Source organism: Nocardia sp. NPDC051990, assembly GCF_040680755.1.
In the GTDB taxonomy this organism is placed as follows: domain Bacteria; phylum Actinomycetota; class Actinomycetes; order Mycobacteriales; family Mycobacteriaceae; genus Nocardia.
Genome location: NZ_JBFAXH010000022.1, coordinates 1 through 56417, shown reverse-complemented (window position 1 = coordinate 56417; position 56417 = coordinate 1). Strand labels below are relative to the sequence as shown.

Genomic DNA, 56417 nt, shown 5'->3' with positions numbered 1-56417 from the left:
CCGATCCTCGGCCACCCGGTACCGCCACGCGGCACGTCGACACCGATTCCAGTACTGCTGGATCGAATTCGCCCGCTCGTCGAGCACGCCTTCGATGTCTTCGGCGCGGACCGGCTCCTATGGGGCTCCAATTTCCCAGTGGACAAACCGATTACGACCATTGCCGACAGCGCCGAGATCGTCGCCACGGCAATTACCGAGCACGGCGGCGGCCACAAGGAGCTGGAGCAGATCTTCCGAACCAATGCCCAACGAACCTACCGAATCGAATAACACCGGGCTACGCGGCGCGGTAGGCATTTCGATCCGTAGCGATCAGGCTATGAAGGCTTCGGTGATTTGGCGGGTCAGGGTTTCGCGGGCGGTGGCCAGGGATGGGCCGTACCAGGTGAGGCTGCGGCCTTCGATCAAAGCGACCGGCAGGCCCGGGAAGGCATCGGGGCCATCGGATCTGGTGAATTCGTAGGGTTCGTCGGGGAGCAGAACGAGTTCGACATCGCGAGTCAGCTCGTTCTCGGAGACATGCGGATAGCGCTCGGTGCGGTCGGCGTGCACGAGTCGGAGGCCGAGGCGGGCCGCCAGGTCACCGGTGAAGGTGTTGTGGCCGACCACCATCCAGGGGTTGCGCCAGATGGGGATGACGGTATTGCGCGGCGGCTCGGGAGTTGATGCGGCCCAGGATATTTCGGCCTCGACAAGCCAATCCGGCACCGAACCGTTCAGGGCTTCGGTGAAAAGTCGACGCAGCGAAGTGAAGCCTTCGTCCAATGTTTCGATTCTGGTGACCCACACCGGGATTTCCGCATCCCGCAGCCGCTCCACATCGATGCGGCGATTCTCTTCCTGATTGCACAGCACCAGATCCGGTGCGAGCTCGATGATTCGGCGCACATTCGGATTCTTGGTGCCGCGCACCCGCTCGACGTCCAGCTCTGCGGGATGTGTACACCAATCCGTCGCCGCGACAATGACTTCGGGACGACTCACCGCGACGGCCTCGGTCAGCGACGGCACCAGCGACACCACCCGACGCACCGGGCGGTCGAGATACACGGCTGCCCCCAGATCGTCGGTCATCACAGCACCCGACGATCGTGTTTGCCACATTGTGTTTCGCGGCCGTGTTGATAACCGGACAACAACATCAGCGATCCAAGGCTTCGTAGAGTGCGCGGAGATCGCGCAGTCCGGCCGCGGCCATCGGTTCGTCCTCGGCGGTCATGCGCAGTGCGCGGCGTAACAGGGTCGGCTCCAGGTCATCGATGGCGGGGCGGAATTCGACCTTCGGGAGATCGGGCAATGCGGTGCGGTCGCCGTAGGGGTCGTCGGAGACTGTTGGGGCCGCTTCACGTTCGATGCCGATAATGAGGGTGTCCAGGTCGAGGCCGCGCAGGGTGAGGATTTCGCGAGGGCGCTCGTCGAGGCGTTCGGCGAGCAGATAGCAGAGCGCGGCCACATGTTTGCACGGCCAGCCGGAATCCGGGCAGGTGCAGGAGAAGTCGAGATCCGCGGCCGTGGTCGGGAGCAGGTGCTCGCCGAGGCTCGTCGGCAATGCACCAGAGGCGATTTCGGCCAGTACACCCGGCGTGGTCCGGATGGTCTCGATGAGCAGTTCGAGTTCCTCATCGCGCAGTGGCCGAATGGCGAATACCGAGGTGAACGGGCGCGGCTGACTCCCTTGCACTTCCGCGGTGACCGCACCGGGTTCGATCCGATAGCTCACGACCTGTCCGGCCCTGGCATAGGTGCGGCCACGCGCGAGTCGACCAGGTTCGGCCATCTGCTCGACCGCCTCGATCAGGGCCTTACCCCACCAGGTGCGGCCGAATCCGCCACGGCGGCTGCGTGTTTCGACCCCGCCGCGCACCGGGCGACGCTTGCCGTACTTGCTGTAGTCGTCGAAGGGGCTCAATCGCCGACCGCCTCCGCGCCGAGGGCAAAGAGCCGGTGCAATTCGTCCGTGCTCAATTCGGTGATCCAGTTCTCGCCCGCACCGATGGCCAGATCGGCGAGCTGGCGTTTACCGCTGATCATTTCGTCGATCTTCTCCTCGATGGTATCGACGCAGATCAGTTTGCGCACCTGCACATTGCGCTGCTGACCGATCCGGAAGGCGCGGTCGGTGGCCTGGTTCTCGACGGCGGGATTCCACCAACGATCCAGGTGCACAACGTGATTGGCGGCCGTAAGGTTCAAGCCGGTGCCACCGGCCTTGAGCGACAACAACATCAGCGGTGGGCCAACCGGCTCTTGGAAGCGCTCGACCATGGTGTCGCGCCGCTTCTTCGGCACGCCACCGTGCAGGAACGGGATCGCCGTGCCGAAGCGCTCGGTCAGATAGGGTGCGATGAGATCACCGAATTCGCGGAACTGGGTGAACAGCAATGCCTTCTCACCGTCCGCCAGCACCGCATCGAGTACGTCCTCTACCAGGGCGAGCTTGCCGGAGCGGTGACTGCCGCGGTGCAGCACGCCGGAGCCGTCGCCGAGGAAATGCGCGGGATGGTTGCAGACCTGTTTGAGCCGGGTCAGCGCGCCGAGTACGGCGCCCTTGCGTGCCATACCCTTCGCATCCTTCAGTTTGGCCAGCATGTCGTCGACGACCGCCTGATACAGCGCCGCCTGCTCGACGGTCAGGTTGGCGCGCACCGTCATCTCCAGTTTCTCCGGCAGATCACTGATGACGGCGGGATCGGTTTTCACCCGGCGCAGTACGAACGGCTGCGTGACGGTGCGCAAACGGCTGATGGCGTTCTCATCCCGATCGCGTTCGATCGGGACGGCGAACCGGGCACGGAAGGTCTGTGCGCTACCGAGCACTTTCGGCATCGTAAAGTCCAGAATCGAGCGCAACTCTTCGAGACGGTTCTCCACCGGAGTTCCGGTGAGCGCCAACCGATGTCGGGCGGGCAGTGCCCGCGCCGCCTTGGCCTGCCTGGTCGCCGCGTTCTTGATGTGCTGCGCCTCGTCGAGCACCACCCGATCCCACTGCTGCCGCGCCAATTCGGCTGCGTCCCTTGCCAGGAGCGAGTATGTGGTGATCACCAGATCCGCATCCGCAACGGCCTCGCCCAGCTCCGTGCCGGACTTGCGGCCTGCACCGTGGTGCACCAATACCCGCAGATCAGGGGCGAAACGCTCGGCCTCACGCTGCCAGTTGCCGACGACCGACATCGGGGACACCAGCAGCGTGGGTCCGGCGCCGTCGGTCCCCGCGCCCTCGCGCTCGTGCACGAGCAGGGCCAACACCTGCACGGTCTTCCCCAGTCCCATGTCATCGGCCAGGATTCCGCCGACGCCGTAGCGGCTCATGGTGGCGAGCCAGGCCAACCCGCGCTCCTGATACGGCCGCAACTGCGCCTTCAAACCGACCGGCGGAGTCACCGGTACCGGCTCGCGGGTCTGGTCCAACAGGTCTGCGGCCCAGCCGGTTGCGCTGACCTCGGTAATCGGCACCTTCTCGACATGGCCGGTGACGAGTTCGCCGACCAGATCGGCGAAGGTGATTTCGGTGTCGTCGAGATGGGCGGCGACATAGCGGGCGGCGGCGGCCAGCACCTTGTGGTCGGCCTGCACCCACTCCCCGCGCAGCTGCACCAGATCCGATTTCGAACGAATCAGCCGTGCCATTTCGGCCTTGGTCAGCACGGTATCGCCGATGGCGAGTTCCCAACGGTAGGAGACGAGTCCGCGCATACCCACCGTGCTCTCGGCGGCGGGTACGGTGCTCTCCACCCGCAGCCGCATGGTCGGGGCGCTGATATTCCAGGCCCGCGGCAGCAGCAGCCGCACCCCCGCCGCCTGCAGCGCATGCGCGCCGTGTTCGACCAGATCCGCGACCACCTCGGTCGGTAACAGCAGGTCCATCGACTGCGGATCGTTCGGCAGGTCGCGCAGGCGCGGATAGGCCCGCGTGGCCTCGCCCAATTTCTCGATCGCGGTGCGGACCAGCACCGGATCACCCAGTAGCGGAACCGGATTCGGTGCTTCACCATCGGCACGCAGACAAACCTGCAGTCGCCACAGCGCCACATCGGCATCGGCCTCGCCGAGCGCGATATCGCCCTCGGGCTCCAGCAGCCGCAGCACCAACTCCGGCTCGTCTCCGGTCAGACTCGCCCGCCAGCGCTCCAACACCTCGGCCAGCTGATGGCTGCCGTCATCCAAGGCGACGTCATCGATGAGTGCGGCCACCAGCGGATGTGCCGACGGCGGTGGATCCATCAGCTCCCGGACGATCGGATCGGCGAGTTCGGTGACCATATCCTCGAGCAGAGTCCCGGGCTTCCCCGCGACGCGCAGTGCGGGCGGCATCGCCACCGCCAATTCCGCCAGCCAAGCACGCTGCCGCTCGCCACCGACCAACCGCCAGCGCACCCACCACTGCCCGTCGTCCCGGCGCAGCTCCGGCACCACCCGCCCGGCCCGCACCCACCGCTCGACCCCCTGCGCCACATGCGCGAGAAACCGCAGATCCCCCGACACCGCGTCGACCGGCAGCCGCTGGCGCAGCACGACCGCGGCCGCGGCGGGCACAATCGCATGCGCCCTGATCTGCTCGGTCGCCTGCTGCGACCCGCTGACCAGCACCTTCGCCCTGTGCCGGAACTTCGACGCCGCCAGCACCCCACCCAATGGTTCGGGTAGCGCGACGACCGGCGCCTGCTGCCAGAGCAGCAAGCCCGATCCCGGCGACCACAGACCGTGCAGCATCACCCCATCCAATCAGGCGGGTCCGACAGCCGCGATGGCCAGCCGCGTCCCGTCGGGCCTGGAACGCTCAGTCGAGTTCGTAATCGAACCAGATGCGGTGCACACCATCGGCGTCGACGGAGAGACCGCCGGTTCCGGTGATACCGACCAGCGCACCGGTGCCGCTGGTCGGCACGATGGTGAAGAATTCGGCGGTGCGGTCGGTGCCGTTGGTGGTCGCCGAATGGGCGAAGTTGAAGCTACCCGCGCGATCGTGCAGTGCGCCGTCGAAGGACTCCATGGCGACATAGGTCCCCACCCCCGTCGCCTGGTCGAAGGCGGCGGTGAACAGGGTCGCGGACCGCCCGGTGATCTCGCCCGCGAACTCCTTCTCGATCTGCGCGATGCCGACCGGCAGCGCGGTGCTGATGGCCGGATCCGGCACGACATCGGTTGGGGTGAAGGAGGCGACAGAGAACGTGCCGATGGCTTTCATGCGGCGCAGCGTAACGACGGGTACCGACAACTACGGTCGGCGGGCGAGGACCTTGCGCACGACAAGACCCACGACCAGGGCCCAGAAGGCCGCACCGATGCCGAGGAACCCGACACCGGACGCGGCGATCAGGAACGTGACAATGCTCGCCTCGCGGTGCTGTTCGGATTTCAGGGCACCGGCGAGGGCGGCCGCGAGAGTGGCCAGCAGGGCGAGGCCCGCAACGGTTTCCAGCGTGCCCTTGGGCGCGGTGGCGATCAGGGTGACCAGCGCCGCCGAGCCGAGGGCGAGCACCACATAGGAGGCACCGGTGGTGAAGGCCGCGATCCAGCGGCGCTTCGGATCCGGATGCGCGGCCGGGGCGGCCGAGAGCGCGGCACTGATCGCGGCCAGATTGATGGCGTGCCCGCCCGCCGGTGCGCCCAGAACGGTGCCGATTCCGGTGACGGACATCGAAGCGCGCCAAGGAACGCGGTAGTCGAAGGACTTCATCACGGCGGTGCCCGGAATGTTCTGGGAGGCCATCGTGACGATGTAGAGCGGGATGGCGATGCCGATCGCCGCCTGCCAACTCCAGTGCGGCACTGTCAATTCGAGCGATGGCCGCATCGCCGCGAGATCGAGATGCTTGTGCTGCACCGCAATACTGATGCCCGCCCCGATCGCCGCAGCGGTGAAGGCCGCGATCACCGCCCAACGCTTGGCGAACCGTTGCAGCACCAGCCAGACCACGACCACCGGCACCACCACCGCCGGACTGGCGTGCACGGCCTTCACCGGTGCGAGACACAGCGGCAGCAGCACACCGGCGAGCATCGCCTGCGCGATCTCCACCGGAATCGCGGCCACCAGATTGCCGAGCCGCTGCCACAGTCCGGTAATCACGATCAGCACACCGGTGATCGCGAACGCCCCGACCGCCGCGGCCCAGCCACCGACGACCGCACCGGTGCTGGCGAGCAGTGCCGCACCCGGCGTCGACCAGGCCAATGTGATCGGCAATCGATACCGATAACTCAGCAGCATCATCCCGATGGCCTGGGTGAGGCAGAGCGCGAGCAGTCCCGAAGCCGCCTGTGCCGAGGTGGCCCCGACCGCCGTCAACCCGTTCAGTACCACCGCGAACGAGCTGGTGAATCCGACCAGCGCAGTGACCACACCGGCCCCGACCGGCTGCGCGAGCCGCGCGTCACGGTGGGCCGGGGTAGGAGTGTCGGCGAGCGCCGGGGAAAGCCTGGACATTTCTGGAATCCTCCCCGGTCATCAGTCCAGTTGTCACAGCCAGTCGCGGGAAACTGGACTGAATTCCACAACACGCAGCCAGGGTGATGCGGCATCCAGCCAGGGTGCATCGCCTGATCCACATCCAACTCGAACGCGAACATACCGTCTGATCTGGCGAGTACATGGGTAACTCGTCGGGTATGCCCAAAATTGATGTGGCACATGACGCAGGACCTGCACCTGGGCTTAGTGGCCCTAACTAGTATGGCCTGAATATTCGCAGAGGCGGAACAGAGAGGCGGAACGGAGCGTTGTTGAGCGCGGTACTGATCTCGGCGGATGAACTTCGGGAAGTATTGGCGGATAAACGGGTTCGTCTACTCGATGTGCGTTGGGCGCTCGGCGATCCGGACGGCCCGCAGCATTATCTGGATGGCCATATTCCGGGCGCGGTCTTCGTCGATTTGGAGACCGAACTGGCCGCACCGCCATCTCCGGCGCGCGGGCGGCATCCGCTGCCGGATCCCACGCAGCTCGAAAAATGCGCACGCAGCTGGGGCCTGCGGACCGGCGATCCGGTGGTCGTCTATGACGCGACCGGCGGCATGGCGGCGGCGCGAGCCTGGTGGCTGCTGCGCTGGGCCGGAATCGTGGATGTGCGGATTCTCGACGGCGGTCTGCCCGCGTGGACCGGTTCGGGCGGTGCGATCGCCACCGGCGAGGAAGCCGATCCCGAACTCGGTGATATCGAGGTGAAACCGGGTCAGCTGCCGGTCATCGATGCCGATGCGGTCGCCAAATGGTCCGGCATCCTGCTCGACGCGCGAGCGAGCGAGCGCTACCGCGGCGAGGTGGAGCCGGTCGATCCGCAAGCCGGCCACATTCCAGGCGCGATCAGCGCACCGACCACGGAGAACCTCGACCCCGACGGCCGATTCCGCAGCGTGGACGCTTTGCGAGATCGCTTCGCCGCATTCGGGTCCGGGCCGGTCGCGGTCTACTGCGGGTCCGGTGTGACCGCGGCCCATCAGGTCGCCGCACTCGCCGCCGCGGGCATCGAAGCGGCCCTGTATCCGGGCTCGTGGTCGCAATGGTCGAACGATCCGAAACGTCCGGTCGCCACCGGCGTATAGGTCGCTACGGGCACGAGCTGGCAATGCCGCTCAGCACGGCATGGTCGGCGGCGGTCACCGGTAGGTCGTACCGGACCGCCACCCGCAGGTACTTGCCCGCATAGAAACAATGGTTCGTGCGGACGGGCGGCAGCCATTCGGACGCTGTGCTGTCACCCTTGGCCTGGTTGGCATACGCCGCGGTGGCCAGCAGATTCACATCGACATCGTTGGCGAAACGCACCCGCCGCTCGAGCGGCCAGTGCACCGCGCCCAAATCCCAGGCCGCGGCCAGCGGATAGACATGGTCGATCTGGATATCGCGCGCATCGGCCTTGCTGAAGGTGATCCGTTCGCCGGTGTACGGATCGTCGAGCGTGCCCGCGGTGACCACACAGTCGTGAGTACCGGGTCGGAAGCTCACCCCGGTCAGCTGCGCACTCAGCACGTTGTTGCGGGTATCGCAACCGTCATGTCCGCCCGGACCGTCGTAGTCATCGGTCCACGACGGTCCGAATACGCACCGCTGCCCTTCCCGACAACCGCGCTCATAACCGCCGGGATGTGCCCGCGCCGCTGCGACCCGCACCGAAGCGAGCAATTTTTCGAGCTGAACCCGGGTGGGAATGCTGAGTTCACCCATCCCGCCGGCTCCGCCAGCTGCCATCCCCGAGGGTGCGGGCGCGACCGGCTCGGTGCATCCGGGCAGCGCGAAACACACCGCCGCGAGCAGGGCAGGCAACCATCGTCGGGTCTCGGCAAGCACGGTGCCAGATGTACCCGCACGGACCGACATTCATCAGAACCCAGCTGGCGCCGAATCGGAGCCGGTCAAGACTCACAGCCAGGCGCGAGCCAGCAGTTCGTCATCGGCGACTTCACTCGTCCGCGGCGGGAATCTGGTGGCCGAGATGGACTCCGGATGCGCGCCATCGTGCCCGATCAGCCACGACCCACCGCGCTCCTCGCACTCGGCGATCTTCGCGAAGGTGTTGATCAGGAACGTGACTGCTTCACGTGGGTCCAGGGTGCGGGCCAGACGCTGTGATTCACCGGGGCGGGACAGGTCCAGCCAGACGCCGGACTGTCCGTCCAGTCGCATGCCGACGACCTTGTCGGCATTGACAAAGGTGAATTTGCGCCGTTCCCATGGCGTGGTCGGCGTGAAGCTCTGCTCGAGTACCTGGAGCAGAATCGTCATGCTTTTGCCCTCCGCTTTCCGTTGACGCCCAACTACGGTTCTCATGCGATGACCAGCGGATATACCAGTATGTTCCGAAAGTGGTGCCAAGGGGTAGTAACGAGCCCATCTCGGCGAGTTCCGGGACTTTTTCCGGCGACCGATCAGTTTGTCGACCGGGCGGAGTCTCTATCTGCAAACGCAACATGATCAGGGAGGAACACAATGAATACCCTGCCGCCCATCGTCGATGCCGACACCTGGCAGCACCAACTCGACGCGCTGCGTATCCGGGAAAAGGCAGCGACTCGAGAACTTGATGCGATCGCCGCCCAGCGGCGCCGCCTGCCGATGGTCGAAATGCCCGAGTACACCCTCGAGGGCGCGGACGGGCCGGTCCTGCTGGCGGAGATCTTCGACGGTAAGTCACAGCTCATCGTCTACAACCACATGTGGTTCCCGGGCGAGAAGTGGCAGTGCGGTGGTTGTACCTGGTTCACCTCACAGTTCACCCGGTTGGGATTCCTGGACAACTACGATGCCCGGTTCGTCATCGTCACCCAGGGACCGATCGACGAGGCGATCGCCTACCAGCGGCGGGTCGGAAACACAATGGCCTGGTATTCCACGGCGAACAGTACATTCGGCACCGACGTCGGCGCGCCGCCCGGCGGGGAATTCGCGGTCAACGTATTCCTGCGCGACGGCGACAAGGTCTATCGCACCTGGCACACCAACGGCCGCGGCGTCGAGCAACTCAGTTACAGCTTCGCGCTGATCGACTTGTTGCCGTACGGGCGGCAGGAGCAATGGCAGGACTCGCCGGAGGGTTGGCCACAGTCGCCCACCTACAGCCGCTGGAGCGGCTCCCAGGACATCGCCGCACACTACGGCGACCCGGAGGCGTGACTACATCCGGCTCGAGAGCGTGAGCGGATCCTCGATCTCGGTGGACGCAGCCGTGCGGCTTCGACCAGCTGATCTGGCTAGGACGTCAAGCTCGGGCCAGGATGGCCGAGAGCGCACGTCGCAAGGCGGAGGCGGGGTCTGCGGGCATCTCATCTGCTCGCCATCCGACGAAATCGTCCGGCCGGATCAACAGGGCCCCGGACGAGGCCAGCCCGGTGGCTGCCGCCCACGCGCCGGCGGTGTCGACGACATCGCCGGCGGAGCCGATGCAATGCACAGCGATGGGGACCCCCAGGTCGGACGACGTCGAAGCTGCGGCGACGGACCACCTCGCCCCGTCGTCCGCGGCGAACAAGGTGAACCCGGGACCCAGCAGGTCGAGCGTCGAGGCGCGCTCCCCGTTTCGCCGCAACCAGACATGCGGCACCCGGGTGCCGGGTTGTGCTCGCAACTCCTCCACCAATGACACCGCGTCGGGGTCGTCCGGCGCGGGCTCGCCGGTCACCACCGCTGCCGACCAGTATCGGTAACCCGCGAGCATGGAGAACAGGGGTCGCTCCTCGCCTGCTGGGAGCTGCGGTCTGTCATCGTCCAACCGTAGGAACGCCAGAGCCGGCCCGGTCAGCGACTGGCGTGCGCAAAAACGCCCCACCGGGTACCGCTCGGCGTGGTAGGTGGTCAGCAAGCCCGGTCCGGCCGTGCCGTCGAGGACTGCGGCCAGTTTCCAGGCCAGATTGTGTGCACTCTGGATGGCAACGTTGGCGCCCCCGGCCTTGAACGGTGGCATGGTGTGCGCCGTGTCGCCGACCAGCAGGACCCGGCCGCGCTGGAACTGCGCGGCCACCTGCTCGTAGGGCTGCCACGGCACGATATCGACGATCCGCACCTCCATCGGCTCACCGATGGCCGCAAGGAGTATGTCGTGACAACGCTGCGGGGTGAACTGCTCGGCGGTCTCTCCCTTGCGGGGGAGGTACGTGATGATGAACACGCCGAGATCCCCCTGGGCCACCAAGAATATGCCTTCCACCTCGGCGTTCTTGACCTGAACGCCGTCTCCATCCCCCAGCTCGGGAAGCAATTGCCGCCAGGGCGCGCGGAAGTAGACGGAGACGACGAAGATCGGTATCGGACCGTACCCGGAGGTGGGTACCCCCAGCGTGTCGCGAGTATGGCTGTGCACACCTTCGGCGGCGACCAGATAGTCGGCCCGCACGGTATGCGACTTGCCCGAATCCAGTTCGCGCAGTACCGCTGTGACACCGCTGGCGTCCTGCTCGAACGACGACAGCGCCGTCCCGTAGCGCACCTCGCCCGCATGCCCCCGGGTGTAGGCGAGCAGGAGCGGCTCGAGTTTGCTCTGTGGGAAGTACTGCGCGGACGGCTCGGGGCTGAGTTCGTCGAACGGAGCGAAGATGGCGTCGACGTCGAAAGCTAGTTCTTGTTCGGGGCTGTTCAGAGTCGGCTTGACGACCATATTGGAAGCGCCTTCAGCGAGGGCGTGCACCTCGTCAGCCAGCCCGAGGCCACGAAGGATCTCCAGGCTCCGGAAGCTCAAATTGCGGGCCTTGGGGTAGATGAATATCTCGCGTCGCTTTTCGACCAGCAGCGACCGAACCCCGTGCTTGACGAGCAACGCCGACGTTGCCAGTCCGCCTGCCCCGGCGCCGACGATCAATACAGAGACATGCTCGGCATCCATCACCACAACTCCTCGGCCAGCCGACACCAACTCTACTGGCGTGACCCCCGGTCTGGTGGACGCACATCAGGGGCATTCACAGTGCATTGATCCCACCGACTACATACGGCTCAGCAAGGTCAATGGATCCTCGAGCAATCCGGCGACGGTCGCGAGGAAGCGCGACGCCAGTTCACCATCGATCATCCGATGGTCGAAACTGATACCGATGGTGGTGACCCACCGGATGGCTAGTTCGTCACGGAATACCCACGGACGCTTGCGAATCGAGCCGAGGCACAGGATCGCGGCCTGACCCGGATCGACCAGCGGAACACCGGCATCGACACCGAAGACGCCGATATTGGTGATGGTGAAGGTGCCGCCACGCAGGTCGGTCGGGGTGGCGCCGCCCGACCGCGCCGTCTCGGCGAGCCAGCCGATTTCCCGGCATAGGTCGCGCAGGCTCAATGCCTGGGCTTCCTTGAGATTGGGCACCAGCAGACCGCGTTCGGTGGCGACGGCGACACCGAGATTCACATAGTGCTTGGTGACGATCTCCTGATTCGCCTCGTCCCAGCAGGCGTTGATGCCCGGATATTCCGCGAGTGCGGCGAGTACGGATTTGGCGACCAGGGCCAGCGGTGTCAGCGCCAGACCCTCGAAGGACTTGGTGCAACGCAGGTGGTCGAGCAGTTCCATCGATGCGGTGAAGTCGATGGTGACAAAGGTGCTGGCCTGTGGGATGGTGCGCGCGCTCGCCACCATGGCGGCCGCGGTGCGTTTGCGGATACCGCTGATCGGCGTGCGTTCCTCGCGGGATGCGGGGCGCACGATGCCCGCATTCGGATCGGTGACCGAGGGCGTCGGTGGCGTGACCGGGCCGTCGGTGTCGGCCACCGTGGCGCGCGGCTGCGATACCGGAACCGCACCGCGCACATCCTCGACCGTCACCGCACCGTCGGGGCCCGAACCGGCGACGTACCAGAGGTCGATACCGAGTTCTTTGGCGAGTTTGCGCGCCCCCGGGGTCGCCGCCGCCCGGCCCATTCCCGACTCGACCGGCTCGACACCCGAATTCGCCTGCGGCGCAGGCGATTCCCCAGCGGGTCGACGCCGCCGAGACACCGTCTCCCCTTCGGGCCCGTATCCGACCAGCACCGAAGTCCGCCCGTTCGCGGCTTCCTGCTCAGACGCGACCGCCAGATCATTCCGCACCCGGATCAGCGGCGCTCCCACCGCAACCGTCTCGCCGGGCTGAGCGAGCAATTCGACCACCGTGCCCGAAAACGGCGACGGCAGCGACACCACTGCCTTGGCCGTCTCCACGTCGGCGATCGTCTGATTCAACTGCACCGTGTCACCGACACCCACCGACCACGCCACCAACTCCGCATCGGCCAGTCCCTCGCCGAGATCAGGTAGCCGGAATTCCAGGATATTGCTCTGATCTTCCTCGAGGGCACGATCTTCCACTGGGGCACCTCCGGAGTGAGCGATGGTCAGGCGGCAAGTGCGCGATCAACCGCGGCGAGGATGCGGTCCGGATCGGGCAGGTGGTGCTTTTCGAGCTTAGCCGGGGGGTAGGGGATGTCGAAGCCACCGACGCGCAGTACCGGCGCCTCCAGGTAGTAGAAGCAGCGCTCGGTGATCCGCGCGGCGATCTCGGCGCCGAGCCCGCCGAAGACCGGCGCTTCGTGCGTCACGATCAACCTGCCGGTTTTTGCCACCGAAGCCGCGATCGTGTCGAAATCGATCGGCGATAAACTGCGCAGATCGACCACCTCGAGCGAATGCCCTTCCTCGGCGGCGATTTTCGCGGCGGTAATGGCCGGGGCCACGGTGCCGCCGTAAGCGACGAGAGTGGCGTCGGTACCGCTGACGCAAACGCGGGCCCGGTCCAGCGGCATGGCCTCGGCATCGAAATCGACCTCGGCCTTATCCCAGTAGCGCCGCTTGGGTTCGAAGAAGATCACCGGATCATCGAGCGCGATCGCCTGGCGGATCATGAAATACGCGTCGGCGGGATTGCTCGGCGTCACGACGCGCAGTCCGGCGGTATGGGCGAAATACGCCTCCGGCGACTCCGAGTGATGCTCCACCGAACCGATTCCGCCGCCGAACGGAACGCGAATCGTCATGGGCGCGACCACTTTTCCCCGCGTCCGGTAGTGGATCTTGGCGACATGCGAAACTATCTGGTCGAAGGCTGGATAGACGAAGCCGTCGAATTGAATCTCACAAACCGGCCGGTAGCCGCGCAGCGCCATGCCGAAAGCCGTTCCGACAATGCCGGATTCGGCCAGCGGCGTATCGATGACGCGGTGGTTCCCGAAATCCTTTTGTAGCGTATCGGTCACCCGGAAGACCCCGCCGAGACGACCGATATCCTCGCCCATCAATACGACTTTCGGATCGTCGTCCATGGCCCGTCGCAGCCCGGCATTGAGCGCCGTGGCGAAGGTCGTGATCATGTGCGGACTCCTTCCGGTGGCGCGGTCGTCTCACCGGGATCGCCGGCCAGATACGCCGCGTACTCGCTCCGCTCCTGGGTGATCAGCGGATGCGGGGTGGCATAGACGTGATCGAACAGCTGCGATGGTGCCGGATCCGGCATATCGATGGTCGCGGTGCGCAGCTGGTGCGCGACTTCATCGGCGCTCGCATCGACGTGACGTTCGAATGCCGTATCCCACAGCTCCTCTCGTTCCAGCAGTTTGCGCAGCCGCGCGATCGGATCGCGGCGCGCCCACTCCTCGGTCTCGGCCGCGGAGCGGTAGCGGGTCGGGTCGTCGGCGGTGGTGTGCGGACCCATCCGATAGGTGAGCGCCTCGATGAACGACGGTCCGCCACCGGTGCGGGCGCGAGCCGCGGCCTGTCTGGTGACCGCGAGAACGGCGAGCACATCGTTGCCGTCGACCTGGAGGCCGGGAATTCCATAACCGTAGGCGCGCCGCGCGATCGGGGTCGCACTCTGGATCCGGACCGGAGAACTGATCGCCCAATGGTTGTTCTGGCAGAAGAATACGACCGGCGCACCCCAGCTGGCGGCGAAGCCCAATGCCTCGGCGAGATCGCCCTGACTCGAGGCGCCGTCACCGAAGTAGGCGATGGTCGCGATCTCCGCGCCGTCGAGGTGGGCGGCGTAGGCGTAACCGGTCGCGTGCAGGCCCTGCGAGCCGACGATGATATTCGGGTTGGTCATATTGACCGCGTCGGGATCCCAGCAGGAGTGGGCGACCCCGCGCCACATCCGGGTGAGTTCGGTGGGATGGACGCCGCGACAGTAGGCGACCGCGTGTTCACGGTAGCTGCAGAAGACATAATCGTCGGGGCGCAGTGCGTATACCGAGCCGACCTGGGCGGCCTCCTGCCCGAGCATCGGCGCCCACAGTCCGAGCTGGCCCTGGCGTTGCAGCGCGGTTGCCTCGGTGTCGATCCGGCGGGTGACGACCAGGTCTGTGTACATCGCGCGCAGCTGTGCGGGCCCGATATCGATGATCAGGGCGGCGTGTTCTCGGTCGAATACGCGGCGGCCGTCGGGTTGGACCAGCTGAACCGGATAGTCGGTTTTGTTCGTCATTCAGGATCGCCTCCTGACTACAAACGCAGGGCTGATGTGCCCCACATCACATAGCATCCACCAGGAGGCGAAGTGCGCAAGTGATCGATACACGAGTAAGCAGAATGCCCAAATCCGATCGGCCTTCTGCTGTCATACTGCGTTGTATGACCAGTAGAGAACCCGCCGACGTCGCCCTGGACGCCACCGACGCGCGGCTGCTGCTCGAGCTGGTCGCCAACCCACGCGCGACCGGTGTCGAGCTGGCCACCCGGCTCGGGTTGTCCCGCAATACCGTGCAGGCGCGGCTGTCGCGCTGGGAGGCGAGCGGTGTGCTCGCCAGCTTCGAACGCCGAGTGCAACCGCAGGCGCTCGGCTACCCGCTGGCGGCTTTCGTTGCCGTCGTCGTCGATCAACATCGCTTGGATTCGGTAGTCGGCGAACTCGCCCGAGTGCCGGAGGTGACCGAGGTGTGCGGCATGACCGGACTGACCGATCTCACCGTACGAGTCGTGGCGCAGGATGCGGACGACCTGTACCGAATCGCCGGGCAGATATTGAAGATCCCCGGAGTGGAACGCACCAATATGGCGTTGGTAATGCAGCAATTCGTCGGACCGCGCACCGCACCGCTGCTGGACCGGCTCGCCGGATCCAGCGACCGCTCGCTACGAGCCTGATCCGACGAACTCCCTTGATCCCGAGCGCAATCGGAGTCCGCATCGCCGAAGGCAGTGGACTTACCGCAGGTTGAGGAATTCGGTCGCCGGCATTCCGGCGACTGACTCCAAGACCGCAAGGCCGTCCGCACCGGAAGGTCCGACAGCGCCGGGCTCACGCCGCCGTACCGGGAATCTGGAACGAAGTCACCAATGGAGTGGCGGTGAGCTGAGGCTCGAGTGCCTGGTGCACCGCAGCCGTCAATACTCGCTGATCAGCCACGGAAACAGTGTCGCACAACGTCTTCTGCGCCGACATCGCCCAGCACGGGTCAGTCGGTGACGAGACTGGTTGCGGCGGTGCGGATTATTTCGGGGATTTCTACTGATTTGCGGGTTTCGTTGTCTACGTAGACGTGGACGAAGGTGCCGGTGGCGGCGAGCTCCAGGGTGTCGTCGGCTTCGCGGAAGATGGCCAGGTCGTAGGTGATGCTGGAGCGGCCGAGGCGGGAGATGCGCAGGCCGACCTGAAGTTGGTCCGGAAAGCTCAGGGAGCCGTGGTACTGGCAGGAGGTCTGGGCGACCACGCCGAGGGCGGGCAGCTCGCGGATATCCGTGCCGGTGGCGTGCATGAGCCAGGCATTGACCGCGGTGTCGAAGTACGAGTAGTACGTCACGTTGTTCACGTGGCCGTAGTGGTCGTTATCGGCCCAGCGGGTCGGCATCGGCCAGAGGACTGGATACTGCTGCGTCACCCGGCCGACGATAGCTCAGCCGGGGTGCTGCCCTGCCGGTGGTCGCGCGGACTCACGCCGAAATGCCGTTTGAATGCCGTGCTCAATGCGAACGCGCTGCCGTAGCCGACCTGGCGGGCAATGGATTCGATGGTGGCATCGGATTCCTGTAGCAGATCGGCGGCCAGGGCCAGGCGCCATTCGGTGAGGAACGCCATCGGCGGTTCACCGACCAGATCGGTGAACCGGCGGGCCAGCGCCGCCCGCGACACCCCGACCGCCTCTGCCAGGCTGGCGACCGTCCAGCCGTGCGCCGGATTGTGCTGCAGCAGCCGCAGCGCCTTGCCGACCAGCGGATCACTGTAGGCGTGGTACCAGGCGGGCGCGTCATTGCGCGTGAACCAGGCGCGCAGGGCCGCGATCAGCACCATATCGAGCAGCCGGTCCAGCACGACGCCCTGTGCCGGCTCGTCCTTGGTGGCCTCGTCGACCAGGATGTCGAGCAGCCGGGTGTCGAAATCGCCGCGCTGCAAGATGATCACGGGTGGCAGGGCGCGCAGCAGCCGCTGGCTGGCCGCACCCGCAGACTCATAGGTGCCGGTCACCATCAGGGTGGCGCCGTTCGTATCGGTCCCCCACTGACGAACACCGAGACTCAATGTCTCGCAGAGGATTTCACCGTCGCTCGTCTTGGTGATATTGCCTGGATCGATGAAGATCTGCGGTGCGGTGGCCGGATCGTCCGCGACCGTATACGGATCGGGTCCGCGGAAGATCGCGATATCGCCCGCGCTGATCTGCCGCGGCTTACTGCCCGCTGCCTCGGACATGATCCAGGCCGTGCCGCGGATCATCGATACCACCGCCAGCGGCGCCCGGTCCTGGATGCGCAGCGACCACGGCGGATCGAGCAGCGAGCACATGATGAACGCACCTCGGGCGCGTGGACCTTCGAGCAGACTGGCGAGCGCATCCACACCACAGACAGTAGACGCTGACGCATGAGCACGAGTCGCTGAGCTATGTTTCGTCGCGGGCCGCGTCGATGTAATGGAAACATGACAAACAGCAGCTCCCACCAACGTCTTATCCTCGTCACCGGCGGTACCGGCAAGACCGGCAGCCGGGTCGCGACCCGGCTCCGGCAGGCCGGTCATCCGGTCCGGATCGGTTCCCGCGCAGCCGAGATCCCCTTCGACTGGGCCGACCGCACTACCTGGGCTCCGGCGCTGTTCGAAGTGGACGCTGTGTACATCGCCTTCCAGCCGGATCTGGCGGTGCCGGGTGCGCCCGAGACCATCCGGGCGTTCACCAATGCGGCCAAGGCCAATGGTGTGCGCAAGCTCGTACTGCTGTCCGGTCGCGGCGAACCGGAGGCGGTGGAGTGTGAGCAGATCGTGCAGGGCTCGGGTCTCGACTGGACCATCGTGCGCTGCAGCTTCTTCGCACAGAACTTCAGCGAAGGCGCATTCCTCGACTATGTGCTCGCGGGTGCGGTGGCGCTGCCCAATGGCGATGTGCCGGAACCGTTCGTGCACGTCGACGATATCGCCGATGTCGCGGTCGCCGCGTTGACCGCGGACGGGCACAGCGGCGAGCTGTACGAACTGACCGGCCCCAGGTCGTTGACGTTCGCCGAGGCCGTCACCGAGATCGCCGCCGCGACCGGGCGCGAGATCGCCTTCATCCCGATCTCCCGCACGGATTTCGTTGCGGCACTGACCGAGTATCAGGTGCCCTCCGACGTCATCAGCCTGCTCGACTACCTGTTCGGCACGGTACTGGACGGCCGAAACGCCAAGACCGCGGACGGCGTCCAGCGCGCTCTGGGCCGGGAACCGAAAGATTTCCGCGATTACGCCGTCGAGACGGCAGCTGCCGGTGTGTGGAACATCTCGAGCGAGTAGGCGGTTGTAAGAATAAGACCGCCGCGCGGACGCCGATCTCAATGGCGAGATCCGTGGAGCCGGGTTTTCGGACAATGGTGTCCCGGACCGGCTCCCCGTGCGGCCACGAGATCGGCCGCGAGGCGGTACCGTCGAATCGGTGGCGACCACGACGATCGATCCGCAGACCCGGGTAGCGCGCGGCGCGGTATTCGTGGTGTTCGCATTGAACGGCTTCCTGGTGGCCATGTGGGTGGTGCACATCCCGGCCATTACCGACCGGACCGGGATCGCGCATTCCACGCTCGGCATGTTCATTCTCATGCTCGCTGGTGCGGGCGTTGTCGGCATGCGCATCGCGGGCCCGCTCGCCGACCGATTCGGCAGCCGGACCGTGGTCGCGGCCGCCGCGGCGATCACCTCGATATCCGTGCTCGGCCCCGGACTCGCGACCGGGCCGGTAAGTCTGGCGATCGCACTCGCCTGCTTCGGTTTCGGCAATGGCGCGCTCGACGTTTCGATGAATACCCAAGCGGTACATGTCGAGCGGACTTATGACCGACCGATCATGTCGGCGTTCCACGCATTGTTCTCCGGTGGCGGATTCGTCGGCTCACTGCTGGGTGCGGCCGCACAGCGCGCGGGCTGGGATGTGCGTCTGAGCTTGTCGGTCGCGGCGGTGGCCGGGTTGGCGATTACCGTCGCACTCGTACCACGTCTGCTGCCGGACACCGAATCGTCTGCGCGAGAATCGAATTCGGACATATCACCGGAAAGTGGCCGGTACGCCCACATTCCGGACGGCACAAGCCAGGCGCAGAACCAGGGTCGCGAGTCCGAAACGACATCGCATGAGGCCGGAACAACCCGGTCGACGACCACACCGAACCGCTCTCGAAAAGTCCTGGCGCTGGCGGCAATCGCCTTCGCCCTACTTCTCACCGAGGGCGTCGCCGCCGACTGGAGCGCCCTGCAGATCCGCGACAACCTCGATGTCGACGATGCCACCGCCGCACTGGCATTCGGCGCATTCTCCTGCACCATGACCGCGGGCCGATTCATCGCCGACCGTGTCGCAGGCGCCGTCGGCCGTGTCGCCATTGTCCGCTACGGCACCTTGCTCGCCGCATTCGGATTGGTCCTGATCATGGCTTCGGGTTGGGTGCCGTTGACGCTGCTCGGCTGGGCGATATGCGGCCTCGGCCTCTCCGGCGGCATCCCGCAAATCTTCACCGCCGCAGGCAATCTCGGTTCGTCAACGGCGGCTACCGACATGTCGCGGGTATTCAGCCTCGGCTACCTCGGCCTACTCGCCGGACCCTCCATCATCGGCTGGCTGACGGCCCTGGTCCCACTCACCACCGCAATGGTCGTCCCCCTGATCGCCGTCCTGTTCTGCTGTCGCTACGCGGGTGCGGTCGCACCACAACAGAAGTAGCGCGATCAGACGCTTACGCGAATGACGAATCCCGGGCAAGCGCGCCGAGCTCACGCCATTGCGACAGCGGCAGCGCCGCCGGATCCGCGGTCAGCACCTGCAGACAAACATGATCGGCCCCGGCATCCAAATGCTGCCGGACGCGCTCGCCGATCACATCGGTATCCCCGTACGCCACAACCGAATCCACCAGTCGCGAACTCGGGCCACCCGTGATGTCCTCATCTCCGAAACCGAGGCGGCGCACATTGGCCACCTGATGCGGCGCGGATTCGAGATAGCCCCCGATGTGCGCCCTGGCCACCTCCCGGGCGCGCGCTCTATCGGCATCGAGGACGACGGCCTGCTCGACACCCAGAAATGCCTCCGGTCCGATGATCCGCCGCGCCTCGGCGGTGTGCTCGACGGGCGCGTGATAGGGATGCGCACCCCAGGTCCGCTCGCCGGCCAATGCCAACATCTTGGGGCCCAGGGCAGCAAGTACCCGCCGTGGCGCCGGGTCCGGTCGCAGCCCGTGCTGCGGAACGGCATCCATCGCATCCAGATAGCCACGCATCAGCGCCAGCGGCTTACCGCCGGACGGAATCGTGTAACCACCGAACTCTATGGATCGACCGCCGACCCGCTGGCCGCCGAGTCCGAGCAGATATCGCCCTGGGAACGCCTCACCCAGCGCGCGCTCGGCGGTGGCCATGGCCATCGGATCACGCAGTGCCACATTGGCAATGCCCGCGGCGACCACCATCCGTTCGGTCGCCCCGAGCAATAGCCACGCCTGCCCGACCGTATCGCGTCCGAACCCTTCGCCGAACCACAGTGCGCCGTAACCCAATTCCTCGATCTCGGCGGCGGCCTCGCGCACCCACCCAATCGGTTGTCCGTCGAATGCGAAGGTCCAGATGCCGACGCCGCCGAGTTCGTGCTCCACCATCATCGCGCTCCCAACACTAAATCGGAGAAGTTCTCCGCTTCCCTTTCGGTACGATATCGGAGAACTTCTCCGGTTAACAAGGGGTACGCATGCGGGTCGACGCTCAGCGGAACTACGAACGTGTACTCGAAGCCGCGACAGCGGCATTCGCGCAGGAGGGTCCGGGTGCCTCGCTCAACGAGATCGCCCGCTGCGCGGGTGTCGGCCCAGGCACCCTCTACCGGCACTTCCCCAACCGACAAGCACTGCAGGCGGCGGTGCTGAGCGAGCGGATCGAAAAGCTCTGTGGCCAAGCCGAAGAACTGGCGTCGCACGAGCCGACAGCGGCACTCACCGCGTGGCTGCGCGCCCTACTCGTGCACGCCCGGACCGACCACGGTCTGGGCGGCGCAGTCCTGGCCGGACCGGTCGACCTGGGTTTCGACTGCCAGCAGGCCATCCACCGATCGGGTACCGCCCTGCTCACCAGGGCACAGCGCGATGGCGGCATCCGCGCGGATGTCGCCATCGACGATGTGATCCAACTGGTCGCGGGGATTGCCCTGGCAGCACAACACGGCACCGATCCGGAACAACCGGATCGTCTGCTCCGCCTCGTCACGGACGCCCTGCGCAGTCCGCGCGAATAGCATCGGTATCAGTATGTTCGAGAGATGTTCGACAACAACAGACTCGAGGCCCGGATCGATCGCCTCGAACGCAAGCTCGACTTGATCATCAAACATCTCGGTCTCCCGAGCCAAGACCCGACACCCAATGAGGAAATCGACGAACTCATTCGGCAGGGCAAAAAGATCCACGCGATCAAGGTCTATCGCAATCTCACGGGCTGCGGACTGCGGGAGGCCAAGGACGCGGTCGAAGCGCGCGAACGGCACCTGCGATGACGAAAGCCCGCTTCCGCGAACGGAAGCGGGCTTTCGCGCACAGGTACTTACAATGCCTTGAGTTCTTCGGTGACGGCTCCGACGGATTTCTTGGCGTCGCCGAAGAGCATGGAGGTGTGGTCGGCGTAGAAGAGGGGGTTGTCGATGCCGGCGAAACCACTGTTCATGGAACGCTTGAGCACGATCACGCTCTTGGCCTGGTCGACATTGAGGACGGGCATTCCGTAGATCGGGGAGGAGGAGTCCTCGCGGGCGGCGGGGTTGGTGACGTCGTTGGCGCCGATCACCAAAGCCACATCGGTGCGGCCGAATTCGCCGTTGATGTCGTCCATCTCCTTGAGCGCGTCGTAGGAGACCTCGGCCTCGGCGAGCAGGACGTTCATGTGGCCGGGCATACGACCGGCGACGGGATGGATGGCGTATTTGACCTCCACCCCCTTGGCTTCCAGGAGGGCGGCCATTTCCTTGACCGCGTGCTGGGCCTGCGCGACGGCCATACCGTAGCCGGGGACCACGATGACCTGATTGGCATACGCCATCTGGATCGCGGCATCTGCGGCGGAGGTGGCCTTGGCCTGCTTCTGCTCACCACCACCGGCGCCGGGAGCGGTGCCACCACCACCGAAGCCACCCGCGACGATGGCGGGGATGGAACGGTTCATGGCCTTGGCCATCAAATTGGTGAGGATGGTGCCGGACGCGCCGACGATCATGCCCGCCACGATCATGGCGGTGTTGCCCAGCGCCAAACCCGCGGCGGCCGCGGACAAACCGGTCAACGCATTCAGCAGCGAGATGACCACCGGCATATCCGCGCCGCCGATGGGTAGCACGACCATCAAACCGAGCACACCGGCGAGCACGAGTACCGCGATCATCCAGTACTGGGGCACACCATCACCGGTGGCGCCGATACCGATCACCACCGCGGCCGCGATCGCGCCAACCAGCAAAAGTAGGTTCAAGGGTTGCTGGAGTTTGCCGATCCCGATCGGACGTCCGGGCAGGATCTCCTGCAGTTTGCCGAATGCGATCAGCGAACCCCAGAACGACACCGACCCGATGATCGCCGCGAACAGCGAACCGATCACGATGTGCACGGTGGGTTCTTCATCGAAATGCGAAAAACCCTGGGAGTTGATGAATTCCGACCACGCGATCAACGCGACCGTGCCACCACCGACACCGTTGAATGCGGCCACCAGCTGCGGCATCGCGGTCATCTTGGTGTAGCGCGCGGGCGGCACACCAAGCACCACGCCGACCACGAGCCCGGCGACGATCAGAATCCAGTTCGAGGTGTGGCGGATCGAAATCAGGGTCGCCACGACGGCGATCACCATGCCGACCGCGGCGATCAGATTGCCGCGCACCGCGGTCTTCGGGCCGGTCAAGCCCATCAGACCGTAGATGAACAACGCGAACGCGATGATGTAGAGCCCGTTGACCAGATAGGTCACATTGTCGAAGGTATGCATCACGCTGCTCCCTCTGACCGCTCGGCTGTAGCGGCCTGCACTGGTGCGGCCTTCTTGCCCTTGAACATTCCCAGCATCCGGTCGGTCACCACGAAACCGCCGATGACGTTCAGCGTTCCGAACACAACCGCGACGAACAGAATGATCTGGGTCAGGATCGAGGGATCCTGCACATTGCCAAGGGTTACCAACGCACCGAGCACGACGATGCCGTGAATGGCGTTGGTACCCGACATGAGTGGGGTGTGCAGGGTATTGGGGACCTTGGAGATGACGGCGAACCCGACGAACCCGGATAACACCAGGATCGCGATATTGGCTAGCAGTTCGGTGTACATCAGGCATCCACGCTTTCGCTGGTCGGTTCGCTCGGCAAGCCTCGCTCACGAGTGACGCAGGAGTCCGCGAGCACCTGATCGGAGAAGTCGGGCGCGAGTTTCCCGTCGACCAACATCAACTCCAGCAGTGCCGCAATATTCTTCGAGTACAACTCCGAGGCATGCTCGGGCATGGTCGCGGGCAGATTCAACGGCGAGGCGATCGTCACCTGGTGCTTGACCACGGTCTGCCCGGGTTCGGTCAGCTCGCAATTGCCGCCGGTCTCACCGGCCAGGTCCACGATCACACTGCCGGGCTTCATCCCCTCCACCGCCGCGGCGGTCACCAGGCGCGGTGCGGGACGACCCGGCACCAACGCGGTGGTGATCACCACGTCGAAACCCTTGATCGCATCCTCCAATGCCTGCTGTTGCTCGGCCTTCTCGTCATCGGTCAGCTCGCGGGCATAACCACCCTCACCGGCGGCGTCGATACCGAGATCGAGCCACTGCGCACCCACCGAACGCACCTGATCGGCCACCTCGGGGCGCACGTCGTAGCCGGTGGTCCGGCCACCGAGACGTTTCGCCGTCGCCAACGCCTGCAGACCCGCAACACCCACGCCGAGCACCAGCACGGTCGCGGGCTTCACCGTGCCGGCCGCGGTGGTCAGCATCGGGAAGAAACGCGTCGACTCCGATGCCGCCAGCAGCACCGCCTTATAACCGGCGACGTTGGCCTGTGAGGACAGTGCGTCCATCACCTGGGCGCGCGAAATACGCGGAATCGCCTCCACGGCGAAGGCTTGCACTCCGTCCGTTCTCAGCGCGCGAATCTGGTTCTCGGCATTGCGCGGGGCGAGGAAGCCGATCAGGGTCTGTCCGCTGCTCAGCTTCGCCACCTCGGCGTCACTGGGCGGAGCGACCTTCACGACCACATCGGCCGACCACGGATCGCCGATGGTCGCGCCCGCATCTTCGTAGGCTGTGTCCGGAATGAGCGCGCCGATCCCGGCGCCCGCTTCGACCACCACCTCCACACCCTGCTTCAGCAAGCTCGGAATGATTTTGGGCACCAAAGCGACACGCCGCTCGCCCGCGTTTGACTCGCGAACGACTCCGACACGCGCTCCGCGCGGCGACTCGTCGCCTACGCTCTGCGTTGTCTCCACTTGTCAGACTTCCTTCTCTGGCTGAGCTTCAAGCAACCGGTCGACGGCCGAACGATGCTACTTTGGAGTAAGTTCGTCCAAATTCTCGCAACTGTACTCGGCTCGCCGTGAGCCTAGCTGAGATGGCGGTCACACGTTGCGGCCGGATTCCGCCGATATGTCCGATTCGCGACCAACTCCGAGGTTCGAATCCTGGTCGGTGCGGCGCAATACCTGCGCATAGTGACGGGCACCATGCCCGAGTCTGTCGCCCATAAGTCGTACGCCGTATGGTCGGCGGTGTGAACGACTGCGTCTTCTGCCGCATCGCGGCGGGACAGGCCCCGGCGACCAAGGTCTACGAGGACGACACGCTGTGCGCGTTCCTGGACATTCGCCCGATCGCTCGCGGCCACACCCTGGTCATCCCGAAACGGCACGCATCCGAATTGGCGGATCTGGACGCCGACTCAGGTGCGGACATCTTCCGCGCCGGACACCGACTCGCGCTGGCGATCCGGCGCAGCGAGCTGGCCGCGGACGGCGCGAATCTCGTCCTCAATGACGGCACCGCAGCCTTTCAGACGGTCCCCCACGTCCATCTGCACGTGATACCGCGCCGGCACCGCGACAAACTGAGCTTCGCCGCCGGACTGCTGCTGCGGCGCCCGCACGACCCGCAGACCACCGCGGCCGCCATCCGCGCCGGAATATCGGCATTGGCACACGCAGACGAGACCAGTGCCGAGGAAGGATCGCAAGGATGACCGACCTGTCCCAGGAGCGGATCGAGCTGACCGCCCTGCTGTCCGAGCAATGGGAGGCGATCGCGACCCTGGTCGCCGATCTCGACGAAGAGCGTTGGCGCACACCGTCTCCGCTGCCGGGCTGGTCGCTGTTCGATGTGGTCGCACACATCGTCGGCACGGAATCCTGGCTGCTCGGTGAGCGCCCGCCCGCACACGATCCGATCCGGCCCAAAACCGACGTGACCACGCTGTCGCATGTGCGCAACGAGTCCGGCGTACTCAACGAGATCTGGGTCGACCGGCTGCGGCCGCTCTTGGGTAAACGACTACTCGAGCTGTACCGCGAGGTCACCGAGCGCAGGCGCACGGCGCTCGCATCCTTCGATGATGCGCAGTGGCAGGCCGAGACCGTATCCCCGATCGGCAAGGTCAGCTATGGCCGATTCATGCGGGTGCGGCTGTTCGACTGCTGGATGCACGAACTGGATATCGCCGACGGGCTCCGCGTTTCCGTCGACGAGGGCGGCCCGCGCGCCGCGCGGGCCTTCGGCGAACTCACCGCCACCATCGGGCGGGCGGTGGTGAAGGGTGCACGCGCGCCGGAGGGATCGCGCCTCACATTCGAGCTGACCGGCCCGTTACCGCAGACGCTGCACGTCGCGGTGGAGGGCCGTGCCAATATCGTCGAGGAATTGGACGCGCCCGCCACCGTGGTGGTTCGGATGGGCTCCGGCCTCTTCGCTCGGCTGCGCGGCGGACGCACCACCGCCGATGCGCACCAAGGTGAATTCACCATCTCCGGCGACGCGGAACTGGGCAACCGACTGGTGCGCAGCCTGGCCTTCACCATCTGAGCCGCAGTGCGACTTTTCCTGTCCAGCTACCGATTCGGCGCACACTACGACCGGCTCGCGGCGCTCGTCGGCGAACCGGGCCGAGTCGCGGTGATTCCCAACGCATGTGACGCCTGGCCCGCGGCCTGGGCGGGTGCGGTCACCAGTGACGTGACCCCGCTGCGCAAACTCGGCTACGCCCCCGACGTATTGGACTTGCGCGAATTCATCGGGCGCGCAACCGAACTGGAAGCTACCCTCAGCGAATACCCACTGGTGTGGGTGCGCGGCGGCAACACGTTCGTCTTGCGCGCCCAATTCGCCCGCAGCGGAGCCGATTTCGTACTGCCGAAGCTGCTCGCCGCCGACGCGCTGGTGTATGCCGGGTACAGTGCGGGCGCCTGTCTACTGACCCCGGATCTGCGCGGTCTGGAATCCACCGATGACCCAGCCGAGGTCGAACCAGCGTGCGGTATCGAACCGCGGTGGGACGGACTGGGGCTGGTCGACCATCGCATCGTGGCGCATCTGGACTCCGCGACCGACCCGGACGGTGCGTCCGCGTTGCTCGCCGCCCGCTATCGGGCCGAGGGCATTGCGCACTGGGCGCTCACCGACGACGATGTCGTCGTGGTCGACGGCGACGATATCGAGATCCTGCGGTAGGCGAAACGAAAAGTAGGCGGTGTGCGTGGGGGTTCCGCCGGTTGCGCGGATCGAGGACGCTGGCTGCGAACGCCTCGAAGGCAGACCCGACCTTGTGCAGCCACATTTTCGCCACTTGGTACAGCGCCGCGATGAACCGCACCGAACCGGTCCGGATGCCGACCACTGCGGACGATGTTGCTCGCCTCCGCGCGCGGCTGACCTACTCATCGTCGGCCGCCACCGACGCCAGTCGCGCGGACGGGTAGTCGCGATCGACTGCGAGTGATCAGACCGACTGGGACATGACGGCGGTGTCGGGGCCGCGGAAGACCACCCAGCGCATCGCGCTGTATATGTAGACCGCCTCGCACGCCCCCGCCAGCAACCGCGACAGGTGGTATTCCAAACCGAGCGCGGCCAATCCGCTGCCGACGCCGAGGATGAAGGCGAGGTAGTTGATCACGACAACCACCATGTACACCACTGCCTGCCTGCCGACCGGTGCATGCGAGTGGAAGTTGAATGTGCGATTGAGCACGAAGCTGAGTCCGAACGCGCAGATATAGGCCATGGTGACCGACAGCCATACCGGCAGGTGCAACCAGCCGTGCAGCGCGGTGAGCAGCGCCAGATCGATCCCGAAGGTAAAGCTGTTGATCAGCGCGAAGCCGAGAAACGTCGGGGCGACAAGGCGATTCAGCCCCAAAGGCAGCCGCGCGACGATGGCCTCGCACCAGCGGGACAAGCCCGCCACCAGGGATTCGGTGGTCGTCACGCCGCCAGCATGCCAGCGGCAGGTGTCCACCAGGTGATCGTCCAGGAAACAAGATCAGGTGGAACCCGATCTCGATCAGCCGATCTGTGTGAGCGGTGAACGGTCGTCCAGCGCGGACCAGGCGAGGAGGCAGCGGCGGCCGGTAACGTCGTCGACACCGTCGAGGAGAGTGTCGAGCAGCAGGCGAGGGTCGCGCTGCCACTGTTCGGACAGGGTGGCGAGGGCGGTTTTGCCGAACATGCCGCAGCGATCCAGTGCGGTGATCCACTCGGTGACATCACCCGCATGGATACGGCGCAGTGCTTCTGGATCGATGCCCCCGTCGGCGAATTCGTAGGCGAATACGGCGGCGACCAGATCGCGGTAATCCGGCGACTCGACCTGCATGAGACCTCCTTGGTACGCCTGCGCACCTAACGGAATCGGGTAACGCCCGAAACGGGCGCCTTGCCCGGAATTCTTATCGGCTGACGGACCCGGCACCACTGGACCGACCAACATCGCATCGGCCTCGGCGTTGTAGCAAACCTCCAGGGAGAACCGGACGCGCAGCTGTTACAGTCGGGCGCTCACATGCCGTATAGCGTGAGCTGTGTGGACCTGCATGACCTGATCTCCCGTCTGCCCGAGGGTGCCGTGCGCACCGATCCCGATCTGCTGGAGGGCTATCGGCAGGACTGGGCGCGCGATCCGAGCGCGGGCACACCACTGGCCGTGGTGCGTGCGACCGGCACCGATGATGTCGCGGCGACATTGCGCTGGGCGCACGAACACAAGGTCGCGGTGGTGCCGCGCGGGGCCGGATCCGGACTGTCCGGCGGTGCGACGGCCGTCGACGGCGGCATCGTGCTCAGCACCGAACGCATGCGCGCGATCACCGTCGACCCGGTCACCCGCACCGCGGTGGTCCAACCCGGCCTGCTCAATGCCGAGGTCAAACGTGCGGTCGCCGAGCACGGCCTGTGGTACCCACCGGACCCGTCCTCCTTCGAAATCTGTTCGATCGGCGGCAATGCGGCCACCAACGCGGGCGGCCTGTGCTGTGTGAAATACGGCGTAACCACCGATTACGTGCTCGGCATGGAGGTGGTGCTCGCCGACGGTACGGTGCTGCGGCTCGGCGGGCCGCGGCTGAAGGATTCGGCGGGCCTGTCACTGACCAAGATGTTCGTCGGCAGCGAGGGCACGCTCGGAGTCATCACCGAACTCACCCTGCGGCTGCTGCCCGCACAACCGCCGCAGTCCACCGTGGTCGCGACCTTCGCCACGCTGACCGCCGCCACCGGGGCCATCCTCGGCATCACCGGCGCCCTGCGGCCCGCCATGCTCGAGTTCATGGATGCGGTCGCGATCAATGCGGTCGAGGACGAGCTACGAATGGGACTGGATCGCGAGGCCGCCGCGCTGCTGGTCGCCCGCTCCGACGCACCGGGCGAATTCGCCAGGCACGAAGCCGAAATCATGGCCGGCATCTGCGAAAAGGCCGGTGCCACCGAGGTTTTCCACACCGAGGATCCAGAGGAGGGCGAAGCCTTCACCGCCGCACGGCGTTTCGCCATTCCGGCGGTGGAGCGGATCGGAACACTACTGCTCGAGGATGTCGGAGTTCCGCTGCCGCGGCTTGCCGATCTGGTCAACGGTATCGTCGCCATCGGGGCACGCAATGACGTGGTGGTATCGGTGATCGCGCATGCCGGGGACGGCAATGCCCATCCGCTCATCGTGCACGATCCGACCGACGCCGATATGACCGAACGCGCGCACCGCGCCTTCGGCGAGATCATGGATCTGGCCATCGAACTCGGCGGCACCATTACCGGTGAACACGGGGTGGGCCGGTTGAAGAAAGCGTGGCTGCCCGATCAACTCGGGCCCGATGTGATGGCACTTACCCGCCGGATCAAGGATGCGCTCGACCCGCATGGCATCCTCAATCCAGGCGCGATTCTGTAAACGGAACATTTCCGCCCGCTGAGGAGTTCACCCGAACATGACGACCAGGCTCGAGCACAATGTCGCCGATACCCGATTCGAGATCTATATCGACGACACCCTCGCCGGGTACGCCGACTACGCCGAACGCGAAGACGCTGATCTTACCCGCCCCATCGGCTCCGCCGACAACCATCCCCCCAGGGTCCGGGACTTCCACCACACCATGACGTTCCCGGAGTTCCGCGGCCGCGGTGTGGCCGCCCAGGTGGTCGAATACGCGCTGCGGGATTCACGCGCCGCGGGCATCGCGATCATTCCGACCTGCTGGTACGTCGAGAAGTACATCGCCGAGCACCGCGAATACGCCGATCTGGTCGCCTGACAGGCGCACGTCACGCGCCTCGACATCCGTACACAGCCGGGTGTTCACACCGCTTGCGCAGCGGCGTGAACACCCGGTCGGTTTGCGTTATCAGCCCCGCAGCAGCGCGCGTGACATGACGACGCGCTGAATCTGGTTGGTGCCCTCGTAGATCTGGGTGATCTTGGCGTCACGCATCATCCGCTCCACCGGGAAGTCGGTGGTGTAGCCCGCACCGCCGAAGAGTTGCACGGCGTTGGTGGTGACCTCCATGGCCACATCGGAGGCGAAGCACTTGGCGGCGGCGGAGATGAAGCCGAGGTTCTTCTCGCCGCGCTCGGCGCGGGCCGCGGAGGTGTAAACCATGAGGCGGGCGGCCTCGATCTTCATCGCCATATCGGCCAGCATGAACTGGGTGTTCTGGAAGTCGGCGATCGCGGTGCCGAACTGCTTGCGGTCCTTGGTGTATGCGATCGCGGCGTCCAGCGCACCCTGCGCGATGCCGACAGCCTGCGCGCCGATAGTCGGGCGGGTGTGGTCGAGGGTCTGCAACGCGGTCTTGAAGCCGGTGCCCGGCGCGCCGATGATGCGATCACCCGGCACCCGGCAGTTCTCGAAATACAGTTCGGCGGTGGGCGATCCCTTGATGCCGAGCTTGTGCTCGAGCGGGCCGACCACGAAGCCCTCGTCATCGGCGTGCACCAGGAATGCGGAAATGCCATTGGCACCCTTGTCCGCATCGGTCACCGCCATGACGGTGTACCAGGAAGACTTGCCGCCATTGGTGATCCAGCACTTGGAGCCGTTGATGATCCAGTCGTCGCCGTCTTGTTTGGCGCGGGTGCGCATGCTGGCGGCATCGGAGCCAGCCTCCCGCTCGGATAATGCGTAGGACGCCATTTCGCCGTTGACGATATCCGGAAGCACCTTCTGCTTGAGCTCCTCGGAACCGTTGAGAATCAGGCCCATGGTGCCGAGCTTGTTGACCGCCGGAATCAGCGAGGACGAACCGCAGATGCGGGCGACCTCTTCGATCACGATGCAGGTGGCGACCGAGTCCGCGCCCTGGCCGCCGTAGGCCTCGGGTACGTGTACCGCGTTGAAGCCGGCGGCGTTCAGCGCTTTGAGCGCCTCCTCCGGGAAGCGGGCGTCGCCGTCGACGTCCTTGGCGTACGGAGCGATCTCCTTCTCCGCCAGTCCGCGGATGGCCGCACGCAGCTCGTCGTGGAAGTCCTCCAACTGGAAGAGAGTGAAATGCGGATTTCCCGCCATGGGACACGCTCCTGGTTTGTCGGTCGTGATTTTGCTCGATCAGATTCCAGCGATCGGCACTCAGTGCCACACTTTGATCGAGCATACGCCCAAAACTCATGTCAAGTGCGGTTACATAGTGGCACCGAGTGTCAGATACTGCATACTATGACTCCCATCACAGATTATCGAGCTGGCGCGTGACCAGATCGGCGACCTGCCGCGGCGACATATCCCTCGGGAACACCGCGACCACCATCTCCGCGGCCCCCGAACCGCGCCCACGCGGAATCGCCGCCAACTCCTCGCGCAGATCCGCCGCGCCCGCATCCGATTCACCGCGGACCATCCGGCGCAGCAGGTAATTGTGGGTGGCCGTCACCGCCGCCGTGAACTGCACCCGCGCTAGATCAGGCACCTCCGGCAGTCGCTCGCGCAGATAGTCGGTGAACAACCGCTCGTATCGGAACACGGTCACGATCTCGCGCTCGCGCAGTGCGGGCACCTTCCGCACCACCCGATACCGCCGCTCGGCGATCTCGCGCCACTGAGTGAACCGCTCGAATACCTGCACCACCGCGGCACATACCGCATCCCACGGATCCCCCTGCGCCGCGGCCAAGAACTCCGCGGCCCGCGCCAACTGCCACTCGTGATCGGCGAAGATCACGTCCTCCTTCGACCGGAACTGCCGAAAGAACGTCCGCCGCGAAATCCCCGCCGCCTCCGCGATCTCATCCACGGTCGTCGCCTCATACCCCTGCTCGGCGAACAACCGCAGCGCTTGATCCACGACGGTCAGCCGAAACCTGGCCGCATCATCCCCACTACGCCCCCGAAAGAGTTCCTCAGTCGCCACCGCATCACCGTACTGAGCCCCGCCGATGCGGGATCCGCATGGCTGAGACCGGCAAGTCGCCGATTCACATCGGAACCGGCCCGAGACTACCGATGACGTGCTGAATAGCCTCGAGAGCGCGGGTCTGTTCGAATCCGTCGCCGCGCTCCGGACCCAGGACTCAGCTGCGGCCGACCTGCTCTTCCCCGAGCAGATCCTCGAATTCCTCGACGAGCTGGCTGATTTCGTCCGGGAACACCCACCGGCGCATCGCCCAGAAGCGGAACGCCATCTGCAGCAGATTGCCGATGATGAAGGCGCTGATGAAGTCCGCGATGTTCTCGACAGTGAAGCTCACATCGGGCTGGCGTAGGTCGAAGATGTAGCTGGAGATCCACAGCGGGATGAAGCTCAGCACGACGCCGACGCCGCTGACGACGAAGAACAGCAGCGCCTCGTGGTGCTTCTCGCGACCGCCGCGGTTCTTGAACGACCATTCGCGGTTGAGGATGTAGGAGCAGATGACCGCGATCACGCCGGAGATGATCTTCGCGGTGACCGGCTTGGTCTCCAACACGGTCCACTTGAGCACGTAGAAGATGCCCGAGTCGATGATGAAGGTGGTCGCGCCGACGATGGCGAATTTGATCAGTTCGCGGTGGCGATAAGCGATCTCCCGCAGGGGCTTGGGGAGGACGTTGACCACATCGTCGACGAAAGACACAAGGCCACAGTGTACCGGTAGGGATCCCGACGCTCGGACATGACAAGATTGCACGACGTGAGGGAGCGAAGCGAGCGAACCATCAACACAGCCCCTGTGGGGGGTACGCCGGAGCCGAGCGTCAGCGAGGTGCAGGCGTGACCTCCCGCCGTTCCTTCGATCCCGCCGCCATGCCGACCGTCACCATGATCGGTGGTGGCCAGCTCGCGCGGATGACACACCAGGCCGCCATCGCGCTGGGGCAGCGGCTGCGGGTGCTGGCCGAGAATCCGGATGACCCGGCCGCACAGGTGAGCCCCGAGGTCGTACTCGGCAGCCACACCGATCTGACCGCACTGCGCAAGGCCGCCGTCGGCTCGCACGCGCTCACCTTCGATCACGAACATGTGCCGACCGAACATCTGGAGGTGCTGGTCGCCGAGGGCGTAAACGTGCAGCCGCCGCCGCATGCGTTGGTCTTCGCGCAGAACAAGCTGGCCATGCGGACCAAGCTGTCCGAGCTCGGGTTGCCGGTGCCCGCCTTCGTGCCGGTGACCTCGGTGGCCGATGCGGTGCGATTCGGTGACGAGCATGACTGGCCGATCGTGCTGAAGGCGGTGCGCGGCGGTTACGACGGGCGCGGAGTTTGGATGCCGGAGTCGGCGGCCGAAGCCGAGACGATCGTGTCCGATCAGTTGGCGCACGGCGTGCGGTTGCTCGCCGAGGCCAAGGTGGACCTGAAGCGCGAACTGTCGGCGATGGTGGCGCGTTCACCGTTCGGTCAGGCCGCTACCTGGCCGGTGGTGGAGACGGTGCAGCGCAACGGCCAGTGCGCCGTGGTGATCGCGCCCGCGCCGGACTTGAGCGACGAATTGGCCGCACAGGCCGAGACACTCGCGCTGAATCTGGCCGGGGAGCTCGGCGTGGTGGGTGCGATGGCGGTCGAACTCTTCGAAACCAATGACGGCGCCATCCTGATCAACGAATTGGCCATGCGCCCGCACAACTCGGGTCACTGGGGCATGGACGGCGCGTGCACCGGCCAGTTCGAACAGCATCTGCGTGCGGTGCTCGACTATCCGCTCGGCGATACCAGTCCGCTGGCGCCGGTCACGGTGATGGCGAATATTCTCGGCGCGGCCGAGTCGCCGACCATGTCGATGGACGAGCGGCTACACCATCTCTTCGCCAGATTGCCGCAGGCCAAGGTGCACCTGTATGGCAAGGGCGAACGCCCAGATCGCAAGATCGGGCATATCAACGTGCTCGGCGACGATGTCGCCGTAGTGCGCGAGCAGGCCGAGCGCGCGGCGCATTGGATGTCGCACGCGGTGTGGACCGACGGATGGGATCCCCATGGTGAGTAATGCGCAAGTTGGCCTGATCATGGGCAGCGACTCCGACTGGCCGACCATGGAGGCCGCCGCGATCGCCTTGGCGGAGTTCGATATTCGCTTCGAGGTCGGCGTTGTCTCGGCGCACCGCACGCCTCAGCGCATGCTCGATTATGCCCGCGAGGCGGCGGGCCGCGGTCTGAAGGTCATCATCGCGGGCGCGGGTGGCGCCGCCCACCTGCCCGGCATGGTCGCCTCCGCCACCCCGCTCCCGGTCATCGGCGTCCCCGTCCCGCTCAAATATCTCGACGGCATGGACTCCCTGCTGTCCATCGTCCAGATGCCGGCGGGTGTCCCGGTCGCCACCGTCTCCATCGGCGGCGCCCGCAATGCGGGTCTGCTCGCCGCCCGCATTCTCGCCGCCCACGATCCCGCGCTGCGCACCCGCATGGAACAGTTCCAGGCCGGTCTCGAAGCAATGGTCTTGGAGAAGGACGAAGCCCTCCGCAGCAAACTCCTCGGCTGATCAGCGCGGCTCGGGCACCTGAGCACCGTTGGTCGTCCGCTGCGACGCGCTGGATCCGAGGAACATCGCGAACAGCGCGGGGCGGCGGCGCTGCAATTCCAAACGTCCACCATCGGCCTCGATGAGCGCCCTGGCGAGCGCGAGTCCGACACCGGTCGAGCCGCCGGCGGAGAAGCCGCGGTCGAAGATGTGCGGCGCGAGTTCGTCACGGATGCCATCGCCCTCGTCGGCGACCTCGACCACCACCAAGGGCTCCCGATCGCTGACCGTACGCACTGTGCGCACCGAAACCGTGCAGGTGCCGCCTCCGTGCATCAGCGCGTTGTCGACCAGTACGGCGAGCGCTTCGCGCACCCGGGAACCGGTGATCGGCGCGCGCAGCGATTCGTCGCCGATCAGCCGCAAGATCCGGCCGGCCTCGGTGAACGGATGCGACCATTCCTCGACGACGCCGCGCAGTTCATCCATGACCGGCACCGGGTCGCGATCGGCGGCATCCTCGTCGCGGGAGGCCCGCACGAGATCGTCGATCGCGTCGGTCAGCCGGTCGACCTGCGCCATCGCCTCCTCGGCCTCGTGCACCACGGCCGGATCGGCGTGCTCGGACAACTCGTCCAGCCGCAATCGCACCGCGGTCAGGCGGCTGCGCAGCTGATGGGAGACATCCGCGACCAGGGCGTGCTCGCGCTGCAGCCGCCCGGCGATCTCGACGGTCGCCGAATCGAGCACGTCGGAAACCCGGTCCAGTTCGGAAATCCCATGCCGCCGCGGATCCGGCCGGAAATCACCCATGGCCAGTCGGGCAGCGCGGGCCGCCACATCACGCAGCGGATCGGCGACCCGGCGCGCGGTGATCATCGCCACCGAGACCGCCGCGCCCAGTGAGGCGAGCACCGCGAAGGCCACCACCGCCACGGCTTGGATCTGCTGCGTATGCATCGGCCCCGACGGCACCTCGAGGCGCAGCGACCCCTCGGTGCCCATCGCCAGCGATTCCACCACGGGATCGTGGACCTGCTCCGCGCCGATATCGAGCCGGGAGGCATTGTCCTGCGGCGCCGGATAGATGATGGTCAGCTTGCCGTCCTTGGGGATCAGCGGCCGCACCAGGCGGGTGTCGAGTTCGCCGAGCACCATGCCGTCGCCGTGTTCCTGGGCGATGATCTCCGCGGCGATCCGCTCGAGCCGGTTCTCCAGATCGTTGCGGGTGATGTCCTCGACCCAGAGCCACGCGGTGTAGATCAGCGGAACGCCGAGTACCACCGTGGTGATGGTCAGCACGGTAAGCATCGATCGCAGAATTCTGCGTCTCATATCAGTTGTGCCGCACCATCAGTCGATATTCAGCCGGAAGCCGACACCGCGCACGGTGACGATGCGTCGCTCGGCCATCGGGCCCTCGTCGCCGATCTTGCGGCGCAGCCAGGACATGTGCATATCCAAGGTCTTCGAACCGCGCAGCTCGGCGTCGCCCCACACCTCGCGCAGAATCGTCTCACGCGGCACCACCTGACCCGCCCGATCGATCAAAACCTTGAGTAGCTCGTATTCCTTATTGGCCAACCCGACTTCAACGCCGTTCACCAGCACCCGGCGCGCCGCGGGCTCCAGCCGGATACCGCCGACCTCGACCGCCTCGTCACCGATTCCGCTGCGCCGCAACAGCGCTCGCACCCGGGCGAGCAACTCGGCCAACCGGAACGGTTTGCCGACGTAGTCATCGGCCCCCGCGTCCAACCCGACCACGAAGTCCACCTCATCGGTGCGCGCGGTGAGCATCAGCACGGCCAGATCGGCACCGCGGGCGCGCACCTGGCGGCACACCTCGAGCCCGTCCATACCGGGCAGGCCGAGATCGAGAATGAGCAGATCATGATCGCCCTGCAGCGCGCGTTCGAGCACCGCGGGCCCGAAGCGTTCCACGGTGACCGAATAGCCCTCGCGCCCAAGCGCACGCGACAGCGGTGCGGCGATGGCCTCATCGTCCTCGGCCAGCAGTACGGCGGTCATATGCTCAGATTACGGACCTGCGCCGACAGATCATCGGTAACCGCCCCCAGGTGTGCCGCTGCGGCCGCGGTCGTCCCGGCGCCGATCGTCGTCCCTCGACTCCTCGAACACCTGGCGGTACAGCATTGCGTGCACCTGCTGCACCTGCGGGATGTCATCGTATTCGAGCGGTTCCTCCGAGGACGAGCCGATGATCAGGGTGCCGGTGCCGAGCATCCGGTCGAACAGCCCGTGCCGGAACTGCACACTGGAAATCCGGCTCATCGGGATGTCGATGCCGGTGTGGGTGATCACGCCCTGCCGAATGAGCACCCGACGGTCGGTCACGATGAAATGCGTCGATTTCCAGCTGATAATCCTTGCGACACAACGCCATCCGATAACGCCGAGCCAGACGACCAGCACCGTGATCAGCAATACCGAACGGGTCGTGCCCTCGGCTCTGCGCCAGATCAGCCCCCCAGCGAATCCGGCCAGTGCGGTCGCGACAATGAGTGTCACAATCGGCCAGAACAGCATCTTCCAATGCGGATGACGATGGAGTATCAACTGCTCGTCCGGGGCGAGCACTTCCTCCGGATAACCCATGACGAAACCCTACCGCGAGAACATGCCGGTTAGCGTGGACAACGACGCGTGCCGTACTGCGCAATCGTCACCTTGTGCCTTCGCCATCTCGAGTGCCTCTCGACTATCCTCGAGATTGCGCACATGATCGCTTCATAGCCTCGGGGCCGACGGCAACCGCTCGCCCCGGCTCTGTTGTTCGATTGGCTTCGTTCTGTTCTGCTCAACGCTCTGCCTGTGAAAAGACAAGTCCGGCTTGACAAGACGTCGAAACCGAACCGCGGAGGCGTGTGTGAAGAAGGATCTGACCCAGCTGCAAATCCTGACCGAACTCGAACCGGTGGCCGAAGAGAATCTCAACCGCCACCTATCACTGGCCAAGGACTGGCACCCGCACGACTACGTCCCGTGGGACGAGGGTCGCAACTTTGCCGCGATGGGCGGTACGGAATGGGCGCAGGAACAGTCCAAGCTGAACGAGGTCGCCAAGGCCGCCATGATCACCAACCTGCTCACCGAGGACAATCTGCCCTCTTACCATCGGCTGATCGCCGAGAACTTTTCCCAGCACGGCGCATGGGGCACCTGGGTCGGGCGCTGGACGGCCGAGGAGAACCGCCACGGCATCGTCATACGCGACTACCTCGTGGTCACCCGTGGCGTCGATCCGGTCGCGCTCGAACAGGCCCGCATGATCCATATGACCCGCGGCGTCCCCTCGCCCGAGGACTGGGGCGGATTCCTGGTCAATGTCGCGTACGTGACCTTCCAGGAGCTGGCAACCCGGGTCAGCCACCGCAATACCGGCAAGGTCTGCAACGACCCCATCGCCGATCGCATGCTGCAACGCGTCGCCACCGACGAGAACCTGCACATGATCTTCTACCGCAATATGTGCGGCGCGGGCCTGGATCTGGTGCCCGACCAGGCCATGGTGGCGATCACCCAGATCCTCACCAACTTCATCATGCCCGGCTTCGGCATGCCCAACTTCCGCCGCAACGGCGCGCTGATGGCCAAGCACGGCGTCTACGATCTGCGCCAGCACCTCGAAGAGGTGGTGCAGCCGGTGCTGAAGAAGTGGAATGTCTTCGAGCGCACCGACTTCGGGCCGCGCGGTGAACGGGCGCGGCAGGAACTCGGCGAGTTCCTGGAGAAGCTGGAAAAAGACGTCCTCAAGTTCGAGGAACAGCGCGATCGCCTGCTCGCCCGCGAGGCGGCGCGCGGCATTGTGCAACCGGTCTGATCCGCCGATGCCGTTGCCGCACAACAGCACCCCTTGCCGGGATTCGTGGGTCCGCGCAGGGGGTGCGGACTTCGGCCGAGGTCAGTAGCCGGCGCGCAGGTGGGTTACGTCGGCGGCGGAGACGACATGTTCGCCGATGCGCAGACGGCCCGCGGTATCGACATCGTCGGCAATGCCCTCGAGGGTCTGGCCGCCGGGCAGTTCGGCGCGCACGGGTGCGCCCAGGGTGGCGCAGCGATCGCGGTAGACGCCGATCAGGTCGGTGGTGTCCCAACCGGCGTCACGCCACGCGGTGAAGCGGCGGGCGAATTCGGCCAGCAGCGACCGCACGAGCTCGGTGCGGTCGGTCACCTTCGCCCCCGCCAGCGTGAGCGAAGTGGCATGCGGCACCGGCAGTTCCGCCTCGGTGAGACTGACGTTCAGGCCGACCCCGACGACAACGGCGGGTGTCCCACCGCCGGAGGCGACTTCGGCCAGGATGCCCGCGACTTTACGACCATCGATCAGCACATCGTTGGGCCACTTCAGATTCGCGTCCACACCGGCGGTCGCGCGCAGTGCGTCCACAACGGCGACACCGGTGAGCAGCGGCAGCCAGCCGAGCGCGGCCGGCTCGATGCCACGCAGCCGCACCAATAGCGACATCGCTATCTGCGCGCGCGGCGGGCTGATCCAGGTCCGAGCATGCCGGCCCCGGCCCTGCTCTTGAGTTTCGGCGAGCAGTACCGCCTGATCAGCATCGGCCTCCCCGGCCCGAGCGATCAGATCCGCATTGGTGGACCCGGTCGACTCCACCACATCGATGTGCGAGAAGAACGACAGCTCGGGCGACTCGATGAGACTGCGCCGCAGCTGCTCTGCATCCAACGGTGGCCTGTACACCCCGGCAGGTTATCCGACGAGGTCGTACTCGCGATTCGGTACCGCGACGAGCATGCCGTCCGCGGATTCCGCTTCGTCCTCGGCCCACTCCTGCGGATCCACCACGGTCGGCTCGGTTTCCCCGGTCTGCCAACTGGTCCACGAGGTCACCGCGGCGTGCTCGGCGACTCTACTGCTCCATCCCCACATGATCAGCTCCTCAGCCAGGTGTGCGTTGTCCTCCCATGCGCCGCACTGCCCCCTTATCTCGAGCTGAAATGCGTACGTCCTCAGGCTATCCGGGCGCCGCCGCGCCACTCCACTGATTTTCCGGCCGCGAGTGCCGCGTTCGGTTCGATAATCGACCAGGAAGTTTGCGGCCATTCGCTGGTTGGAACATGATCTAGCTGCGGTTTTTTACTGACCGGTAAGCGGCACTCGGTTACCGAGAAGCACTGGCACTGGTTACACTCCGGAGCCATGACGAGTGTCCAGCACCAGCCCGCATCGGAATCGGCGGGCGCCCCCGATATCCACACCACCGCTGGGAAGCTGGCTGATCTGCGGAATCGGCTGGAAGAGGCCAAGCACCCGATGGGTGAGGCCGCGGTCGACAAGGTGCACGCCAAGGGCAAGATGACCGCCCGCGAGCGCATTCTCGCACTGCTGGACGAGGGCTCCTTCGTAGAGCTGGACGCATTGGCCCGCCACCGCAGCGTGAACTTCGGCCTGGAGAACAACCGGCCGCTCGGCGACGGTGTGGTGACCGGCTACGGCACCATCGATGGTCGCGACGTCTGCATCTTCAGCCAGGACGTCACCGTCTTCGGCGGCAGCCTCGGCGAGGTCTACGGCGAGAAGATCGTCAAGGTGATGGATCTGGCGCTCAAGACCGGCCGCCCGCTGATCGGCATCAACGAGGGCGCGGGCGCACGCATCCAGGAGGGTGTCGTCTCGCTGGGCCTCTACGGCGAGATCTTCCACCGCAATATCCAGGCCTCCGGCGTGATCCCGCAGATCTCGCTGATCATGGGCCCGGCCGCCGGTGGGCATGTCTACTCGCCCGCACTGACCGACTTCGTCGTCATGGTCGACGGCACCAGCCAGATGTTCGTCACCGGACCGGATGTCATCAAGACGGTCACCGGTGAGGACGTCACGATGGAGGACCTCGGCGGCGCGCACACACACATGACGAAATCCGGTGTCGCGCACTACGTCGCCTCCGGCGAGCAGGATGCGCTGGACTACGTCAAGGACCTGCTGAGCTACCTGCCGAGCAACAACCGCGCCGAAGCCCCGCGCTTCCCGGCCAGCGACCCGATCACCGGCGCCATCGAGGATTCGCTCACCGACGAGGACCTCGAGCTGGACACGATCATCCCGGATTCGCCGAACCAGCCCTATGACATGCATGAGGTCATCCGTCGCCTGCTCGACGACGACGAATTCCTCGAGGTGCAGGCCGAGCGCGCGATGAACATCATCGTCGGCTTCGGTCGGATCGACGGCCGCAGCGTCGGCATCGTCGCCAACCAGCCGACCCAGTTCGCGGGCTGCCTCGATATCGACGCTTCGGAGAAGGCCGCACGCTTCGTGCGCACCTGTGACGCCTTCAATATCCCGATCATCACTCTGGTCGACGTTCCCGGCTTCCTGCCCGGCACCGACCAGGAATACAACGGCATCATCCGGCGCGGCGCGAAGCTGCTCTACGCCTACGGTGAGGCCACTGTGGGCAAAATCACCATCATCACTCGCAAGGCCTACGGCGGCGCCTACGACGTCATGGGTTCCAAGCACATGGGCGCCGATGTGAACCTCGCCTGGCCGAGCGCGCAGATCGCGGTGATGGGCGCGTCGGGAGCCGTCGGTTTTGTCTACCGCAAACAGCTGCAAGAGGCCGCGAAGAGCGGAAACGATGTCGACGCACTGCGCCTCGAGCTGCAGAACGAGTACGAGGACACCCTCGTGAACCCCTACGTGGCCGCCGAGCGCGGATACGTCGACGCGGTCATCCCGCCCTCGCATACCCGCGGCCAGATCGTCTCGGCTCTGCGTCTGCTCGAGCGCAAGATGGTCACCCTGCCGCCGAAGAAGCACGGCAACATTCCGCTGTGATCAAGCGATAATCTCGATGGGCCGCGCACACTGGGTTACAGAGACGCAATGAGTCGATTCGAGGATGATGATCGCTTGATCCATATGTCTTCGAGTTGGGCATGGGCTCGATCGGAATAGAGAGAGGATCTGGCACTGTGACGACCGTGGCAGATGATGATGTGTTGACCGCCGTCGAACTGGATCTAGCAGTCGACCCGATCGCGGATGCGGTCGAGGTGGCCGCACCGACGGCAGTCCCGGCATCCGCGGTGGCGGAGCAGCCGTTCATCCGAGTCATCAAGGGTGCGCCGTCCGATGAGGAAATCGCGGCGCTGGTATGTGTACTGTCGGCGGCCGCGAACAGCGCAGTTAGTAGCGGACCGGTCGGTCCGGCCGACTCCTGGGGTCGTCCGACCCTGATGCACCGCGGCACCTCGCCGTGCTCTCCGTACGCTTTCCCGCAACTGTCACACCTGCGCGACTGATCGGATGACGAGACTCGTTCTCGCCTCCGCGTCGCCCGCCCGCCGCGCGGTGTTGCGCTCGGCGGGCATCGAACCCGTCGTCCGGATCTCCGATATCGACGAGGACGCCGTTGCCGCGGCACTGCCGCCCGGCACGGCGCCCGAGGTCGTCGTGGTAGAACTCGCGCGGGCCAAGGCACGGTCGGTGGCCGCCACGATTCCGGATTTCGCTACGGATTGCGTTGTGGTCGGCTGTGATTCGATGCTGCTCGTCGACGGCGAGCTACAGGGCAAGCCGCATACGCCCGAGGTGACGCGGGCCCGCTGGTCCGAAATGGCCGGGCGCAGTGCCGATCTCATTACCGGCCATTGCGTCTTGCGCATGCGAGACGGCGAGATTGTCGGCGAATCCGTCGACTGCAGTTCCACCACCGTGCATTTCGCCAAGCCCGAACCCGAAGAACTGGACGCCTATATCGCGACCGGCGAGCCCTTGCAGGTCGCGGGCGCATTCACCCTCGATGGCATGGGCGGTTGGTTCGTCGATCGCATCGATGGCGATCCGTCGAGCGTTATCGGGATCGGACTACCACTGCTGCGCCGACTGCTTGGCGACATTGGGGTCGGCATTGCGCAACTGTGGCGCCACTCGCCCAGCTGACGGCGGCGCGATCCGCGGCTCCGTCGCGGCCTCCGCGCCGATCGGCAGCGGTGTCGCATTGCGCTCCGGCTCCCGCCGCGCCATGAGCTCCAAGCGGATCACGCAGAGCTCCGGCTCGACGAAAGGTTGCAGCCGGACGTTCACCTCGCCACGCACGCCGTTGCGGTCGAGAACCTCTTTGATCAGGCCCAGGTGCACGCCGCACACGACCTCGGAATGGGTGCGTGCGAGTTCACGCAGCGGGCAGGCGGTCAGCCGGATCAGGACCTGCCCATCGGTCTCGGCGGCCGCATCGCGCTCGGGTGCGAAACCGAGTTCGGACATCAGCGTCATGGTGACGTCCTTGGCGTCCTCCAATGACTCGACCGCATGGTCACCCGCGTCGAGTTTGGCACCCCAGGCACGTCCGGCGGCTATGGCCGCCTCGGAGCGACGCCGCGGATCAGGGCCGAGCTGGTCGGCGAGAACCTCGGCCAGTTCCTGATAGCCAATCGATCGCTGGATCGCCCGGTATCCGATGCGCGGGCGCCCACGGCCGCGCGGTGGCTGTTGGAACTGCCGCACCAGCGATTCCCTGGTGAGCACATCCAAATGGAACCGAACAGTAGTGACGTGCTGTCCGGTGATTCTGGCCAGTTCTTGGGCGTCGAGAGGTTCGCTGGCGCCACGTAGGATCGCGAGCAGTCGACGCCTCGGCCAAGAATCGGACATAGCTCACCCCTCCTCCCGGGAGACTTTATCGGATGAGAGTGCGATTTATTCGCCCATTCAGCCGATTTGTGATCTGAAACGAGTTTCACTATCACCTCACACCTAACATCGGCGTGAGACCCAAACCGCTATAACCACCGTCTACCTCGTGTGAAGGACCCATATCGTGCCCGTTGCCCCGAACCCTCATCCTGCTTTCGGTGCGTACGCACATCCTCACCGACTAGTAACCACAGAGTGGCTATCGGCAAACATCGGCACGCCGGGACTCAAGATCATCGAGTCCAACGAGGACATCCTGCTCTATGGCATCGGTCACGTTCCCGGCGCCACCAAGATCGATTGGCGGGGCGACCTCAACGATCCGGTTACGCGTGACTATATCGATGGCGCCCGGTTCACCGAGCTGATGCGCGCCAAGGGAATCGAGCGCGACGATACCGTGGTGATCTACGGTGATCGCGGCAACGCGCAGGCCGCGCACACGTTCTGGGTTTTCACCCTGTTCGGACATCCGGATGTGCGACTACTCGACGGCGGACGGGACGCGTGGATCTCCGAGGTGCGCGATACCACCTTCGACCTCCCGTACCCGCTGCGCAGCGAGTATCCAACGGTCGGACGCGACGACATTTCGGTGCGGGCGTTCCGCGAGGATGTGCTCGCCCATCTCGGCAGGCCACTGATCGACGTGCGCTCCCCCGAGGAGTATTCGGGCGAGCTGATCCAACCGACGGTCAATCCCGAGGACACGGCGCTGCGCGGCGGACATATTCCGACCGCGGTGAACATTCCGTGGACCCAGGCCTGCCACAGCGACGGCCGCTTCCGTTCCCGCGCCGAATTGGACGAAATCTATGGTGCGCTCGAGACCACGGACGATCTGGTCGTCTACAGCCGGATCGGCGAGCGTTCCAGCCACACCTGGTTCGTACTCACCTATCTGCTCGGCTTCGAATCCGTGCGCAATTACGACGGGTCCTGGACCGAATGGGGCAATTCGGTTCGCATGCCGATTGCCAAGGGATATGAACCGGGTGACGTACCGACGGCAGGTACCCGCAAGGAGCAAGCCCAATAGGCCGATCCGGGCACATCACAGCCGACCGCGATATCCGAACTGCGGCGTTCCGGGCGCGACATGGTCACGCAGGCTGCCGCGCCCGGGCCCGATGTAACGCCGCGGGTGTGATCCGTGACCTACTGTGGAGTAGGCCTATCCGAGTGCGGCGGTTGTTGACAGACTGCCTACACTCCCCCGAGACGGAAGTATGTCGACCACGGGGCGACCAAGAAGATTGCTAACAGGAGGCTCAGTGCCCAGCCATGCCAGCGCGCGGATATCGAAGGTACTCGTAGCTAACCGAGGCGAAATCGCAGTTCGCGTGATCCGGGCGGCCAAGGATGCCGGTATCGGCAGTGTCGCGGTATACGCGGAGCCCGATGCGGATGCCCCCTTCGTGAAGCTCGCCGACGAGGCGTTCGCCCTTGGCGGGCAGACCTCGGCCGAGTCGTACCTCGTCTTCGACAAGATTCTCGACGCCGCGGCCAAGTCCGGTGCCGACGCCATCCATCCAGGCTACGGATTCCTCTCGGAGAACGCCGACTTCGCCCAGGCCGTCATCGACGCCGGGCTGATCTGGATCGGCCCCTCCCCGCAGTCGATCCGCGATCTCGGTGACAAGGTCACCGCGCGCCACATCGCCGAGCGCGCGAAGGCGCCGATGGCGGCGGGCACCAAGGATCCGGTCAAGAACGCGGCCGAAGTGGTCGAGTTCGCCAAGCAGTACGGCGTGCCCGTCGCGATCAAGGCCGCCTTCGGTGGTGGCGGTCGCGGCATGAAGGTCGCGCACTCCATCGAGGAGATTCCGGAGCTGTTCGACTCCGCCGTTCGCGAGGCCACCGCGGCCTTCGGTCGCGGTGAATGCTTCGTCGAGCAGTACCTGGACAAGGCCCGCCACGTCGAGGCGCAGGTCATCGCGGACAAGCACGGCAACGTCGTGGTGGCGGGTACCCGTGACTGCTCGCTGCAGCGCCGGTTCCAGAAGCTGGTAGAGGAGGCGCCCGCGCCGTTCCTGACCGATGATCAGCGCGCGCGAATCCATGCTTCGGCCAAGGCGATCTGCCGGGAGGCCGGTTACTACGGCGCGGGCACCGTGGAATACCTGGTGCAGGGCGACACCGTTTCGTTCCTCGAGGTGAACACTCGCCTGCAGGTCGAGCACCCGGTCACCGAGGAGACCGCCGGTATCGACCTGGTGCGTCAGCAGTTCCGCATCGCCGAGGGCCACGCGCTGGCGATCACCGAGGATCCGACGCCGCGCGGGCACGCATTCGAGTTCCGGATCAACGGTGAGGACGCCGGGCGCGGCTTCCTGCCCGCGCCGGGTCCGGTTTCGGTATACCAGGAGCCCAGCGGCCCCGGTGTGCGTGTCGATTCCGGTGTGGTGCAGGGCAGTGTGATCGGCGGTCAGTTCGACTCGATGCTGGCCAAGCTGATCGTCACGGGCGAGAACCGTGAGCAGGCGCTGCAGCGGGCCCGGCGCGCGCTGGCCGAATTCCACGTCGAGGGGCTGGCGACGGTCATCCCGTTCCACCGCGCGATCGTCGACGATCCGGCATTCATCGGTGACGGCGAGAAGTTCGACGTCTACACCAAGTGGATCGAGACCGAGTGGGCCAACAACATCGAGCCCTACACCCCGGCCGATGCCGCCGCTGACGAGGACGCGGAACTGCCGCGACAGAAGGTCGTCGTCGAGGTCGGTGGGCGTCGGGTCGAGGTATCGCTGCCGGGCAACTTCACCGTCGGCGCCGGTGCCGCGGGTGCGGGCAGCAATGGCGCCGGGGTGATCCGCAAGAAGCCCAAGGCACGCAAGCGTGGCGGCGCCGGTGGCGGCGCCGCCTCCGGTGACTCGGTCACCGCGCCGATGCAGGGCACCGTGGTGAAGGTCGCGGTGGAAGAGGGCCAGTCGGTCGAGGCGGGCGATCTGATCGTGGTGCTCGAGGCCATGAAGATGGAGAACCCGGTCAACGCGCACAAGGCCGGTGTGGTCACCGGACTGTCCGTTGAGGCGGGCGCGGCGATCACCCAGGGCACCGTGCTGGCAGAGATCAAGTAAGTAAACAGCTGGCGAAGACCGTCTCGGAGCGGGCGCTGGGCACCGACGTCCGCGCCCGCTCTGTCGTACCGTGGTTTCGGTGAACAGCTCTGCCGTTGTGCCCGCCGTCGCGGAAGTGATCCGCGGCCGACGTGCATCAGCCAGCCGTGCCGACGATTATCGCCTCGCCCTGGTCATCGAGGGTGGTGGCAGCCGTGGCGTCTACTCCAGTGGGATGGTGCAGGCGCTGGAGGAACTCGGGCTCGCCTCGATCTTCGATGCCGTGTACGGCACTTCGGCGGGTGCGATCAACGGCGCGTGGTTCCTGTGTGGGCGGGCGCTGGCGGGCATGCGGTCCTGGACCGATCCGGTGATCATGCGACGTGCGGTCGATCCGGCCCGACTGCTGCGTGGTCGGCCAGCCTTCGATCTGGACTACCTGGTGCACCAGGTCTACGACGGCATCGAACCGATGGATTTTCCGGCAATTCTGGCCAATGCCACCACCTTTCATCCGATCGGCACCGATACCCGCACCGGGCGCGCGGTCGATCTGCGCCGCCACATCGTCGATAAGCCCACCCTGATGACCGCACTGCGGGCTTCGGCGGGACTGCCGATTCTCGCGGGTCCGCCGGTGCCGCTGGGTGATGCCGAATATCTCGACGGTGGGCTGTCGGAAACGGTGCCGATCCGCACTGCGGTACGTGACGGTGCGACGCACGCCGTGGTGCTGCGCACCCGACGCACCGATGAACGACGCCCGCCCGCGCGGCGACTACATCAGATCATCGGCGGTAGCTATTTGCGCGTCCGGGCACCGGGGGCATACCGTTCCTGGCTGCAGCGGCCGTATCAGCAGGACGTCGAGGACCGCTTCCTGGCGGGACTCGGCGATGCGGCGCTGCAGATCCACCCGCCCCTAGGCTCCCCGGATGTGGACAGCGCCGCGCGCGACACCGCGTTGCTCGCCGAGGCATTGACGATCGGGCGGGATGCCGTGCATACGTCCCTGGCCGCGCTAGTTCAACTCGACGGTGGCGCCGTTGGAGAGCAGGAAGTCGTGTAGTTCGAGTCGGCTCGGTGCGGCGTCCTGCGGGACGTCGAAGACCAGTTGGGTGGTGGCCGATTGCCCGGCCTGGAGTTCGAACGAGTAGCCGTAGCGGCGCAGGGTGGTCTGCCACATGGTCGCGATCGCATGGTGGTCGACTTGGCGGCCCTGGGTGTCCACCAGACGTTGACCGACGGGCAAGAACCATTTCGGCTCGTCCGAGATATTGCGAACGGCGACGGTGACGATGGAATAGGAGCCGCTCGCATTCTGCAATCCGATCCGCGGGACACCGGAATCCACCGAGGTGACCACGAATTCGAACTTGCCATCGCGCACTGGAATGTTCAGACCGGCAGATACCGGCGCGGGCGGCTCGGCCGATTGCGCGGTATCGCCGTCGCGCACCGCGACCGACGGATCGGCCGTGCGCGAACCGCCGCCACTGCCGGTATTGCCGAAGGCGATCAGCGCGGCACAGCCGGCCGCCAGCATGAACGGCGTCAGGACCATGACGACGAGTGCGCCGATCAGCTTGGACAGGAAGGGCTTGCGGCGCCGATGCCGCACCTTGCGTAGTGGTGCGATCCATGGGCGACGCTGCGAGACTGTCCAGCGGGGCGCGACAGGTGCGCGCCATGGCACCCGGTTCGGTTGTGCTGCCGCTCGTTTGGCTGGCGAGAGCGGACCGACGACGGGTGTCGGTTGGACCGCAACATGATTCGGTGACCATGGTGAATACGGTCGCGGTGCCGCATGTGCTGCTGGCGGCGGTGCCAGTCGGGTTGCCACGAGTGTCGGCGTTGGGCCGGGCTCGGAGAGGATTTTGGTCGAATCGAGTGGATTCGACGACTTGACCAGTGGCGCTGGCGATTCCGCTGATGGTGTCGGTGCGGATGTTTCCCCCCGCGTCGGCGAGTGCGTCTCCACTCGCGTCGGTGTCGGCTGCTCATCCGCTGGCAACCGGTGCGGGCGCGACGCCTGCGTTCGCGGTGTATGCGGCTGCGGTACATCGGGGCGCTGAGGCTGCGCGGACGGCTCAGCCGGTGGCCGGGCCGGCGCAGGCGGCGGACCAGCTGTCGAACGCTGGGCCAACGGTGTGGCCGGGCCGGGCGGCGATGGTTGCGGTGCGGCGAGTGGGAGACGTGAGAATGCGGCTGCCGCGTATGCGGCGGCGGCGAATTCGCGGGCGGTGGGATAACGCTGGGTCTGGTCCTTGGCCATGCCGCGAGCGATTACCGCGTCCAATTCCGATGGGACCGCGGGGTTTACGGTGGAAACGCGTGGAGGGTCGGTCATCAGGTGGCCGTGCATCTGGCGGGCCGGGTCGATGTCGCCGTAGGGACGGCGGCCGGTCAGGCATTCATAGAGAACGCACGCCAGGGAATAGACGTCGGAGCGGGCGTCGACGGTGCCGTTGAAACGTTCCGGTGCCATATAGGCCCAACTGCCGATGGCCATGCCGGTGGCGGTGACGGCCGTCTGGCCCAGGCTCTGCGCGATGCCGAAATCGATGAGATACGCGTGCCCACCGGTGCCGACCAGGATGTTCGGCGGTTTGACGTCGCGGTGGATCAGCCCGGCCCGATGCGCCGCATCCAAACCCGAGGCCGCCTGCGTCACGAAGTCGATGGCCGCGGTGGGTGTCAAAGTGCCGACCCTGGTCAGCATTTCGGCCAGGTCGATGCCATCGACGTACTCCATATCGATGTACAACCGACCGTCGAGTTCCCCGAACCCGTGAATCGGCACGATATGCGGATGTCGCAGACTCGACCCGAGCCGCGCCTCCCGCTGGAATCGCTTTCGATAGTCCGCATCGGCGGCCACATGTTCCGCCAGCACCTTCAGTGCGACCGTGCGCCCGGTTTCGCTGTCATGCGCCAGCCATACCGCCCCCATACCGCCCCGCCCGAGTAAACGGTCGAGCCGGTACTTCCCGAACTGTTCCCCCATCACTGACCTCCATCGCTGGGACGAGGCCGGTGGCCGCGCCATTGCGGAGTGGGCGGCCACCCGATCGAAACCGCATCGCCCGAAGCTATCCCGACCCTAACGCCGCCACCCACCGACGCACAGTGTGAGCTCCCCTACGTACAGCGTGTCACCCATCCCGGTGCGGGCTGGTGGACACTGTCCTTCTCGTACCCGAAATCCACACCGCCATGACAGAATCCGCGAATCGGATCCGGCGGCAGCGGCGATCATTACGCACCCTGGCCACTCAGCGTCGCGAAACCCGGCGAGCCCGGCGTCGATGCCACAGCACCGGAACGTTCGATGAAAGCGGTTAGCCTTGCTGTTATGAGTGACCTGCCCGAGATTCGCATCGGCACCGCGGAGCGTGAGCAAGCGATGCAACGCCTGTCCGATCATTTCGCCGCCGGGCGGCTCAGCGTGACGGAGTTCGACGACCGCAGTGCCGTGGTTGCAGCCGCACTGACCCGCGGCGACCTGGAAAGAGTCTTCGTCGACCTGCCCGAACCCGCACCCGTCGCCGCGGCACCCGCCAAACGCGACTCCGGTTTCCTCGACGAGTGGCCGGATCGGGTGATGGCGGTGATCCCGATCCTGGCCGTCATCCTGTTCTTCGTCACCGGCAGCTGGCTCTGGTTCCTCGCCATCCCGCTCGCGGGTGCCCTGCTGTTCGGCAATCAGCGCGAGCACCACCGCCGTCGCCCGCGCGACCGTCGCCGCCGCCGGGAACTGGAGGACTGATGGAACCCGTCGAAATCAATGCGGGCACCTGGTACCTGCGTGCCCTGCGCGCCGACGACCGCATCGATGACCGCCCCGCCCTCGCCGACGGCGGCATCACCGATCCGAACTACGTCACCCTCCGCGCCGCGCAGTGGGATGACGAATCCCACTTCTCCTGGGCCGTTTGCGAACCCACCACCGCCGAACTGGTCGCCGAAATCGTCGTGACGCCCGGCGCCGACAACACCGCCGAACTCACCGGCTGGGCCCGCCCCGGTTATGAACTCGCCCTCGAAACCGGCACCACCGCGGTCCACCGCTTCGTAGCGGGCGGCCTCGGTCTCCGGCTCTCCTGAGCCAGGGCCGACTCAGCGCATCACACCGGTATGTCCGGTGGAGTAACGTCCGGGCTGCGGCCAGATGGTGAGTCCATGCGGCCCACGCCCAACGGGTATGCGCGCCAACAGGTTCCAGTTTTCGATATCGATCGCGTACACCTCACCGTGGTATCGACCGGAGACCCAGAAAACGCGTCCGTCCGCGGAGATGTTGCCCATATCCGGGCTGCCGCCGCCCGGGATGAACCACTTGCGCACCAAGGCATTCGCGGCGAAATCCCAGACGGAGATGCTGCCCTCGTGCCGGTTGGTGATGAGCATCTGTTGGGAGTCGCGGGTGACATACAGACCGTGCGCACCTTTGCCAGTCGGCACGAAGCCGGTGTTCTCCCAAGACAATGCGTCGATAGTGTAGACGCCATCCGCGACCATATCGGCGATGAAGAAGGTACGCCCGTCCGGGGACAGCTTGACGTCCTGCGGCATGCCGTCGCGACCGCCCGGCAGGTCGATCATCTTGACCACCTTGCGCTCGGCTACATCGAAAACCAGCATGCGGCCGATGAATTCACAACTGGCCAGGGCGAATCGACCGTCGGCAGTGAAGTCCATATGGTCCACGCCCGCGCAGCCGGGCACCGCGAGGGCGTAGACCTTCTGCCAGGTGTGTGGATCGTAGAAGTCCAGCGACATATCAGCCTCCGCGACAACCAGCGCGTATTGGCCATCCGGCGTGTAGTACATGTTGTAGGGGTCGCGCACCGGGAAGGGCTCGCCGGGTTCGCCGGTGCGCGGATCGATCGGCCGTAGGGTGCCCCCGCCGATCGGCAGATCATTGGTGACATACAGCGTCTGCATGTCATAGGACGGCACCACGTGCTGAGGCTCCGGACCACCGGCCCGGAAGCTGTCGATCACCTGGAAGGTTGCCGGGTCGATCACCGAAACCGAATGCGATTCGCTGTTCGGCACGTAGACCAGGGGCCGATGATCGGCCACCGCCGGACTCAACTCCCGGTTCGCGGCATAGACGTCGGTCGGTGATAACGGCGGCGGCATGCCGGGTAACAGATTGTCCAGATGCGGCGGCGCCGGGCTGGTCGCGGCGGGCGGCGCGATGACCACCCCCGCCGTTCCGGCCTCGCTCGAGGCGCACCCCGCGACCGTCACCAGGACCGTCAGCGAGGCGAGCAGTGGTTGGACGGCGGAGGTTCGGGTTCCGCCGTTCGGTGCGCAGCTTCGGTGAATGCGCTGTCGGTTCACGCGCTGCACCGTGCCAGGAGGTGAAGACGAGATGACATGGGTGCGTAGCCTAGGCGGTCTCGCCCAGATTCCACAGCAATCCCCGACAGGGCGCGGTGGATTGCCCGAATCATCCGGAAATACGTCTTCGGACAGTCAACTTTCGGTTGCTGTCGGATAACTAGTCGACGTCGCCGAGTACCCGATCGAGCGCGTCGACCGCGGCATCCAACTCCGCCTCGGTAACGGTGAGCGCTGGCCGGAACCGGATGCCGCGTTCGCCGGTGCCGAGAATCAGCACGTGCTCGCGTTCCAGCAGCGCGGTCAGTACTTCGTCCCGCAGCTCGGCCGAGGCCAAGGTGATGGCGCACATCAACCCGCGTCCGCGCGGTTCGGTGACCCGCGGATGGTCCACAGCAAGCTGTTCCAGCCGCCGCAGCAGATGCGCGCCGAGCGGCCGGGATCGCTCGATCAGCTCATCGCGCTCGAGCACCTCGAGAATGCGCCGGGTCCGCACCATATCGGTGAGATTGCCGCCCCAGGTGGAATTGAGCCGGGAGCTGACCATGAAGACATTGTCAGGCACCTCGTCCACGCGCCCGCCCGCCATGATGCCGCAGACCTGGGTCTTCTTGCCGAACGCGACGATGTCGGGCTCGAGCGCGAGTTGCTGGTAGGCCCAAGTGGTTCCGGTCATGCCGACACCGGTTTGCACCTCGTCGAGGATGAACAGCGCGTCGTTTTCGTGACAGAGCTGCCGCACGGCGTGCAGGAATTCCGGACGCAGATGCCGGTCGCCGCCCTCGCCCTGGATCGGTTCGGCGATAAAACACGCTATGTCGTGCGGGTTTTCGGCGAAGGCGCGGCGCGCTTGGTCGAGTGCGTGCGCTTCGGCAGCGGCGATGTCGACACCATTGGCCAGGAACGGCGCATCGATGCGCGGCCAATCGAATTGGGGGAAGCGGACGGTCTTCACCGGATCGGTGTTGGTCAGCGACATGGTGTAGCCGGTGCGGCCGTGGAACGCTCCGGTCAGGTGCAGCACCCTGGTGCCGAGTTCCGGTGCGCGCCCGTGGGATTCGTTATGCCTGCTCTTCCAGTCGAACGCGACCTTGAGCGCGTTCTCCACCGCGAGTGCGCCGCCGTCGATGAAGAACAGATGCGGTAGTCGGGGATCGCCGAGTACCCGCACGAAAGTATCGACGAAGCGGGCCATCTCGACGGTGTAGATATCGGAGTTGCTCGGCTTGTTGATTGCCGCGGCGGCCAGTTCGGCGCGGAACTCCTCGTCCTCGGCCAGGGCGGGGTGGTTCATGCCGAGGGCATTCGAGGCGAAGAAGCCGAACATATCGAGGTAGGAGCTGCCGTCTCGTTCATCGACGATCCGGCAGCCACGGGATTTCCGTAGATCCAGCACCAGGTCGAATCCGTCGGCGAGGATGTGCGCCGACAGGATCTCGTGTACCCGGGAGGCGGGGGTGACCGGTGCAGTGCCACTCCCCGCGCGGGTGCGCTCCAGTTCGATGGTCACACCCGTAGGGTACGTAAATCTTTACGAAAATTCTACGGAATAACGAAGTAATTACGGCCAGACGGCTACCTGTCGTAGAATGTCTGCAAGATGATGGTGCTGCGAGTTCTCACGTTGGCGGTCGCCCTGATCTCCTGGAGCAGCTGCTCGAGGTGCCGAGGAGAGGACACCCGCACCAGCAACACGTAACTCTCGTCACCCGCCACCGAGTGGCATGCCTCGATTTCCGGGATATGTTGCAAGACGGCAGGCGCGTCATCGGGTTGTGAGGGGTCGAGAGGAGTGATGGCGACGAATGCCGACAACAGCTGGCCGAGCGCCTCGGGATCGACATGTGCGGTGTAGCCACGAATCACCCCGCGCGCTTCGAGTCTGCGGACCCGCGATTGCACAGCCGAGACCGATAAGCTCGCCTTTTCGGCCAGATTCGACAGGGTGGCGCGACCATCGGCCACCAGTTCACGAATCAGCAGGCGATCGATGTCGTCGAGTACGGGTCTTGCCGGTGTATCCGCCATCAGCGAAGGCTAACCCAGCGGCGGCTACTCGTGCCGAAATCTATTCCTCGTCAGCCCACCGTACCCATCCGATATGTTCGCCGACCCAAAGCTGAAGCGGAGCAACCGATGACAGATACGCTCGCCGACCACCGGACCAAGGACCTGGCCGTCCGCGCCACCGAACTGCTGCGCACACTCGGCGCACAGACACCGGTCTCGGGTGAATTGCGCGCCCGGACGCCGATTACCGGAGGCACGCTCATGACCCTGCCTGCCGATTCCCTCGACGATACGGATGCGGCGATCGGCGCAGCGGCGTCGGCGTTCCGCGGGTGGCGCACCGTGCCTGCGCCGGTGCGGGCCGGGGTGGTGCGGCGCCTGGCCGAACTGCTCAGCGCGCACAAAGCCGAACTCGCCGAACTGGTCACGCTGGAGGCCGGGAAGATCGGCGCCGAGGCCGTCGGCGAGGTGCAGGAGATGATCGACATCTGCGAGTTCGCCATCGGATTGTCGCGCCAGCTCTACGGCAAGACCATGCCCTCGGAGCGGCCCGGACATCGGCTGATGGAGACCTGGCATCCGCTCGGCGTGGTCGGGGTGATCTCGGCATTCAACTTCCCGGTCGCGGTGTGGGCCTGGAATACCGCCGTCGCGCTGGTGTGCGGTGACACGGTGGTGTGGAAACCGTCGGAGACGACACCGCTGACCGCGCTGGCCTGCCATACGCTGTTGCGCCGCGCGGCGGCCGATGTCGGCGCGGATCCCGAAGTGCACCAATTGATTCAAGGTGGTGCCGAGATCGGATCCCGACTGGTCGACGACGAGCGGGTGGCGTTGGTGAGCGCGACCGGTTCGGTGCGGATGGGCCGCACGGTGGCGCCGCGGGTGGCCGCTCGGTTCGGGCGGTGTCTGCTGGAGCTGGGCGGCAATAACGGCGCGATCGTCACGCCCACAGCCGATCTGGAGCTGGCCGCGCGCGGCATCGTCTTCGCGGCGGCGGGTACGGCCGGGCAGCGCTGCACGACCTTGCGTCGGCTGATCGTGCACACCGATGTGGTCGCGCCGCTGCTGGATCGCATGGCGGGGGCGTATCGGCAACTGCGCGTTGGCAATCCGCTCGACGACGGCGTGCTCGTCGGCCCATTGATCAATGGCCGCGCCTATGAAGGGATGCGTGCGGCGATCGATCGGGCGATCGCCGATGGTGGCGAATTGGTCTGCGGCGGTGAGCGAGTCGACGGCTTCGGCAACGACGCCTACTACGTGCGTCCCGCGATCGTGCGCATGCCCAGCCAGACCGCCGTGGTCCGCGAGGAAACCTTCGCACCGATTCTGTACGTACTGACCTACCGCGACTTCGACACCGCCATCGAGCTGCACAACGGTGTGCCGCAGGGCCTTTCCTCCGCCATCTTCACCGCCGACCAGCGCGAGGCCGAACGCTTCCTCGCCGCCGACGGCTCCGACTGCGGAATCGCCAACGTCAATATCGGCACCTCCGGCGCGGAGATCGGTGGCGCGTTCGGCGGCGAGAAGCAGACCGGCGGCGGCCGGGAATCCGGGTCGGACTCGTGGAAGGCATACATGCGCCGGGCAACCAACACCGTCAACTACTCCGATCAGCTGCCACTGGCGCAGGGCATCCAATTCGGTTGAGCCTGTTCGGGTAGCTGGTTTCGGGGAGTACGGCCCGAATAATCGCTCGCGCGGACCTCCTGCGTCGTACGACGCAGGAGGCAGCAGCTAGGCAGCTCGCTGGGCTCATAACCGTCCGATCCGCAACACCGAGCCGTGTCGAATTCCGCCGCTCGCGCTGCCCGAACCGGTAACCTGTTCGGCCGGAACGCAACTCGGCAGGCTTGCGCGGCGCGGACACTTTCGTCGGTGCCGTCCTGCTACTGCTGAAGGCGATCCAACTGGGCCGCGGCTGACCGCGACATCCCTGTAGCGCCGACGACCACCAACGTCACCGTCCACCGCGACCGCCCCGCGCCACGGACAAACGGCGACTGCTGAGACCAACCAGGTCGTGTCCCGCATCGTTCGCCTACCGGTTCGGCCTGGCGCTCATGCTCGGACCGTGCTCGCGAGGAACTCGCGGGCCAGTGCCGTGAACTCGTCCGGACGGTCGTAGGTGACGATATGCCCGGCATTCGCTACGGTTTCGAGGCGGGAGCCCGGTGTCGCACGCTGGGCCGCAGCCAAAGCGTCGCGACCGACGAGTGGATCCTTCTCGCCCCTGACCCAGAGCGTCGGCACTGTGAGTCGATGCAGTTCGGATATGAGATTGTGCCGCATCGAGAAGGGACCGTAGGCGTAGATCATCCAGTCGTCCAGTGCGCGTTCTCGATATTTGTTCTTCGCTCGAGCCTCCTCGGTCACATCACGGATGATTGCTTCGAAGTCGCGGGTGTGTTCGCCATCGGTGAGATTGTCGATCATCGACCGTCGAATAGCGTTGGGGAAGCGGGAGAGGTACCACGATGTCGCACGCATCATGCCCGGTGTCCGCAGCGTGAGCCATGTCGAGAACTGCGCTCGGCGTTTGGCGTCCAGCCCGCCCGGGCCGATGGCGATCAGGGAGCTCACCCGCTCGGGGTGTTCCAGGGCGAAGCCTGTGGAGATCCCGCCGCCGAGCGAGAGCCCGATGAGCGCCACTCGAGGCAGCTCGATGGTGTCGAGGAGCTCGGCGAGGAAACGACGGTAGAACGTGTCGTCGAGCCGCCCGCGCCACGGCCTACTGCCACCGTGCCGCGGCAGATCTACGAGATGCACGCGGTAATCGCGCGCGAGAGCCGGGGCGACTCGCCGCCAAACCCCGCGGGCAGTGTCGAGTATTCCGCCGTGTAGCAACAGAATCGGCGGACCGGCGGTACCCGCGCGATAGAGGCGGACGGGGCCGCCGTGCACGGCAAGATCGGTGTACGTGTCGAACAGGCTGCTCACGACGGTTCCCTAAGTTTGTAGTGTCTGGGGTTGATGCCCTGGATGCCCAGGGCGGTGGGGTGTAGCTGATGACTGTTTGCCTCTGTTGTGGCTCG

The 56417-nt window shown here is 65.7% G+C and carries 57 protein-coding genes and 1 pseudogene (1 of these 58 running past the window's edge); 25 read left to right on the top strand and 33 right to left on the bottom strand.

What is annotated here, in order from left to right:
* Positions 1-273 carry the final stretch of an amidohydrolase family protein gene (locus tag AB0L63_RS28750; protein ID WP_364506960.1) on the top strand. Its footprint begins 798 nt before the window's first position, so 273 of the gene's 1071 nt are visible here — the last part of the coding sequence; its start codon lies off the left edge, out of view; its stop codon occupies positions 271-273.
* 42 nt (positions 274-315) lie between these two features.
* Here the strand turns inward: AB0L63_RS28750 and AB0L63_RS28745 are convergent, their stop codons facing one another.
* The 5 genes from AB0L63_RS28745 to AB0L63_RS28725 all read right to left on the bottom strand — a co-directional run bounded on the left by AB0L63_RS28745 (position 316) and on the right by AB0L63_RS28725 (position 6430).
* Positions 316-1077, bottom strand: coding sequence for a helical backbone metal receptor (locus tag AB0L63_RS28745; RefSeq protein WP_364506957.1), 762 nt, complete (start codon positions 1075-1077; stop codon positions 316-318).
* Between the two features lie 67 nt (positions 1078-1144).
* Positions 1145-1912 (bottom strand): SWIM zinc finger family protein, encoded by a 768-nt coding sequence (locus tag AB0L63_RS28740; RefSeq protein WP_364506954.1) that lies wholly within the window; start codon positions 1910-1912, stop codon positions 1145-1147.
* Entirely contained in the window at positions 1909-4713 is a 2805-nt protein-coding gene (locus AB0L63_RS28735) for a DEAD/DEAH box helicase (protein WP_364506951.1), read from the bottom strand. The genes AB0L63_RS28740 and AB0L63_RS28735 overlap by 4 nt, the downstream gene beginning before the upstream one ends.
* 67 nt (positions 4714-4780) lie before the next feature.
* Positions 4781-5188: a DUF3224 domain-containing protein gene (locus AB0L63_RS28730; RefSeq protein ID WP_364506948.1), complete on the bottom strand. Its 408-nt coding sequence runs from the start codon at positions 5186-5188 to the stop codon at positions 4781-4783.
* A 30-nt stretch (positions 5189-5218) separates the two neighbouring features.
* Complete coding sequence (locus AB0L63_RS28725) at positions 5219-6430, bottom strand: benzoate/H(+) symporter BenE family transporter (protein ID WP_364506945.1); 1212 nt, start codon at positions 6428-6430, stop codon at positions 5219-5221.
* A gap of 308 nt (positions 6431-6738) precedes the next feature.
* Here AB0L63_RS28725 and AB0L63_RS28720 point away from each other — a divergent pair, with 308 nt between their 5' ends.
* A complete protein-coding gene (locus AB0L63_RS28720) occupies positions 6739-7545 on the top strand; it encodes a sulfurtransferase (protein ID WP_364507058.1) in 807 nt (268 codons plus the stop codon).
* A 4-nt stretch (positions 7546-7549) separates the two neighbouring features.
* Here the strand turns inward: AB0L63_RS28720 and AB0L63_RS28715 are convergent, their stop codons facing one another.
* Both AB0L63_RS28715 and AB0L63_RS28710 read right to left on the bottom strand, forming a co-directional pair.
* Positions 7550-8320 (bottom strand): HNH endonuclease family protein, encoded by a 771-nt coding sequence (locus AB0L63_RS28715; RefSeq protein WP_364506942.1) that lies wholly within the window; start codon positions 8318-8320, stop codon positions 7550-7552.
* Positions 8321-8362: 42 nt separating this feature from the next.
* Entirely contained in the window at positions 8363-8725 is a 363-nt protein-coding gene (locus tag AB0L63_RS28710) for a hypothetical protein (protein WP_364506939.1), read from the bottom strand.
* A 204-nt stretch (positions 8726-8929) separates the two neighbouring features.
* On the opposite strand from AB0L63_RS28710, the gene AB0L63_RS28705 reads away from it, so the two are divergent.
* A complete protein-coding gene (locus tag AB0L63_RS28705; RefSeq protein WP_364506936.1) occupies positions 8930-9613 on the top strand; it encodes a DUF899 family protein in 684 nt (227 codons plus the stop codon).
* Between the two features lie 85 nt (positions 9614-9698).
* Here AB0L63_RS28705 and AB0L63_RS28700 read toward each other — a convergent pair whose 3' ends face one another.
* The 4 genes from AB0L63_RS28700 to pdhA form a co-directional block, all read right to left on the bottom strand.
* Complete coding sequence (locus AB0L63_RS28700; protein ID WP_364506933.1) at positions 9699-11315, bottom strand: FAD-dependent monooxygenase; 1617 nt, start codon at positions 11313-11315, stop codon at positions 9699-9701.
* A gap of 99 nt (positions 11316-11414) precedes the next feature.
* The gene (locus AB0L63_RS28695; protein WP_364506930.1) at positions 11415-12770 is read right to left on the bottom strand and encodes a dihydrolipoamide acetyltransferase family protein; all 1356 of its coding nucleotides are present in this window, start codon (positions 12768-12770) and stop codon (positions 11415-11417) included.
* Between the two features lie 26 nt (positions 12771-12796).
* Positions 12797-13768 (bottom strand): alpha-ketoacid dehydrogenase subunit beta, encoded by a 972-nt coding sequence (locus AB0L63_RS28690; protein ID WP_364506927.1) that lies wholly within the window; start codon positions 13766-13768, stop codon positions 12797-12799.
* The gene (gene pdhA, locus AB0L63_RS28685; protein ID WP_364506924.1) at positions 13765-14877 is read right to left on the bottom strand and encodes a pyruvate dehydrogenase (acetyl-transferring) E1 component subunit alpha; all 1113 of its coding nucleotides are present in this window, start codon (positions 14875-14877) and stop codon (positions 13765-13767) included. The genes AB0L63_RS28690 and pdhA overlap by 4 nt, the downstream gene beginning before the upstream one ends.
* Positions 14878-15023: 146 nt before the next feature.
* Between pdhA and AB0L63_RS28680 the strand changes: the two genes are divergently transcribed.
* Positions 15024-15536 carry an Lrp/AsnC family transcriptional regulator gene (locus AB0L63_RS28680; RefSeq protein WP_364506921.1) on the top strand — a complete coding sequence of 171 codons (513 nt, stop codon included), beginning with the start codon at positions 15024-15026 and terminating at the stop codon, positions 15534-15536.
* Positions 15537-15847: 311 nt separating this feature from the next.
* Here AB0L63_RS28680 and AB0L63_RS28675 read toward each other — a convergent pair whose 3' ends face one another.
* Both AB0L63_RS28675 and AB0L63_RS28670 read right to left on the bottom strand, forming a co-directional pair.
* Complete coding sequence (locus tag AB0L63_RS28675) at positions 15848-16240, bottom strand: thioesterase family protein (protein ID WP_364507055.1); 393 nt, start codon at positions 16238-16240, stop codon at positions 15848-15850.
* A gap of 26 nt (positions 16241-16266) precedes the next feature.
* Positions 16267-17226 (bottom strand): AraC family transcriptional regulator, encoded by a 960-nt coding sequence (locus tag AB0L63_RS28670; protein ID WP_364506918.1) that lies wholly within the window; start codon positions 17224-17226, stop codon positions 16267-16269.
* A gap of 81 nt (positions 17227-17307) precedes the next feature.
* Between AB0L63_RS28670 and AB0L63_RS28665 the strand changes: the two genes are divergently transcribed.
* Together AB0L63_RS28665 and AB0L63_RS28660 are read left to right on the top strand one after the other, a co-directional pair.
* Positions 17308-18156, top strand: a complete 849-nt coding sequence (locus AB0L63_RS28665) for an NAD(P)H-binding protein (RefSeq protein WP_364506915.1) — start codon at positions 17308-17310, stop codon at positions 18154-18156.
* Positions 18157-18295: 139 nt separating this feature from the next.
* Positions 18296-19573 carry an MFS transporter gene (locus tag AB0L63_RS28660; RefSeq protein ID WP_364506912.1) on the top strand — a complete coding sequence of 426 codons (1278 nt, stop codon included), beginning with the start codon at positions 18296-18298 and terminating at the stop codon, positions 19571-19573.
* Between the two features lie 13 nt (positions 19574-19586).
* Here AB0L63_RS28660 and AB0L63_RS28655 read toward each other — a convergent pair whose 3' ends face one another.
* Positions 19587-20504, bottom strand: coding sequence for a TIGR03620 family F420-dependent LLM class oxidoreductase (locus AB0L63_RS28655; protein WP_364506909.1), 918 nt, complete (start codon positions 20502-20504; stop codon positions 19587-19589).
* A gap of 89 nt (positions 20505-20593) precedes the next feature.
* Here AB0L63_RS28655 and AB0L63_RS28650 point away from each other — a divergent pair, with 89 nt between their 5' ends.
* Both AB0L63_RS28650 and AB0L63_RS28645 read left to right on the top strand, forming a co-directional pair.
* Complete coding sequence (locus tag AB0L63_RS28650) at positions 20594-21133, top strand: TetR/AcrR family transcriptional regulator (RefSeq protein WP_364506906.1); 540 nt, start codon at positions 20594-20596, stop codon at positions 21131-21133.
* Between the two features lie 24 nt (positions 21134-21157).
* Positions 21158-21391, top strand: coding sequence for a ribosomal protein L7/L12 (locus AB0L63_RS28645; protein WP_364506903.1), 234 nt, complete (start codon positions 21158-21160; stop codon positions 21389-21391).
* 47 nt (positions 21392-21438) lie between these two features.
* On the opposite strand, the gene AB0L63_RS28640 is transcribed toward AB0L63_RS28645, so the two are convergent.
* From AB0L63_RS28640 to AB0L63_RS28630, 3 genes are read right to left on the bottom strand one after another with little or no spacing between them, the layout of a single operon-like run.
* Positions 21439-22869, bottom strand: a complete 1431-nt coding sequence (locus AB0L63_RS28640) for an NAD(P)(+) transhydrogenase (Re/Si-specific) subunit beta (RefSeq protein ID WP_364507052.1) — start codon at positions 22867-22869, stop codon at positions 21439-21441.
* Entirely contained in the window at positions 22869-23207 is a 339-nt protein-coding gene (locus tag AB0L63_RS28635) for an NAD(P) transhydrogenase subunit alpha (RefSeq protein WP_364506901.1), read from the bottom strand. The genes AB0L63_RS28640 and AB0L63_RS28635 overlap by 1 nt, the downstream gene beginning before the upstream one ends.
* Positions 23207-24358: a Re/Si-specific NAD(P)(+) transhydrogenase subunit alpha gene (locus tag AB0L63_RS28630; protein WP_364506898.1), complete on the bottom strand. Its 1152-nt coding sequence runs from the start codon at positions 24356-24358 to the stop codon at positions 23207-23209. The genes AB0L63_RS28635 and AB0L63_RS28630 overlap by 1 nt, the downstream gene beginning before the upstream one ends.
* Positions 24359-24639: 281 nt before the next feature.
* Here AB0L63_RS28630 and AB0L63_RS28625 point away from each other — a divergent pair, with 281 nt between their 5' ends.
* Genes AB0L63_RS28625 through AB0L63_RS28615 form a run of 3 tightly spaced genes read left to right on the top strand, consistent with a single transcriptional unit; the run spans position 24640 to position 26585 of the window.
* Entirely contained in the window at positions 24640-25104 is a 465-nt protein-coding gene (locus AB0L63_RS28625; protein ID WP_364506895.1) for an HIT family protein, read from the top strand.
* Complete coding sequence (locus tag AB0L63_RS28620; protein WP_364506892.1) at positions 25101-25940, top strand: maleylpyruvate isomerase family mycothiol-dependent enzyme; 840 nt, start codon at positions 25101-25103, stop codon at positions 25938-25940. Before AB0L63_RS28625 ends, AB0L63_RS28620 begins: the two co-directional genes overlap by 4 nt.
* A 6-nt stretch (positions 25941-25946) precedes the next feature.
* Positions 25947-26585, top strand: coding sequence for a Type 1 glutamine amidotransferase-like domain-containing protein (locus AB0L63_RS28615; protein WP_364506889.1), 639 nt, complete (start codon positions 25947-25949; stop codon positions 26583-26585).
* A 268-nt stretch (positions 26586-26853) separates the two neighbouring features.
* Here AB0L63_RS28615 and AB0L63_RS28610 read toward each other — a convergent pair whose 3' ends face one another.
* The gene (locus AB0L63_RS28610; protein ID WP_364506886.1) at positions 26854-27342 is read right to left on the bottom strand and encodes a GtrA family protein; all 489 of its coding nucleotides are present in this window, start codon (positions 27340-27342) and stop codon (positions 26854-26856) included.
* 75 nt (positions 27343-27417) lie between these two features.
* On the bottom strand, positions 27418-27729 hold the full coding sequence (locus tag AB0L63_RS28605; RefSeq protein WP_364506883.1) for a hypothetical protein: 312 nt from the start codon (positions 27727-27729) through the stop codon (positions 27418-27420).
* Between the two features lie 186 nt (positions 27730-27915).
* Between AB0L63_RS28605 and AB0L63_RS28600 the strand changes: the two genes are divergently transcribed.
* The gene (locus tag AB0L63_RS28600; protein ID WP_364506880.1) at positions 27916-29295 is read left to right on the top strand and encodes an FAD-linked oxidase C-terminal domain-containing protein; all 1380 of its coding nucleotides are present in this window, start codon (positions 27916-27918) and stop codon (positions 29293-29295) included.
* Between the two features lie 37 nt (positions 29296-29332).
* A complete protein-coding gene (locus AB0L63_RS28595; RefSeq protein ID WP_364506876.1) occupies positions 29333-29659 on the top strand; it encodes a GNAT family N-acetyltransferase in 327 nt (108 codons plus the stop codon).
* 90 nt (positions 29660-29749) lie between these two features.
* On the opposite strand, the gene AB0L63_RS28590 is transcribed toward AB0L63_RS28595, so the two are convergent.
* The 3 genes and pseudogenes from AB0L63_RS28590 to AB0L63_RS28580 form a co-directional block, all read right to left on the bottom strand.
* The gene (locus AB0L63_RS28590; RefSeq protein ID WP_364506873.1) at positions 29750-30910 is read right to left on the bottom strand and encodes an acyl-CoA dehydrogenase; all 1161 of its coding nucleotides are present in this window, start codon (positions 30908-30910) and stop codon (positions 29750-29752) included.
* Positions 30911-31067: 157 nt separating this feature from the next.
* Positions 31068-31748, bottom strand: a complete 681-nt coding sequence (locus AB0L63_RS28585; protein WP_364506871.1) for a TetR family transcriptional regulator — start codon at positions 31746-31748, stop codon at positions 31068-31070.
* Positions 31749-31971: 223 nt separating this feature from the next.
* Positions 31972-32451: pseudogene (locus tag AB0L63_RS28580) on the bottom strand (GtrA family protein); the annotation flags it as partial.
* 137 nt (positions 32452-32588) lie between these two features.
* Here AB0L63_RS28580 and AB0L63_RS28575 point away from each other — a divergent pair.
* Both AB0L63_RS28575 and purE read left to right on the top strand, forming a co-directional pair.
* Entirely contained in the window at positions 32589-33797 is a 1209-nt protein-coding gene (locus AB0L63_RS28575) for a 5-(carboxyamino)imidazole ribonucleotide synthase (RefSeq protein ID WP_364506868.1), read from the top strand.
* Positions 33787-34290, top strand: a complete 504-nt coding sequence (gene purE / locus AB0L63_RS28570) for a 5-(carboxyamino)imidazole ribonucleotide mutase (protein ID WP_364506865.1) — start codon at positions 33787-33789, stop codon at positions 34288-34290. Before AB0L63_RS28575 ends, purE begins: the two co-directional genes overlap by 11 nt.
* Here the strand turns inward: purE and AB0L63_RS28565 are convergent, their stop codons facing one another.
* Genes AB0L63_RS28565 through AB0L63_RS28555 form a run of 3 tightly spaced genes read right to left on the bottom strand, consistent with a single transcriptional unit; the run spans position 34291 to position 36888 of the window.
* Positions 34291-35604: a HAMP domain-containing sensor histidine kinase gene (locus AB0L63_RS28565; protein WP_364506862.1), complete on the bottom strand. Its 1314-nt coding sequence runs from the start codon at positions 35602-35604 to the stop codon at positions 34291-34293.
* Between the two features lie 18 nt (positions 35605-35622).
* The gene (locus tag AB0L63_RS28560) at positions 35623-36300 is read right to left on the bottom strand and encodes a response regulator transcription factor (protein ID WP_364506859.1); all 678 of its coding nucleotides are present in this window, start codon (positions 36298-36300) and stop codon (positions 35623-35625) included.
* 30 nt (positions 36301-36330) lie between these two features.
* Entirely contained in the window at positions 36331-36888 is a 558-nt protein-coding gene (locus tag AB0L63_RS28555; protein ID WP_364506857.1) for a PH domain-containing protein, read from the bottom strand.
* Positions 36889-37159: 271 nt separating this feature from the next.
* Between AB0L63_RS28555 and AB0L63_RS28550 the strand changes: the two genes are divergently transcribed.
* A complete protein-coding gene (locus AB0L63_RS28550; RefSeq protein WP_364506854.1) occupies positions 37160-38113 on the top strand; it encodes an acyl-ACP desaturase in 954 nt (317 codons plus the stop codon).
* An 81-nt stretch (positions 38114-38194) separates the two neighbouring features.
* On the opposite strand, the gene AB0L63_RS28545 is transcribed toward AB0L63_RS28550, so the two are convergent.
* Together AB0L63_RS28545 and AB0L63_RS28540 are read right to left on the bottom strand one after the other, a co-directional pair.
* Positions 38195-38980: a biotin--[acetyl-CoA-carboxylase] ligase gene (locus tag AB0L63_RS28545; protein ID WP_364506851.1), complete on the bottom strand. Its 786-nt coding sequence runs from the start codon at positions 38978-38980 to the stop codon at positions 38195-38197.
* Between the two features lie 24 nt (positions 38981-39004).
* On the bottom strand, positions 39005-39184 hold the full coding sequence (locus AB0L63_RS28540; protein WP_364506848.1) for a hypothetical protein: 180 nt from the start codon (positions 39182-39184) through the stop codon (positions 39005-39007).
* A gap of 270 nt (positions 39185-39454) precedes the next feature.
* Between AB0L63_RS28540 and AB0L63_RS28535 the strand changes: the two genes are divergently transcribed.
* The 3 genes from AB0L63_RS28535 to AB0L63_RS28525 all read left to right on the top strand — a co-directional run bounded on the left by AB0L63_RS28535 (position 39455) and on the right by AB0L63_RS28525 (position 42202).
* A complete protein-coding gene (locus tag AB0L63_RS28535; RefSeq protein WP_364506845.1) occupies positions 39455-41095 on the top strand; it encodes an acyl-CoA carboxylase subunit beta in 1641 nt (546 codons plus the stop codon).
* 137 nt (positions 41096-41232) lie between these two features.
* Positions 41233-41562: an acyl-CoA carboxylase subunit epsilon gene (locus AB0L63_RS28530; RefSeq protein ID WP_364506843.1), complete on the top strand. Its 330-nt coding sequence runs from the start codon at positions 41233-41235 to the stop codon at positions 41560-41562.
* 4 nt (positions 41563-41566) lie between these two features.
* Positions 41567-42202, top strand: coding sequence for a nucleoside triphosphate pyrophosphatase (locus tag AB0L63_RS28525; protein ID WP_364506840.1), 636 nt, complete (start codon positions 41567-41569; stop codon positions 42200-42202).
* Here AB0L63_RS28525 and AB0L63_RS28520 read toward each other — a convergent pair.
* On the bottom strand, positions 42128-42913 hold the full coding sequence (locus AB0L63_RS28520; protein ID WP_364506837.1) for a transcriptional regulator: 786 nt from the start codon (positions 42911-42913) through the stop codon (positions 42128-42130). The two genes, AB0L63_RS28525 and AB0L63_RS28520, sit on opposite strands and share 75 nt — an antisense overlap.
* 166 nt (positions 42914-43079) lie before the next feature.
* Here AB0L63_RS28520 and AB0L63_RS28515 point away from each other — a divergent pair, with 166 nt between their 5' ends.
* From AB0L63_RS28515 to AB0L63_RS28505, 3 genes are all read left to right on the top strand, one after another.
* Complete coding sequence (locus AB0L63_RS28515) at positions 43080-43994, top strand: sulfurtransferase (RefSeq protein WP_364506833.1); 915 nt, start codon at positions 43080-43082, stop codon at positions 43992-43994.
* Between the two features lie 235 nt (positions 43995-44229).
* A complete protein-coding gene (locus AB0L63_RS28510) occupies positions 44230-46035 on the top strand; it encodes an acetyl/propionyl/methylcrotonyl-CoA carboxylase subunit alpha (RefSeq protein WP_364506830.1) in 1806 nt (601 codons plus the stop codon).
* Positions 46036-46114: 79 nt separating this feature from the next.
* Complete coding sequence (locus AB0L63_RS28505; protein ID WP_364506827.1) at positions 46115-47083, top strand: patatin family protein; 969 nt, start codon at positions 46115-46117, stop codon at positions 47081-47083.
* Here AB0L63_RS28505 and AB0L63_RS28500 read toward each other — a convergent pair.
* Positions 47036-49021 (bottom strand): protein kinase, encoded by a 1986-nt coding sequence (locus tag AB0L63_RS28500; RefSeq protein WP_364506824.1) that lies wholly within the window; start codon positions 49019-49021, stop codon positions 47036-47038. The genes AB0L63_RS28505 and AB0L63_RS28500 overlap by 48 nt on opposite strands.
* A gap of 348 nt (positions 49022-49369) precedes the next feature.
* On the opposite strand from AB0L63_RS28500, the gene AB0L63_RS28495 reads away from it, so the two are divergent.
* Both AB0L63_RS28495 and AB0L63_RS28490 read left to right on the top strand, forming a co-directional pair.
* Positions 49370-49783 (top strand): DUF1707 domain-containing protein, encoded by a 414-nt coding sequence (locus tag AB0L63_RS28495; protein ID WP_364506821.1) that lies wholly within the window; start codon positions 49370-49372, stop codon positions 49781-49783.
* Positions 49783-50121, top strand: coding sequence for a hypothetical protein (locus AB0L63_RS28490; protein WP_364506818.1), 339 nt, complete (start codon positions 49783-49785; stop codon positions 50119-50121). The genes AB0L63_RS28495 and AB0L63_RS28490 overlap by 1 nt, the downstream gene beginning before the upstream one ends.
* A gap of 12 nt (positions 50122-50133) precedes the next feature.
* Here AB0L63_RS28490 and AB0L63_RS28485 read toward each other — a convergent pair whose 3' ends face one another.
* The 3 genes from AB0L63_RS28485 to AB0L63_RS28475 all read right to left on the bottom strand — a co-directional run bounded on the left by AB0L63_RS28485 (position 50134) and on the right by AB0L63_RS28475 (position 53394).
* Positions 50134-51366, bottom strand: a complete 1233-nt coding sequence (locus tag AB0L63_RS28485; RefSeq protein ID WP_364506815.1) for a YncE family protein — start codon at positions 51364-51366, stop codon at positions 50134-50136.
* 160 nt (positions 51367-51526) lie between these two features.
* Positions 51527-52876: an L-lysine 6-transaminase gene (lat, locus tag AB0L63_RS28480; protein WP_364506812.1), complete on the bottom strand. Its 1350-nt coding sequence runs from the start codon at positions 52874-52876 to the stop codon at positions 51527-51529.
* 65 nt (positions 52877-52941) lie between these two features.
* A complete protein-coding gene (locus AB0L63_RS28475; RefSeq protein ID WP_364506809.1) occupies positions 52942-53394 on the bottom strand; it encodes an Lrp/AsnC family transcriptional regulator in 453 nt (150 codons plus the stop codon).
* 108 nt (positions 53395-53502) lie between these two features.
* Here AB0L63_RS28475 and AB0L63_RS28470 point away from each other — a divergent pair, with 108 nt between their 5' ends.
* Complete coding sequence (locus AB0L63_RS28470) at positions 53503-55032, top strand: aldehyde dehydrogenase family protein (RefSeq protein WP_364506806.1); 1530 nt, start codon at positions 53503-53505, stop codon at positions 55030-55032.
* A 411-nt stretch (positions 55033-55443) separates the two neighbouring features.
* On the opposite strand, the gene AB0L63_RS28465 is transcribed toward AB0L63_RS28470, so the two are convergent.
* Entirely contained in the window at positions 55444-56322 is an 879-nt protein-coding gene (locus AB0L63_RS28465) for an alpha/beta hydrolase (RefSeq protein ID WP_364506803.1), read from the bottom strand.
* Positions 56323-56417 lie beyond the last annotated feature (95 nt).

Bases quoted from the DNA above. Each gene is read 5' to 3' on its own strand.
- AB0L63_RS28745 (WP_364506957.1), bottom strand. From the start codon at position 1,077: ATGACCGACGATCTGGGGGCAGCCGTGTATCTCGACCGCCCGGTGCGT.
- AB0L63_RS28735 (WP_364506951.1), bottom strand. From the start codon at position 4,713: ATGCTGCACGGTCTGTGGTCGCCGGGATCGGGCTTGCTGCTCTGGCAG.
- AB0L63_RS28730 (WP_364506948.1), bottom strand. From the start codon at position 5,188: ATGAAAGCCATCGGCACGTTCTCTGTCGCCTCCTTCACCCCAACCGAT.
- AB0L63_RS28725 (WP_364506945.1), bottom strand. From the start codon at position 6,430: ATGTCCAGGCTTTCCCCGGCGCTCGCCGACACTCCTACCCCGGCCCAC.
- AB0L63_RS28715 (WP_364506942.1), bottom strand. From the start codon at position 8,320: ATGTCGGTCCGTGCGGGTACATCTGGCACCGTGCTTGCCGAGACCCGA.
- AB0L63_RS28710 (WP_364506939.1), bottom strand. From the start codon at position 8,725: ATGACGATTCTGCTCCAGGTACTCGAGCAGAGCTTCACGCCGACCACG.
- AB0L63_RS28705 (WP_364506936.1), top strand. From the start codon at position 8,930: ATGAATACCCTGCCGCCCATCGTCGATGCCGACACCTGGCAGCACCAA.
- AB0L63_RS28700 (WP_364506933.1), bottom strand. From the start codon at position 11,315: ATGGATGCCGAGCATGTCTCTGTATTGATCGTCGGCGCCGGGGCAGGC.
- AB0L63_RS28690 (WP_364506927.1), bottom strand. From the start codon at position 13,768: ATGATCACGACCTTCGCCACGGCGCTCAATGCCGGGCTGCGACGGGCC.
- pdhA (WP_364506924.1), bottom strand. From the start codon at position 14,877: ATGACGAACAAAACCGACTATCCGGTTCAGCTGGTCCAACCCGACGGC.
- AB0L63_RS28680 (WP_364506921.1), top strand. From the start codon at position 15,024: ATGACCAGTAGAGAACCCGCCGACGTCGCCCTGGACGCCACCGACGCG.
- AB0L63_RS28675 (WP_364507055.1), bottom strand. From the start codon at position 16,240: ATGCCGACCCGCTGGGCCGATAACGACCACTACGGCCACGTGAACAAC.
- AB0L63_RS28665 (WP_364506915.1), top strand. From the start codon at position 17,308: ATGACAAACAGCAGCTCCCACCAACGTCTTATCCTCGTCACCGGCGGT.
- AB0L63_RS28655 (WP_364506909.1), bottom strand. From the start codon at position 20,504: ATGGTGGAGCACGAACTCGGCGGCGTCGGCATCTGGACCTTCGCATTC.
- AB0L63_RS28650 (WP_364506906.1), top strand. From the start codon at position 20,594: ATGCGGGTCGACGCTCAGCGGAACTACGAACGTGTACTCGAAGCCGCG.
- AB0L63_RS28645 (WP_364506903.1), top strand. From the start codon at position 21,158: ATGTTCGACAACAACAGACTCGAGGCCCGGATCGATCGCCTCGAACGC.
- AB0L63_RS28640 (WP_364507052.1), bottom strand. From the start codon at position 22,869: ATGCATACCTTCGACAATGTGACCTATCTGGTCAACGGGCTCTACATC.
- AB0L63_RS28635 (WP_364506901.1), bottom strand. From the start codon at position 23,207: ATGTACACCGAACTGCTAGCCAATATCGCGATCCTGGTGTTATCCGGG.
- AB0L63_RS28620 (WP_364506892.1), top strand. From the start codon at position 25,101: ATGACCGACCTGTCCCAGGAGCGGATCGAGCTGACCGCCCTGCTGTCC.
- AB0L63_RS28605 (WP_364506883.1), bottom strand. From the start codon at position 27,729: ATGCAGGTCGAGTCGCCGGATTACCGCGATCTGGTCGCCGCCGTATTC.
- AB0L63_RS28600 (WP_364506880.1), top strand. From the start codon at position 27,916: ATGCCGTATAGCGTGAGCTGTGTGGACCTGCATGACCTGATCTCCCGT.
- AB0L63_RS28595 (WP_364506876.1), top strand. From the start codon at position 29,333: ATGACGACCAGGCTCGAGCACAATGTCGCCGATACCCGATTCGAGATC.
- AB0L63_RS28590 (WP_364506873.1), bottom strand. From the start codon at position 30,910: ATGGCGGGAAATCCGCATTTCACTCTCTTCCAGTTGGAGGACTTCCAC.
- purE (WP_364506865.1), top strand. From the start codon at position 33,787: ATGGTGAGTAATGCGCAAGTTGGCCTGATCATGGGCAGCGACTCCGAC.
- AB0L63_RS28565 (WP_364506862.1), bottom strand. From the start codon at position 35,604: ATGAGACGCAGAATTCTGCGATCGATGCTTACCGTGCTGACCATCACC.
- AB0L63_RS28560 (WP_364506859.1), bottom strand. From the start codon at position 36,300: ATGACCGCCGTACTGCTGGCCGAGGACGATGAGGCCATCGCCGCACCG.
- AB0L63_RS28555 (WP_364506857.1), bottom strand. From the start codon at position 36,888: ATGGGTTATCCGGAGGAAGTGCTCGCCCCGGACGAGCAGTTGATACTC.
- AB0L63_RS28540 (WP_364506848.1), bottom strand. From the start codon at position 39,184: ATGTGGGGATGGAGCAGTAGAGTCGCCGAGCACGCCGCGGTGACCTCG.
- AB0L63_RS28535 (WP_364506845.1), top strand. From the start codon at position 39,455: ATGACGAGTGTCCAGCACCAGCCCGCATCGGAATCGGCGGGCGCCCCC.
- AB0L63_RS28525 (WP_364506840.1), top strand. From the start codon at position 41,567: ATGACGAGACTCGTTCTCGCCTCCGCGTCGCCCGCCCGCCGCGCGGTG.
- AB0L63_RS28520 (WP_364506837.1), bottom strand. From the start codon at position 42,913: ATGTCCGATTCTTGGCCGAGGCGTCGACTGCTCGCGATCCTACGTGGC.
- AB0L63_RS28500 (WP_364506824.1), bottom strand. From the start codon at position 49,021: ATGGGGGAACAGTTCGGGAAGTACCGGCTCGACCGTTTACTCGGGCGG.
- AB0L63_RS28495 (WP_364506821.1), top strand. From the start codon at position 49,370: ATGAGTGACCTGCCCGAGATTCGCATCGGCACCGCGGAGCGTGAGCAA.
- AB0L63_RS28490 (WP_364506818.1), top strand. From the start codon at position 49,783: ATGGAACCCGTCGAAATCAATGCGGGCACCTGGTACCTGCGTGCCCTG.
- AB0L63_RS28475 (WP_364506809.1), bottom strand. From the start codon at position 53,394: ATGGCGGATACACCGGCAAGACCCGTACTCGACGACATCGATCGCCTG.
- AB0L63_RS28470 (WP_364506806.1), top strand. From the start codon at position 53,503: ATGACAGATACGCTCGCCGACCACCGGACCAAGGACCTGGCCGTCCGC.